A 55646-nucleotide genomic window follows, 5' to 3' on the forward strand; every position below is an offset into this window, starting at 1 on the left:
TGGAGCGCGGCGACGCCCCCGGTCGGCGGCGGGGCCCGCTGCTGACCGCGGCCGCCACCGTCCTCGACGAGCTGCGCTCCGCCGCCGGGAGCCGGCCGTGAGCGCGCCGGCGCTGGTCGACCGGGTCCGCTCGCGGCTGGCCGCCGCGGGCGGTGAGACCACGGCGTCCGCGGTGGCCGCGGCCGTGCGCGCGGAGGCCGGCGGCGTCGCCTCCGACCTGGACGTGCTGGCCGCGCTGCGGGTGCTGCGCCAGGAGTTCGTCGGCGCGGGCCCGCTCGACGAGCTGCTGCGCGACCCGCGCACCACCGACGTGCTCGTCCGCGGCCCGCGCTCGGTCTGGGTCGACCGCGGTTCCGGCCTCCAGCCCACCGGCCTGCGGTTCCCCGACGAGGCCGCGGTGCGCCGGCTCGCCCAGCGGCTGGCGATCGCGGCCGGTCGCCGGCTCGACGACGCCAGCCCGTACGTCGACGGCTGGCTGGCCGACGTCGGGGTGCGGCTGCACGCGGTGCTGCCGCCGATCGCCGCCGACGGCACCTGCCTGTCGCTGCGGGTGCTGCGCCCGGCCGCGCACGACCTGGCCACCCTGCGCGGGCTGGGCACGGTCGGCGCGGCGGGCGAGGCCCTGCTGCGCGCGGTGGTGAACGCCCGGTTGGCCTTCCTGGTCTCCGGGGGCACCGGGACCGGCAAGACCACGATCCTCGCCGCGCTGCTGGGCGCGGTCGAGCCCGCCGAGCGGATCCTGTGCGTCGAGGACGTCGCCGAGCTGAGCCCGCGCCACCCGCACGTGGTGCGGCTGGTGGCCCGCCCGGCCAACATCGAGGGCGCAGGCGGGGTCACCCTGCGCGACCTGGTCCGCCAGGCGCTGCGGATGCGCCCGGACCGCCTCGTCGTGGGGGAGGTGCGCGGCGCCGAGGTGTGCGACCTGCTGGCCGCGCTGAACACCGGCCACGACGGCGGCGCCGGCACCGTGCACGCCAACTCCGCCCGCGAGGTGCCCGCCCGGCTGGAGGCGCTGGCCGCGGCGGGCGGCCTGTCCCGCGCCGCCCTGCACAGCCAGCTCGCCGCCGCGGTACAGCTCGTGCTGCACATGCGCCGGCTGCGCACCGGGGCACGGGTGCTCGACGCGGTGGGCGTGCTCGGGCGCGACCCGGACGGCGTCGTCGTCGAGCCGGCGTGGACCCGGCGGCGCGGCGAGGGGCCCGCGGCGGCCCGGCTGGCCGAGCTGCTCGACGAGCGGGGGGTGGCGGCGCCGTGGTGAGCACCCCGACCACCACCCTGCCCGTCCTGGTCCTCGCCGTGCTGCTGTGGACCGGGCCGGGCTCGCCCGCCGCGTGCCGCGTCGCGGCCCTGTGGCCCGCCCCGCGGTCGTCGCGCCTGCGGCGCCGCCCGATCGCCGCGGCACCCGCCGTGGTGGGAGCGCTCGGCGGGTTCGCGCTGGCCGGCCCGGGCGGCGCGGCCGCCGGCGCGCTGGTCGCCCTCACCGCGGCTGGGCGGCGTCGCCGGGCACGCGGGCTGTCCGAGGCCGCGGCGACGGCGGGCGAGCTGGCCGACGCGGTGTCGCGGATCAGCGAGGAACTGCGCGCGGGCGGCCACCCCGCGGGCGCGCTGGCCGGGTTCGGCGCCGACGGTCCGCGGGCCGGCGCGATCCTGGCCGGGGCGGCCGCCGCGGCCCGGCTCGGCGACGCGGTGCCCGCCGCGCTGCGCCGCGAGGCGGCCAGCCACCCGGCGGTCGCCGCCGACATCGAACGGATCGCCACCGCCTGGTCGATGGCCGAGCGCTTCGGCGTCCCGCTGGCCGAGCTGCTCGCCCGGGCCCACCGCGACATCCGGTGGCGCGTGCGCTTCGCGGGCACCGTGCGGGCCCAGCTCGCCGGTCCGCGGGCGACCGCCGTCGTGCTCACGGCGCTGCCGGCGCTGGGTCTGGGGCTCGGCCAGCTGGTCGGCGCCGACCCGATCGCGGTGCTGCGCGGCGGGCTGCTGGGGCAGGCGATGCTGGTGGTCGGCGCAGGGCTGGCCGCGGCGGGCGCGGCGTGGAGCGATCGCATCCTGCGCTCGGCGGTGCCGCGATGACCGCGGCGCTCGCGGGCGGTGCGCTGTCCTGGGCACCGGGTCCCGCGTTGGCGGCGGCCGCGGTCCTGCTCGGCGCGGCGCTGCTGGTCGGGCCCGGCCGGGCGGGGCCGGGGCGCCTGCGCGCACTGGCCGATCCCGCCGCCCCGCCGCCACCCGGGGAGCCCCCGACGCTGCGCCGACCGTGGATCGTGCTCGGCGCGCTCGCCGCCGGTGCGCTCGGCTGGCTCGTCGGCGGCGCGGTCGCCGGCCTCGTGGCGGGCGGCCTGGCCGGCGCGGCCGGCACGGCCGTCGCCGCCGCGGCGGCCCGGCGCACCGGTGCCGACGAGGTCCCGGCCGCCGACCTGGCCGCCGGGTGGGAGCTGGTCGCGGTCGGGCTCGCGGCCGGGCTGCCGGTCGCGGTGGCCGTCTCGGCGGCGGCCGAGCCGCTGGGCGGGGGCGCCGGGGCCCTGCTGCGCCGGGTGGGCGGGCTGCTCGAGCTGGGCGCCGACCCGGCCCACGCCTGGCGCACCGTCGAGCACGACGCCGCACTGGGCGCGTTCGCCCGGGCGGCGGGCCGGTCCGCGGCCACTGGCGCCGCGTTGGCCGAGGTCGCCCGCGCGGAGGCCGAGCGGCTGCGGTCGGCGCTGGTCGACTCCGCCCAGGAGCGGGCCCAGCGCGCGGCCGTGCTCATCACGGGCCCGCTGGGCCTGTGCTTCCTGCCCGCGTTCCTGGCGCTGGGCATCGCACCTGTCGTCGTCGGCCTGGCCGGCGAGGCACTCGCGCAGTGGTGACCACCGTGGCCGCCACCGCACCTCAACCGGAAGGAGATCCCCATGTCCCCCCAGCCCGCCGTCCCCGGTCCGACCCCGCCACCCGTCCCCCGGCCGACGCACCTGCGCCTGGTGCCGCCACCGCGCCGCCGGCGGCGGTGGCTCGGTGGCGACGACGGCATGTCGACGGTCGAGTACGCGATCGGGACGATCGCCGCCGCGGCCTTCGCCGCGCTGCTCTACGCGGTGATCAGCGGCGACACGGTCCTCGCCGCGCTCACCGACCTCGTGCAGCGCTCGCTGACGGCGGCCTTCTGATGACCGGGAGGGCGTCGGTGGGCGGCCGTGGCCGGCGCCCTCCCGGTCCGCCGGCACCCGGCGGCGACGGGCACGCCCGCGACCGCGGGTCGGTGACCGTGGAGGCCGCGCTGGCCCTCTGCAGCCTGGCCGTGTTCCTGGCGGTGGCCGTCGGGGCGGTCGCGGCGGTGACGGCGTCGGTCCGCTGCACCGACGCCGCCCGCGAGCTGGCCCGGCTGGCCGCGCGCGGCGAGCCCGACCGGGGCCGGGCCGTGGCCGCCGCGGTGGCGCCCGGAGGAGCGGAGCTGAGCCTGACCGCGGGCGACGGCGCGGTCGACGGGGCCACCGTGGTGGCGGAGGTGTCGGCGCGGTTGTTCGCGCCGCTGCCGCTGCGCGTCACCGGCCGCGCGGTGGCCGCGGTGGAACCGGGGGTGGCCGGATGACCAGCGACCCCGCCGGGCGCGACGCCGGAGTGGCGACCGTCTGGGCGGCGATCGGGCTGGCCGCGCTGATGGCGGCCGTGCTGATGGGCCTCTACCTGGGCAGCGCGCTGCTGGCCCGGCACCGGGCGGCGGCCGCGGCCGACCTGGCCGCGCTGGCCGCGGCCGCGGTGTCCGTCCTCGGCGACGGGCCGGCCTGCGCGCGGGCCGGGCGGATCGCCGCGGCCTCGGGCGCCGAGCTCACCGGCTGCGCCCTCGACGGCTGGGACGTGCTGGTCCAGGTGCGGGTCCCGGTCGGGTTGCCGCTGCCGGCCGGTGGCCCCGCGCACGCCGGTGCCCGGGCCGCCGCGGGGCCTGTCGTCGAGGCCCCGGCCCCGCCCGCTCCGGGAGCCGCCGACACCACCGCTCCCCCTTCCCTACCGACCGGTAACCGCGCGGCGGCGCGGGGCCGCGCCGCTCACCCCCCACCCGAGCGCCGCCGAGCGCGCGGCACCCATCCGGTTGCTCCGCCCATCCGCCACCCGTCCGAGCCGGGCGCGTCGCGCCGAGCGGTTGACCAGGTCGGACGGGCGGGCCGCACGGGCACCGCGGTCCCCGGCGCCGACCGGCGCCCCGGCCGCCCGTCGACTGGGCGCACTGCCCATGCGCTCGTCGTGGCGCGCGGACCGGTGGGCGACGCCCCCTGGCGAGCACGGGGCGCCGGGTCCCTACTGGTGGAGGTCCGCTCCCGGCTCCGGCCGGACGGACAGGATCCGCTCCCCGGACTGCGGTGGGGCCGGCGCGTCCCCCGACGCCCACCCCTGTACCGGCGCCACCGCGCATCGGCCGCCGCCGGCCGGCCCGGCCCCCGACGAGGCCGGCCGGCGGCGGTCCACTCGCTCCCGCCGCGCAGGCGGTCAGCAGTCGGCGGCCCGCTGCGCCGCCCTCCGCAGGGCGTCCAGCACGACGTCGAGCACCACCAGCGCCCCGGCCTTGTCCAGCGGGCTGTTGCCGTTGCCGCACTTGGGCGACTGCACGCACGACGGGCAGCCCGCACGGCACTCGCAGTCGTCGATGGCGGCGCGGGTGGCGCTCAGCCAGCGGTCGAGCAGGGCGTGGCCGCGTTCGGCGAACCCCGCGCCGCCGGGGTGGCCGTCGTGCACGAACACCGTCGGGCGGCCGGTGTGGGGGTGCAGGGCGGTGGACATGCCACCGACGTCCCAGCGGTCGCAGATCGCGAACAGCGGCAGCAGCCCGATGGCCGCGTGCTCGGCGGCGTGCAGGGCGCCGGGGATGCGGGCCGGCGGGATGCCCGCGGCGTGCAGGGCGGCGTCGTCGACGTCGTACCAGACGGCCCGGGTGGGCAGGGTCTGCTCGGGCAGGTCGAGCGGCACCGTCTCCAGCACGGCGCCGTCGGGCGCCTTGCGCTGGTAGGACACCACCTGCGAGGTCACCGTGACCTCGCCGAAGGACACCCGCACCGGTCCCAGGTCGCGGTGGGCGAGCACCCGGGCGACCGCGACGTCGGAGGTCGAGCGGGCGTCGGTGCGCCAGTCGGGCTCGGCGCGGTGCACCACGGCCAGGCCGTTGTCGAGGTCGAGCTCGTCGACCAGGTAGCTCTCGCCGCGGTGCAGGTGCACCGCCCCGGTGTGCACGGTGGCCGGGGCCGAGCCCGCGTCGACGGTGCCCAGCATCCGGCCCGTCCCGGCCTCGACCACCGCCACCTGCCCGAGGCCCGAGCCGCGGATGTCGACCTCGCCCTCCGGGCGTTCCCGGGTGGAGGGCCAGTACCAGCCGGTCGGGCGGCGGCGGAGCACCCCGTCGGCGACCAGCTCGTCGAGCACGGCGCGCGCGGGCGGCCCGCCGAACACCTCGTCGACGTCCTGCTCGGTGACCGGCAGCTCGGCCGCGGCGCAGGCCAGCTGGGGGCCGAGCACGTAGGGGTTGGCGGGGTCGAGCACGCAGCCCTCGACCGGCGCGCCCAGCAGCGCCTGCGGGTGGTGCACCAGGTAGGTGTCCATGGGGTCGTCGCGGGCGACCAGCACGACGAGCGCCTCCTCGCGGGCGCGGCCCGCCCGGCCCGACTGCTGCCAGAACGACGCGCGGGTGCCCGGGAAGCCGGCCACCACCACGGCGTCGAGCCCGACGATGTCGACGCCGAGCTCCAGCGCGTTCGTGGTGGCCATGCCCAGCAGCTCGCCGCTGCCCAGTGCGGCCTCCAGGTCGCGGCGGTCCTCGGGGAGGTAGCCGCCGCGGTAGGCGGCGACGCGGGGCACCAGGTCGGGGTCGACGTCGGCCAGCAGCCGCTGCGCGGTCAGCGCGGTGACCTCCGCGCCGCGCCGCGAGCGGACGAAGGCCAGCGTGCGGGCTCCCTCCAACACCAGGTCGGCGAGCATCCGGGCGGCCTCGGTGCCGGCCGGGCGGCGCACCGGGGCGCCGTTCTCCCCGGACAGCTCGGGCAGCAGCGGCGGCTCCCACAGCGCGACCGTGCGCCCGGCCCGCGGGGAGGCGTCCTCGGTGACCGCGACGACCTCGCGGCCGGTCAGCCGGGAGGCGAACGCGGCCGGGGCGGCGACGGTGGCCGAGGCCAGCACGATGGTCGGGCCGGCGCCGTAGCGCCGGCAGACGCGCAGCAGCCTGCGCAGCAGCAGCGCCACGTGCGAGCCGAACACGCCCCGGTAGGTGTGGCACTCGTCGACCACGACGTAGCTGAGCCTGCGCAGGAAGGCCGACCAGTGGCCGTGCCGGGGCAGCAGGCTGCGGTGCAGCATGTCGGGGTTGCTGAACAGCCACCGGCCGTGGCGGCGGGCCCAGTCGCGGGCCTCGGTGGGGGTGTCGCCGTCGAACGGCGCCGGGCGCACGTCGGGCAGGGCGAGGGCCTCCAGGGCGCGCAGCTGGTCGGCGGCCAGCGCCTTGGTCGGCGAGAGGTAGAGCGCGGTGGCCCGGCGGTCCTGCGCGAACCGGGCCAGCACCGGCAGCTGGTAGGCCAGCGACTTGCCCGACGCGGTGCCGGTGGCCACCACGACGTCGCGGCCCCGGTGGGCCAGGTCGGCGGCCTCGGCCTGGTGCGCCCACGGCGCGGCCACGCCGGTGCGGCGCAGCGCGGCCACCACCTCCGCGGGAGCCCACGCGGGCCACTCGGCGGGGCGCCCGGCGCGCGGCGGCAGCCGGACCGCGTGCCGCAGGGGCTCGTCGTCGCCGGTGCCGGCGAGCAGCCGCTCGAGCAGGCGGGCCCCGCGCCCCTGCGGCAGCGGGCGCGCGGCGACCCCACCGGCCGGCAGCCCGTCAGCGCTCATCGCGCGAGGCTCGCACACCCGGGTGACACTCCCGGCGGCCGTTCGGCCCTGACCGTCGGTGGTGTGAGTAATCCGTCACGGTCACTGGTTCGCATAGCACACGACTCACCCGGGAGGAGGACGCGCAAGCACGGGGAGTCACGGGGACATCACGATCGGCCCAGCTCCAGGGCGCTGACCTCTGAACCGGCCCCGAGGGGCCGTGATCCTATCGTTGTGAATGCGGCGTGAGGCCACGCCCCCACTGGGCACCTCGGGGCCACCTCTTACACTGCACGCGCCTGCACCGCTTTCACCTGCGGCGACGGGTCTTTGTCGTGACGCCAGGGGTGCCGTCCGCGCTCCTGGCCTGATCTTTTCACTGAACCAGGAGGACGGATGTCCGCACCCACCCTCGTCCAGGGCATTGAGCTCGGGGCGAACGACTACACCATCCTCGGTGTGGTCGCGGTGGTGGCCGTCGTCGCCCTGATCGTCGGCTTCGTCCTGCGTCGGGAGGTGCTCGCCGCAGATGCGGGCACCCCGAAGATGCAGGAAATCGGCCGAGCGGTCCAGGAAGGCGCCACGGCGTACCTCAACCGCCAGTTCCGCACTCTACTGATCTTCGTCATCGTCGTCTTCGTGCTGCTGTTCGCGCTTCCCGCGGAAGACCTCGGCGAGCGGATCGGGCGGTCCATCTTCTTCCTCATCGGAGCCGTCTTCTCGGCCACCATCGGTGGCCTGGGCATGCGGCTGGCGACGGCGGCGAACATCCGGGTCGCCTCCGCCTCGACGCAGGAGGGCGGCCGCGAGAAGGCCACCCGGATCGCGTTCCGCACCGGTGGCGTCGTCGGCATGTTCACCGTCGGCCTCGGCCTGCTCGGCGCGACCATCGTGGTCATGGCCTACGCCGGCCAGGCCCCGAAGGTGCTGGAGGGCTTCGGCTTCGGTGCCGCCCTGCTGGCGATGTTCATGCGCGTCGGCGGCGGCATCTTCACCAAGGCCGCCGACGTCGGCGCCGACCTCGTCGGCAAGGTCGAGCAGGGCATCCCGGAGGACGACCCGCGCAACGCCGCCACCATCGCCGACAACGTCGGCGACAACGTGGGCGACTGCGCCGGCATGGCCGCCGACCTGTTCGAGTCCTACGCCGTCACGCTGGTCGCCGCGCTGATCCTGGGCACGGCGGCGTTCGGCCTGCAGGGGCTGCTGTTCCCGCTGATCGTGCCGGCCATCGGCGTGATCACCGCGATCATCGGGGTGTACATCACCCGCACCCGCGAGGGTGAGAGCAGCCTCACGACGATCAACCGGAGCTTCTACATCTCGGCCGGGATCTCCGCGGTGCTCAGCGCCGTCGCGGCGTTCCTCTACCTGCCGAACAGCTTCGCCGACCTGACCAACCCCAGCGACGCCGACGTCGTCGACGCCATGGCGGGGTCCAACCCGCAGGTCATCGCGATCGTCGCGGTGCTCATCGGGATCGTGCTGGCCGCCGCCATCCTGTGGCTGACGGGGTACTACACCGGCACCGAGGACAAGCCCGTCCAGGACGTCGGAAAGTCCTCGCTGACCGGCGCGGCGACGGTGATCCTGTCCGGCATCTCGGTCGGCTTCGAGTCCGCGGTGTACACCGCGCTGGTCATCAGCGCCGCGGTGTTCGGCGCCTTCACGCTGGCCACCGGCTCGATCACGGTGGCGCTGTTCGCGGTGGCGCTGGCCGGCACCGGCCTGCTGACCACCGTGGGCGTCATCGTCGCGATGGACACCTTCGGCCCGGTCGCCGACAACGCCCAGGGCATCGCCGAGATGTCGGGCGACGTCGAGGGCGCCGGGGTGGACATCCTGACCGAGCTCGACGCGGTCGGGAACACCACCAAGGCCATCACCAAGGGCATCGCCATCGCCACCGCGGTGCTCGCCGCGACGGCGCTGTTCGGCTCCTACCGCGACGCGATCACGCAGGCGCTCGTGGAGGCGCAGGAGACCGCGGTCAACGCCGGCACCGCGTTCGCCTTCGAGGTGTTCGCGCCCAACACGCTGGTCGGCGTGATCATCGGTGCGGCCGTGGTGTTCATGTTCTCCGGTCTGGCGATCAACGCCGTGACCCGGGCCGCCGGCGCGATCGTGTTCGAGGTGCGCCGCCAGTTCCGGGAGAACCCGGGGATCATGGAGGGCACGGTGCGGCCGGAGTACGGCCGCGTCGTGGACATCTGCACGCGCGACTCGCTGCGCGAGCTGGCCACCCCCGGCCTGCTGGCGATCTTCGCCCCGATCGCGGTCGGCTTCGGCCTCGGCGTCGGCCCGCTGGCCGGCTACCTGGCGGGCGCCATCGCCTCCGGCACCCTGATGGCGGTGTTCCTGGCCAACTCCGGTGGCGCGTGGGACAACGCCAAGAAGCTGGTCGAGGACGGCAACCACGGCGGCAAGGGCTCGCCCGCGCACGAGGCGACCGTCATCGGCGACACCGTCGGCGACCCGTTCAAGGACACCGCCGGTCCGTCGATCAACCCGCTGCTCAAGGTGATGAACCTGGTCTCGGTGCTGATCGCCCCGGCCATCGTGTACTTCTCGGTCGGCGACGGGGCCTCCACCCCGCTGCGGCTCGCGATCGCCCTCGTGGCGACCGCGATCATCGTCGCCGCGGTCGTGGTGTCCAAGCGGCGCTCGACCTCGATCGCCGACACCCCCGCGGACGCTCCCGTCAGCTGACGGACCCCCGCACCGGAGGCCGCTCACCCCACTCGGGGTGGGCGGCCTCCGTCGTTTCCGGGCGGTGGCGGGACGCGGATGCGGACGGTCGCGACCGCGGTCCCCGACTACGCCGATGGGGCCAACGTGTCATCCGGCACAAAGCGGCGGGACGTCGGGGAGCACAATGTTCCCGGTCCACCCGTCGTCGTCCCTCCGGAGTCGGCCCTGATGCCCCGTCCCACCCGCAAGGTCCTGCTCGTCCCGCTCGTGGCCGCCGCGGCGCTGCTCGGAGCCGGGTGCAGCTCGACCGTCCCGGGCACCGCCGCCCCGCTCGGCGGGAGTCCCGCGTCCACCGACACCGGTGGCGGCACCGCGGGCGCCGGCCAGACCGACGACCCGGTCGCCTGGATGGACCAGGTCTGCGGCGCCCTGACCCCGCTGACCGAGGCCCCCACGGATCCGGGTGTGGGCTCGTCGACGTCCCCGGAGCAGGCGTTCGAGCAGCTGCAGGGCTACCTGGCCAAGGGCGGCGACGCCATGGGCACGGCCATCGACGGCCTGGCCGCCGCGGGCCCGTCGCCCATCGAGGGCGGCGACGAGCTCGTGCAGAAGATGACCACCACCCTGAACACGGCGAAGACGGCGCTGGACTCCACGGCCCAGCAGCTCGAGGGGGTCGACCCGAACGACCCGGAGGCCCTGTTCACGGCGCTGGGCAGCCTCACCTCCGCCGAAGGGCTGGAGGGTCTGGACGACCCGACCGCAGGCTTCGAGGCGAACCCGGAGCTGGAGGCGGCCGCCGAGCAGGCGCCCAACTGCCGGCAGTTGCGCGCGGCCAGCTGACCGCTCGACCGTTCGGCGCGTCCCCGCCCAGCTGGTCGAACGTGTGTTCTACTCTGCACACCGTGTCGCAGCTGTCGCTGTTCTCCGCGGAGGCGCGCCCGCCCTCCCCGGCGGACCTGGCCGGCCTGCTCTGCGGACCCGGCCAAGTCGCCCGGTTCGGCGCGGGCGACCAGGCCCGTCTGTCGATCGCGCTGTCCGATCCGGCCCGCGCCGCGGCCGTCGTGGCGGCCTGCGCCGCCACCGGCATCACCATGCGCGCCGTGCGCACCGACAGCGGGGCCACGGTCCTGCGCACCGCCTTCCGCTGCGACCTCGTCGGGCTGGCGGCCGCGTGGACCGACGGCGGCGCGAAGGCGGTGCCGCGCGGCTGGCAGCTCGACGGGGCCGCGCTGCGGCTGTGGGCGCTGGCCGCGGGCCGGCCCGACGAACGCGGCGGCTACCTGCTCGAGCTCGACCCCGACTCCCCCGGCACCCACGACCCGCTGATCGCCGCGGCGACCCGCGCCGGGATCCCGCCCGCCCGCGCGGAGCACGGCCCGGCGCTGCGGATAAGCGGGGCCCGCCGGGTGCGCAGGCTGGTAGAACTGGTGGGACCGGTGCCCGAGCGGATCACCGGGACCGACTGGCCGCGTTACTGGGGTCGGAGCGCATCGTGACCGACCCGGTCGCGCATGGTGAGCACCGGACCGGTTGACGCACTGGTTACGCTCTCGCGGCGCCGTGCTCCAGACCGTGGTCCGCCACGCGACCGGGAGCCACCGGCGTGTGACGGATGCGACACGTCGGACCAGTATGCGAGCGTGAGGTCCGGGGGTTGCCTGGCCGACGCCGACGCATACTCGGTTGGTCGGACGCACCCGCCGCGGCGGCGCGAGGCCGTCGGGGGCAGCCGGCGGGAAGCGACAGCAGTCCGCAGACGATGGAGTAGGACCAGGTGGCAACCGGAACGACGAGTTCGAGGCCCGAGACGACCTCGCCCGGCCGCGCGGCCGGCGGGAGTCGGCGCAGCGGCACGCCCACAGCCACGGCCGCCGGACGGCCGACCCGTCGGCTGGTGATCGTCGAGTCCGGTACCAAGGCCAAGAAGATCCAGGCGTACCTCGGCAAGGACTACGTGGTCGAGGCCTCGGTGGGCCACATCCGCGACCTGCCGCGCGGCGCGGCGGACGTGCCGGCGAAGTACAAGGGCGAGTCGTGGGCGCGCCTGGGCGTCGACGTGGACAACCAGTTCACCCCGCTCTACATCATCACGCCGGAGAAGAAGGGCAAGGTCGCCGAGCTCAGGGACGCGCTGAAGACCGTCGACGAGCTCGTACTGGCCACCGACCCCGACCGCGAGGGCGAGGCGATCGCCTGGCACCTGCTGGACACGCTGAAGCCGAAGATCCCGGTCCGGCGGATGGTCTTCCACGAGATCAGCGAGCCGGCGATCCGCGCGGCGATGGAGAACCTGCGCGACGTCGACCACGACATGGTCGACGCCCAGGAGACCCGCCGCATCCTCGACCGGCTCTACGGCTACGAGGTCTCCCCCGTGCTGTGGAAGAAGGTCATGCCGAAGCTCTCGGCTGGCCGCGTGCAGTCGGTGGCCACCCGCATCATCGTGCAGCGCGAGCGCGAGCGGATGGCGTTCGTCTCCGCGTCGTACTGGGACATCGCCGCGCTGCTGGACGCGGGCGCGGACGCCACCCCGCGCCAGTTCCCGGCCCGGCTCGTCGCGGTCGACGGCACCCGCGTCGCCACCGGCCGCGACTTCGGGTCCGACGGCGCGCTCAAGGCCTCGGCGAAGGGCAAGGAGGCCGCCCGGGCGCTCGACGAGGCGGGCGCCCGCCGGCTGGCCGAGGCGCTGCAGGGCCGCGCCATGGCCGTCGAGTCGGTCGAGTCCAAGCCCTACACGCGCAAGCCGTACCCGCCGTTCATGACCTCCACGCTGCAGCAGGAGGCGGGGCGCAAGCTGCGCTTCTCCACCGACCGCACCATGCGCAGCGCCCAGCGGCTCTACGAGAACGGCTACATCACCTACCTGCGCACCGACTCGACCACGCTGTCCGAGTCGGCCATCCAGGCCGCCCGCCAGCAGGCCCGCGACCTCTACGGCGACGCGTACGTCCCGGCGCAGCCCCGCCAGTACAACCGCAAGGTCAAGAACGCCCAGGAGGCCCACGAGGCGATCCGCCCGGCGGGCGAGGTGTTCCGCACCCCCGGCGAGGTCGCGAACGAGGTCGACGGCGACGACTTCCGGCTCTACGAGCTCATCTGGCAGCGCACGGTGGCCTCGCAGATGGCCGACGCGCGCGGCACCACGGTCAGCGTCCGGATCGCGGGCACGGCCGCGACGGGCGAGGAGGTCACGTTCGCCGCGTCCGGGCGCACGATCACCTTCCCCGGGTTCCTGAAGGCCTACGTCGAGACCCTCGACGAGGGCAGCGACGGCCAGGCCGACGACGCCGAGTCGCGGCTGCCCGAGCTGACCAAGGGCCAGGACCTGGTCGCGGCCGCGCTGACGCCGGAGGGCCACACCACCAACCCGCCGTCGCGCTACACCGAGCCGAGCCTGATCAAGTCGCTGGAGGAGCTGGGCATCGGCCGCCCGTCCACCTACTCCTCGATCATCAAGACCATCCAGGACCGCGGCTACGTGTGGAAGAAGGGGCAGGCGCTGGTCCCGTCGTGGATCGCGTTCGCCGTGATCGGGCTGCTGGAGCTGCACTTCAGCCGGCTGGTCGACTACGACTTCACCGCGGCCATGGAGGACGAGCTCGACTCGATCGCCGCCGGCACCCAGGGCCGCACCGACTGGCTGTCCGGGTTCTACTTCGGCGCCGCGCAGGGCACCGAGGGTTCGGTCGCCCGGGCGGGCGGGCTGAAGAAGCTGGTCGGGATCAACCTGGAGCACATCGACGCCAGGGAGATCAACTCCGTCCCGGTGTTCGACGACGTCGTGGTGCGCGTCGGCCGCTACGGGCCCTACCTGGAGCGCGTGCGCGACGGCGAGTCGCAGCGGGCCAACCTCCCCGAGGACCTCCCGCCCGACGAGCTCACCCCCGAGGTCGCCGAGCAGCTCTTCTCGGTGCCGCAGGAGGGCCGCTCGCTGGGCGTCGACCCGGTCACCGGGCACGAGATCGTGGCCAAGGAGGGCCGGTTCGGCCCGTACGTCACCGAGATCCTGCCCGAGCCCGCGGAGCCGCCCGCGCCCGCCGACGGCGCCAAGACGCGCAAGAAGGCGCCGGCCAAGGCCAAGCCGCGCACGGGGTCGCTGTTCAAGTCGATGTCGATCGATTCGGTCACCCTCGACGACGCGCTCAAGCTGCTGTCACTGCCCCGCCTGGTCGGCACCGACCCGGAGAGCGGCGAGGAGATCACCGCGCAGAACGGGCGCTACGGGCCCTACCTGAAGAAGGGCACCGACTCGCGCTCGCTGACCGGCGAGGAGCAGCTGTTCACGGTCACCCTCGAGGAGGCCCTGGAGATCTACAAACAGCCCAAGCAGCGCGGCAGGCGCGCCGCGGCGGCCACCCCGCCGCTGCGCGAGCTGGGCAAGGACAGCGCCACCGGCCAGCCCATGGTGATCAAGGACGGCCGGTTCGGCCCGTACGTCACCGACGGCGAGACGAACGCCTCCCTGCGCAAGGGCGACAGCGTCGAGCAGCTGACCGACGAGCGCGCCTCCGAGCTGCTGGCCGAGCGCCGGGCGAAGGCCCCGGCGCCGAAGAAGAAGGCCGCGCCCGCGCGCAAGGCCCCCGCCCGCAAGAAGGCCCCCGCCAAGTAGTCGTGAGCGGGTTCCCGGTCGCGGCCGGGAACCCGCTCACGGGCCTCAGGGCCCGAGCAGGGCCTTCACCGCGGCCGCCACCCGGCCGCCCTCGGCGCGCCCCTGCGCGGCCGCCGTGGCCCGCTTCATGACCTGCCCCATCTGCCGCGGCCCCGGCTGCTCGCCGAGCTCGGCCGCGGTCTCCTCGACGGCCGTGCGCGCGATCGCGGCCAGCTCGTCGTCGGTGAGCTGGCTGGGCAGGTAGCGCGCGAGCAGCTCGCCCTCGGCGCGCTCCCGCGCGGCCAGCTCGTCGCGCCCGGCGGCGGCGAACGCCTCCGCCGACTCCGCCCGCTTGCGGGCCTCCTTCGCGATGACCTTCCGCACCTCGGCGTCGTCGAGGTCGCGCGGCTCCTTGCCTGCCACCTCGGCGTTGCTGATCGCGGTCAACGTCATCCGCAGGGTGGAGCGGGCCACGTCGTCGCGCGCCTTCATGGCCGCGGTCAGGTCGTCGCGCAGCCGTTCCTTCAGGGTGCTCACGGGCAGGGACGGTAGTCGACTGGGTTCCGCAGGCCGAGCGGGTTCGACGTACTCTGAGCTCGTGCAGAGCTGGGCTCGGATCGCGCTGGCCGCGACCACCACCGCAGCCGCCGGGGTCGGCTACGCGGCCGGCGTCGAACGCCGCCGGTGGACGCTGCGGGAGGCCACGATCCCGGTGCTGGCCGAGGGGACGCGGCCGCTGCGCGTGCTGCACATCTCCGACCTGCACATGACCCCCGGCCAGCGCGACAAGCAGCGCTGGGTGGCCGAGCTGGCCCGCCTGGAGCCCGACCTGGTCGTCAACACCGGCGACAACCTGGCCCACCACCGCGCCGTGCCCGCCGTGATGGCCGCGCTGGCCCCCCTGCTCGACCGCCCCGGCCTGTTCGTCTTCGGCAGCAACGACTACTTCGGCCCCACCCCGAAGAACCCCGCCCGCTACCTGGTGAAGAGCCGCAGGCGCATCCACGGCCGCGACCTGCCCTGGCGCGACCTGCGCGCCGCCCTGCTGGAGCGCGGCTGGTCCGACGCCACCCACGCCCGCCTCACCGTCGACCTGGACGGCGTGACCGTCGCCGTCGCCGGAGTCGACGACCCCCACCTCGACCGCGACCGCTACGACCTCGTCGCCGGCCGCCCCTTCCCCGGAGCCGCCCTCAACCTCGGCCTCACCCACTCCCCCGAGCCCCGCGTGCTGGACTCCTTCGCCGACGACGGCTACGACCTGGTCATGGCCGGGCACACCCACGGCGGCCAGCTCCGCCTGCCCGGCTACGGCGCCATCGTCACCAACTGCGGGATCGACCGCTCCCGGGCCCGGGGCGCCTCCCGGTGGGGCGTGCGCACGTGGCTGCACGTCTCGGCCGGCCTGGGCACCTCCCCCTACGCCCCGGTCCGCTTCGCCTGCCCGCCCGAGGCCAGCCTGCTGACCCTCGTACCCCGCTCCACCAGCACCGACGCCGCATCGGTAACCCCCGCGTCAGCGGCGGCGGACGTGGGCTAGAGTTGGTAGTGCCCCTCCGGGGGGCATCGGGGTGTGGCGCAGCTTGGTAGCGCGCTTCGTTCGGGACGAAGAGGTCGCAGGTTCAAATCCTGTCACCCCGACAACCAGACGGCCTGGTCAGGGTCTCCGCAGGGAGATCGTTGACCAGGCCGTTCGTCGTTGCTCAGCGGCGAAGGCAGCAAGAAGCGCAGGTCGTGGAAGCTCCGGAGCATTCCCCGAGCACATCGCCGCAGCGGGGCGCCCCGGGGCGGCGCTAGCCTTCGGATCGTGTCCCTGGCCATGACGCCCGCCGAACGCGAGGCCTTCCTCGCCGAAGCGCACGTCGCCGTCGTGACCGTGGCCGACGACGACGGCCGCGGCCCGCTGGCCGTCCCGCTCTGGTACGACTACCGGCCCGGCGGCGAGATCATCCTGGTCACCGACGCCGACAGCCGCAAAACCCAGCTGATCCGCCGGGCCGGCCGGGTCACCGTCTGCGCGCAGACCCAGGAGATGCCCTACCGGTACGCCTCCGTCGAGGGCCCGGTCACCGCGATCGAGGACACCGTCACCGTCGAGCAGCGCTGGGAACTCGCCCGCCGCTACCTGGGCCGCGAGGGCGCCGACGGCTACATCGAGGCCACCCGGGGCGTCACCGACCGCATGTGCGCGATCCACGTCCGCCCCGAGCGCTGGCTGACCCGCGACTACACGAAGGCCGGTGGATAGGTCGTTCGTCGCCTCGCCGCAACCATCGGTACAGAACCCACAGCATCTGCGCGACCGGCACGAGCACCACGGCGAGCACGCCCCCGAAGATCATCCCGTAGCCGTGCGGGTCGAAGGACCATCCGGTGACGCTGAGCACCACCATGCCGATGAGCAGCACGATCATCGCGACGGCGCAGGAGAACGCACCGAGCACCAGGCGCCGCAGCGCCGTCCGCAGCGGGTTCGCGGGGGTGGTGTCGCCTGGCGCGTCCATGTTCGGCTCCGCGGGTCGAGGTGCCGAGGCCATCAAGCCCCCGTACAGCAGCGAAGTACGGCAACGGCGGCTGTCGAGGGCCACTCGGTCGATCTCCGGTACACCGCCTTGCTGTAACGGGTCGGCGGCCCGGGGCGCTGGGGGCGAGTGGGGCACGTCACCGATGCCGAAGGGGGCCCCCGACCCCTTCACGGGGTCGGTGACGTGCTCCACCCGCCGCCCGCATCGGCCGCCGAGCGCCGATCCGGCGTGGTGAGCAGCAGTCCTTCGGCCTCTGAACGCCACCTCAGCTGCGCACGTACCCTTCGGCGAGGCGCCCGCCGGAGGGAGCGAGAGCCCGGAGCACGGCGCCCACGAACCGCTCCGCTCCTCCGCCCTCGTGGAGGTGCCGGTGCGCGGCGACGAGATCGGCGGCCGTCGCCGGAGCGGCCTGGCGCAGACGTCGGGCGAGCCACTTGCCCCTCCCGAGCCACGTCCGGTGTTCCAGTAGGACCAGCTCGCTGATCGCCACCAGTGCGGCTGCGCCGATGAAGGCCACCTCGTCGTCGTCCGTGGCGTCGAGCAGGTCCTCGGCCAGGGCCGTGATCGCGTACCGGCGGTCGTCCCGCTCCCTCGTCGAGAGAGCAGGGGGTCCGGCGGCGATCGATCGGCGCGCGTCGTCCCGCACCCGGGTCCCGGCGCCGTCGTGGTCGACGAGGAGCACGCTCGCGCCGCACATCTGCAGCAGCGGAGACCGGCGGGCGGCGATCTCACGGTCGATGGAGGTGCGGGCGCTCTCGACCGTGTGCACGAACAGCTCCACCAACCGCCCGTCGGACAGCACGGTCTCGCGGTGGGGCGCAGGCGGACCCGGGACCAGGACGACGATGTCCAGGTCCGACGACGCCGTCGCCCCGCCGTTCGCACTGCTGCCCCCGAGCATCGCCGCGACCGCCTCGGGGAACCGCTCGACCACGAGCCGCGTCGCTTCCTCGATGTGGTCCTCCCGCCCAACCTGCCGACCCACCTCAGCCGGGGAGGGGGTCGGTCGAGCCCTCGGCCAACGCCTTGGTGATGCCCTCCATCGCGTTCTTGACCGTCGTCCCGTAGGGGTCGTCGCCCAGGGCGTCGCTCACCGAGCGCGCCCGCTCCAGGAACTCCCGGGCGCGCTCCGCGTCACCGAGGCGGCGGTGGTCGTCGGCGAGGCTGAGGTACAGCGACGGCATGAAGCCCCGCACCTGCAACGACGAGTCGTACTCCCGGGCCCGTTCGTCGGTCACCGAGGCCACCGCGACCAGGGCGCGCTCGTCCCATTCGAGTTCCGCGCGACCGTCGTCCTGCAGGTCCGCCATGAAGTGCGCGAGCACGCACTGGTGGAAGGGGTCGCCGTCCCCGCCCATCTCGTCCCACAGCACCCCCAGGGCACGACGGGCCGCCTCCCGCTCGCCGCCCCGGCCGAGCTCCACCGCCGCGACGATGCGGGCCATCACGTCGTCGCCCATTCGCACTCCCCCGTTCGAGGTCCGGATTCGACGGTCGAGCATGCCGCACCGCTGCCGGGAGCCGCGGCCGGGACGCCGACGTGGTCGAAGCATTCGCCGGCTCCGGGGCCGCGCCCGGACCGCGTCGCGGCCTCGCCGGCCCGCAGGCGGATCGCGGTCTCCACGGCCGAGCCGTTCGCGACGACGCCCACCCCGCCGCCCGCGCTGCGCCTCGCGCTCGACTCAGTGGCGCCGGCCGAACTGCGGGACGCGCTGGAGGTGGTGCGCGACGAGGTCGAGCACGACGCCCATCGCTGAGGCCGCGCCCGATCGGCCGGACGGCGGATTCCCCAGCGCAGCCGGACCGGCGGGACGGCGCGGCGCGCACCGCCCGCCGCTCCCGGTTCGGTGAGCCGGCGGGATCAGCTCGACAGGTCGTCGGAGTGCCCCGCGGCGAGCCGGGGCCACTGCGCCGTGGGCCGCCCGTCGAGCCGGAACTGCTCGCCCGCGGCGGAGTCGTAGCGCTGCGGCCAGCCGGCCGGTGAGTCCTCCCAGGTCTCCTGCCTGCCGTACGGGGTGAGGTCGAGCAGCCGGTAGCTGGTCGCGGTGGCCTCGGTGCCGCGGCCGGTCGTCCAGTACGTCTCGAACACCCGGTCGCCGTCGCGCAGGTAGCAGGCGTAGCCGCCGAAACCGCGCCCGCCGAGCAGGGCCTCGCCCGAGTCGCGCGCCGAGTACCAGGGCATCTCCCAGCCCATGAAGTCGCGGTACCGGGCGCTCTCGGCGTAGGGGCCCTGGCAGAACGTCGCGTAGGTGACGTCACGGCTGTGCAGGTGGGAGGGCTCCGGTGCGTGCCCGGTGAAGAACGTGCAGCCCTCGCACTGCTCGGCGGCCGGCTTGCCGTCGTGCCACATGTGCAGGTAGGCGATCAGCTGCCGGCGGCCCTCGAACACGTCGACCAGCGGCACCGGGCCCCGCTCCCCGACCAGCGGGATGTGCGGGTCCACCTCCACCATCGGCAGCCGCCGCCGGGCGGCCGCGATCGCGTCGCCCTCGCGGGTGTGGGCCTTCTCGCGGGCCAGTAGGCGCTCGCACTCGGCCTCCCAGGTGGCCCGGTCGACGATCTCGGGCCGCGGGTACGTCGTGCTGTTCGCTTCGACCACTGGTTCACCTTCCGCCGACGGGCGGGCAGGGTGCCCGCCCATCGGTAGGACCCACCGGACGCCCGCGAAATCATCGGCCGCCGCCGCGAAGGCGCGAGGTCGACCTCGTCGTCGCGGGCGCCGCACCCCGACGCCGGGTCCGATCGGTCTCTCAGCCGAGCGCGTCGCGCTTGCGCTCCAGCAGCTCCCGCTCCCGGGCGTTCCCGCACAGCCCGATCGCCCGCGCCAGCTCCGCCCGCGCCTCCGCCGTGCGCCCCAGCCGGGTGAGCAGCTCCCCGCGCACGCTCGGCAGCAGGTGGGAGCCGGGGAGGGCGTCGGCGGCGACCAGCTCGTCGACGACGCGCAGCGCCGCCGCCGGACCCTCGGCCATCGACACCGCGACCGCTCGGTTGAGGTCGACGACGGGCGAGGGCGCGAGCCCGCCGAGGGCGTCGTAGAGCAGGACGATGCGCTCCCAGTCCGTCGCCTCGACCGAGGGCGCGATCGCGTGGCACTCGGCGATCGCGGCCTGCAGCCCGTAGGCGCCCAGCCCCCGGCCCACCCGCTCGGTCCCGGCCAGCGCGGCGCGGCCGCGGCGGATGGCCGCGCGGTCCCAGCGGCGGCGGTCCTGGTGCTCCAGCAGCACCGGCTCGCCGTCGGGGCCGGTGCGGGCGGGGAAGCGGGCCGCGGTCAGCTCCAGCAGCGCGAGCAGGCCCATCACCTCCGGCTCCCCGGGCAGCAGGCGGGCCAGGATGCGGGCCATCCGGATGGCCTCGCGGGCGAGGTCGGTGCGGATCAGCTCGCCGCCCGAGGTCGCCGTCGACCCCTCGGTGAAGGTCACGTACACGACGCTGAGCACCGAGCCGAGGCGTTCGCGGCGCTCGTGCGGCGGCGGCACCTCGAACGGCACGCGCGCCGCGGCCAGGGTCTTCTTGGCGCGGGTGATGCGGGCCTGCACCGTCGCGGTCGGCACCAGGAAGGCCCGGGCGATCTCGTCGCTGGACAGACCGCCGATCACGCGCAGCGTGAGGGCCACCCGGGCCTCGCGCGAGAGCACCGGGTGGCAGGCGGTGAACGCCAGGGCGAGCACGTCGTCGTCGATCTGGTCGGGATCCCACAGCACGTCGTCCGCCGCCTCCGGGGCGGGGCCGCCCGAGGTGGCGCCGCCCTCGCCCAGGTCGCGGGCGAGGGCGGCGTACCGGTCGTCGAGGGCGGCGCGGCGGCGGAACCCGTCGATGGCGCGGCGGCGGCCGACGGTGAGCAGCCACGCGGCCGGGTTGCGCGGCGCGCCCTCCCGGGGCCACGTGACCAGCGCCTCGGCCAGCGCCTCCTGGGCGAGGTCCTCGGCGAGGGCGAGGTCGCCGGTGTAGCGGGCGAGGGCGCCGACGATCCGGGCGGACTCGATCCGCCAGACCGCCTCGACCGCCCGCCTGCCCTCGGTCGCCGTGGCACCCGGCCGGCTCACAGCTGGCCGGTGGCCTCGCGCCAGGCCCGCTCCTTGCGGACCCACTCGTTGTCCTGCGGGAACTCGTCGATGCTGGTGACCCGGCGGATCTCGGCCTTGGAACCGGGACCGGCCAGCGGGGCCCGCTTCGCCCACTCCACGGCCTCCTCCTGGGAGGCGACGTCGAGGATCCAGAAGCCGCCGAACAGCTCCTTGGTCTCGCCGTAGGGACCGTCGGTCACCACCGGCGGCTCCGAGGAGTAGTCCACGACCACGCCCTTGGCCGCGTCGTCGAGGCCCTCGGCCGCGACCAGCACGCCGGCCTGGATCATCTCGTCGTTGAACCGGCCCATCGAGTCGATGATCTCGCTGAAGTCGACGCCCTCGAACGACGCCCACGTCTCGTCGGTCGCCCGCATGATCAGCATGTACTTCATGGTCGTCTCCCTGGTGCCTCGGGTCCCGTTCGGGACCCTCTCACCCCCAGGTCGAACGGCGGGAGCCGGGGATCGACACGGCCGCGAAGATTTCTTCCGCGGTCAGGACGGGCGGTCGGCGACCCCGCCGCGCCGACGCCCGACCGTGGCGAGGACCAGCAGGAACCCGGCCGACGCGAGGACGCTCCGCACGCCGTGCGCGAGCATCCACGACCACTGCCGCTCGGACCAGTCCGCCGGTGGGGCCGCCGGGTCCCGGCCGGCGGCGGCGTTGATCGGGAAGTGCACGATGACGGTCACCACGAGGCCGGCGAGCAGGCAGGCGAGGGCGCCGACGAGCAACGCGCGGTCGCGCGGGCCCGACCGGGACGCCGCCGCGATCGCCGCGAGCATCGCGATCGCGCCCAGCGGGGGCAGCGTCGCCGTGTAGGGCGCCGTGACGGCCCGGTGGTAGGAGATCCACAGCCGACCCGAGCCGGCCACCGCCGCCTCGGCGACCCAGACGGCGAGCACCGCCCCCGCGAGCACGCCGGTCAGGCACGAGCGCCACGGGCCGGGCCGCGTCGAGCAGCGCCGACCGCGGGCGCAGGCCGGGCGCCGCCGTGGTCACCGCGCGCCGTCCAGCAGGAGCGCGCCGCTGGCGTGGATGACGTCGAGGTGGTGCACCTCGGGCTCGCCGGAGGGGCGCGCGCCCCCGAACGCGCGGTCGACGGCCGGGTGGATGCGCTCGTCGAACGCCCGGGCGCACGCCTGCTCGGATTCCCAGACGTCGATGTAGCGCAGGCCGCCGTCCGGCAGTCGGACGCACAGGTGCAGCAGCGATCCGGCCAGCGGCTCCGGGCCGAGCTCGTCGAGGATCCGCTGGTAGAGCTCCGGACCGATGGGCACGTCCTGCGTGTAGGCGTAGACCACGGCCGACCTCCTGGAAATTTGATCCGAAGCAGCTTCGGATGGATAGGGGGTAAGGTTGGCCCGTCATGACCGACCCCGTCAAGACCCCGGGCAGGCGGCGCTACCACGCGCCGCAACGCGCCGAGCAGGCCGCGGCCACCCGGCGCACCGTGCTCGAGGCGGCCCGCGCGCTGTTCACCGCCAACGGCTACACCGCGACGACCGTGGGGCAGATCGCCGACCGGGCCGGCGTCGCCGTCGACACCGTCTACGCCACCGTCGGGCGCAAGCCCGTCCTGCTGCGGGAGGTCTTCGAGACGGCGCTGTCCGGGCGGGACGTCGCCGTGCCCGCCGAGGAACGCGACTACGTCAGGGCCGTGCGCGCCGCGCCGACCGCCGCCGGGAAGATCGCCGCGTACGCGCGGGCGCTCACCGCGATCGCGCCGCGCACGGCCCCCGTGCAGGCCGCGATCCGCGACGCCGCCGCCCACGACCGCGCGTGCGCGGCGCTGGACGCCGAGCTCGCCGACCGCCGCGCCGCCAACATGCGGCTGTTCGCCGCCGACCTGCGCGCCACCGGCGAACTGCGCGCCGACCTCTCCGACGACGACGTGGCCGACGTCGTCTGGGGGATGGCGTCGGCGGAGTACTACCTGCTGATGGTGCGCCGGCGCGGGTGGACGCCGCAGCGGTACGGCGAGCACCTGCGCGACGCGTGGACGCGGATGCTGCTGGCCGACCCTCCGGCCACCGGGGAAGCCTGATGCGGATCCTGCCCGTGACCGCGGGTTCGCGAGGCGACGTCGCGCAGTTCACGGGCCTGGGGCTGCGACTGCGGCAGGCGGGCGCCACCGCGCGCACCGTCTGGCACCGCGCGCACCCAGCCTCCACCACGCGCACGTCAGAACATGCGCGCGGTGCCCGAACGGTGCGCGCGGTACCCCGAGACACCCGCGGACGCCCCCGCTGGTCCCCCGAGAAGTGCCCCCTGCTCGAGCACGCAGGGGGTTCGGCCCCACTGGGGACGGGGCCCCGGCACGTCCGTCGCGGATTCGGGGCCACTCGTCCAGGGGCTGCCGGTCGACGACCCCCGCACGGCTACTCCCCGACGGCCCCGTCCACCGCCTCGCGCAGCAGGTCGGCGTGCCCGTTGTGCCGGGCGTACTCCTCGATCATGTGGCAGAGGATCCAGCGCAGGCTGGGTGCGCGGCCGTCGGGCCAGGCACGGCGGGCGGGCCGGTCGAGGCCGCCGTCGGCGAGGGCGTCGGCGACGTGGCCGCGGGCGCGCGAGACGGCGCCCTCCCAGAGGGTGCGCAGCTGCTCGGGGGTGTCGTCGGCGGCGGAGCGCCACTCCCAGTCGGGGTCGGCGCCCCAGTCGACCGCGTCCCACGGGGCGCCCCGGTCGTGGGCGTGCAGCCAGCGGGAGAACCAGTCGTCCTCGACGTAGGCCATGTGCTTGAGCAGGCCGCCGAGGGTCATCGACGAGGCGCCGACGGTGGCCGAGAGGCCGGCCGCGTCGAGGCCCGCGGTCTTCCAGGCGAGGGTGGCCCGCTGGAAGTCGAGGAAGCCCAGGAGGGTGGCGACCTCGTCGCCGGCCAGCGGGGGTTCGGTGCGGCCCTGCTCGTCCACCTCGGTCATGACGGGCGACCCTACGGATCGCACCGTTCGCCAGCTCGGTGGCACACCGGAGTTCAGGAAAGCCACGTTCCTGTCCTGTGGGGACAGGAACGTGGCTTTCCTGACGTCGGGGCGGGGTGGATGGCGGTGCGCGATCGACCAGGATGCGGGGCGTGACCGTGTACCGCAGCAGGCGGTAGGGGCCGAGGTCTCGGCCCGGTCGGCGGTCTCGACGGACACGGCCCCTCCACGGTCGGTGCCCGACCCCCGGCCGAGCCGCTCGACGCGGTAGCCCGCCCCGCGGCACCGGCCGGGCCGGACCTACACCTCGCCGGTGAACACCGCTCCCGGCGCGTAGTCCAGGGCCAGCTCCCCCGTCGCCGAGTCGAGTGAGAACGCCGTCCGGTAGGAGAAGGTCTGCCCCGGTTGCACGACCGAGACCGGCACGGCGGGGACCAGCGAGCCGGCCACGTCGAAGATCCGGGCGGCCGGCCGCCCGCGGTGCACCGCGGTGGGCCCGACGGCGAAGGAGTTCAGCACGAACGGCGAGCCCGATCCGTTGACGACCGTGGTGGTGACCAGCACGGCGCGGTCGCGGTCGTGCCCGGCGGCCTGCGGGGAGGGCTCGTAGGGCACCGGCTCGGCGACCTCGATCGCGATCCCGTCCGGGGTGGTGACGCGCTGGCCCCAGGTGCCGCGGGAGCCGGTGGCGGCCGGCACCACCGGGGCCGCGGGGACGCCGACCACCACGCCGACCGGGCCGAGGCGCACGCCGTCGGGCCCGGAGCCGACGAGCACGGAGCCGACGAGCACGGCGCCGACGACGCCGAGCAGCAGGCCCAGCACCGCGCCCGCGGCCAGCCAGGCCCACGGCCTGCGGGAGCGCTGGGCCTGGGCCGCGTGCCGGGACCGGCGGCGCTCCCGGGTCGGCGGGGCCTCGGGTTCGTCGCGGTCGGGTGGCTCGGGCCGGCGGCCGACCTGGCGGCGCGGGGTGGGGCCGATGACCACCGCCCGTTCGACGCTCGCCCGGTGGTCGCCGCGCCCGAGGCGGCGCCCGCTGCGGCGCCGGTCGGCGCGGCGGGCGAACGGGCGCGTCATGACGACCTTCCGGGTGATCCTCGGCGTGAGCGTTGCGCTTGCACATCACCTGCGGGGGCCGGTCCGTTACCCCGGCCGGGGTTCCACCTTGCCCGGCCGGACCGGGATCGTCCACCGGAGAAACATCGTCTCTGCCGTTGACGACGATCGCTTCCCCCACTAACGTCGTCTCTGCTAGTGACCAAGTGATGAGGTCGCCGCCCCGGACCGGGGACGGCGTGGTACTCCTGGGACCGCGAGCGCAGGTCGGTCCCGGACGGGTCGGAGCCCCATGGCGGAGCGGTACCTGGGCGTCGTCGGCATCGGCGAGGCGCTGGGCGTCACCCGCCACGCGGTGCACAAGTGGCGCTCGCGCCACCCCGCCGGCTCCGACCACCCGTTCCCCGAGCCCGACGTCGAGATCGACGGGGCTCCCGGCTGGCGGCCCGACCGGGTGGAGGAAGTCGTGCAATGGCGCAACGGCCTGCCGGGACGCGGCGCGGGCGGCGGACGCCCGTCGGCGTCCCAGCAGGAGTACATGACCGAGGCCTTCGCCCGCGGCCTCAACGAGCACGAAGCCCTGAGCGCCCTCGACAGCTTCGCCGAGGAGTTCCCCGAGATGACCCGCGCGGAGATCTGCGCGTGGCTGCTCGGCAAGTGGCGCGACTGAACCCCCTCCGCTCCCCCTCCCGCACGAGAGGCGATGACGCATGCCCGAGATCGGCGGCACCACCGCGCCCGGCTTCGAGCCGGTGCGCGAGGCCTTCGCGGCCAACTTCGACCGGCACGGCGAGATCGGCGCCGCGGTCGGCGTGTACCTGCACGGCGAACCGGTCGTCGACCTGTGGGGCGGCGTCGCCGACCCGCGGACCGGACGCCCGTGGGAGCGCGACACCCTGCAGGTCGTCTACTCGACGACGAAGGGCGTGACGGCCGCCTGCGCGAACCTGGCCGCCCAGCGCGGCGAGCTCGACCTGGACGCGCCCGTGGCGCGGTACTGGCCGGAGTTCGCCGCCGCCGGCAAGGACGCGATCCCGGTGCGCTGGCTGCTCACCCACCAGGCCGGGCTGCCGCTGGTGGACGCGACGCTCACGCCCGCCCAGGCCATCGCCTGGGAGCCGGTCGTCGAGGCGCTCGCCGCGCAGCGCCCGGTGTGGGAGCCCGGGACGGAGGTCGGCTACCACGGCATGACCTACGGGTGGCTCGTCGGCGAGGTGGTCCGGAGGGCCACCGGCCGCACCATCGGCCGGTACCTGGCCGAGGAGATCGCCGCACCGCTCGGGCTGGACCTGTTCATCGGCCTGCCCGAGCGCGAACGGCCCCGGGTGAGCCGGCTGGTCGAGCAGCGCCCGGACTTCGCCGCCATGGCCGGGCTCGACCTCGACCAGCTGCCCGAGGCGGTGCGCGTGTGGATGGACCCGACGTCGCTGAGCACGCGGTCGGTCAGCTGGATCAGCCCCGGCCTCGACCACAACGACCCCGCCGAGTGGGCCGCCGAGATGCCCTCGACCAACGCCGTCACCACGGCGCGCTCGCTGGCCCGGCTCTACGCGGCCCTGATCGGGGAGGTCGACGGGCACCGCGTCCTGGACCCCGAGCACCTGGCCGCGGCCGTGGCGGAGCGGGTGTCGGGGGTCGACCGGATCCTGCGGGTGCCGGTCCGGGTCGGCACCGGCTTCGGGCTGCCCACCCCCGACGCGTTCTGGTACGGCCCCACCGCGTTCGGCTTCCCCGGCCGCGGCGGCTCCATCGGCTTCGCCGACCCGGCGTCCGGGCTCGCCTTCGGCTACGTCATGAACCGCGTCGTCGAGGGCGTCCCCGATCCGCGGGCCGCGAACCTGTGGCAGGCCGTGCTCGGGTGCCGGTAGGGAGCGACCCGCCCACCGCGCACACCCGCTGGTCCCCGCGCGCACGTCGGGACGTGTGCGCGGCGGCCATCCGGTGCGCGCGGCCGATCGGGTGATCCCGGGGGCGGATCGGGCGCGCGGGCCAACCGACCGGCCCGGCCGGCCCGTCCCGAGGTCGTGCGCCTCCTGCTGAACGCTCCGCTGGCCGTCCTGCTCGCCGTGGCCGGCTGCGCCGCGGTGCCCCCCGCGCTGACCGTGGTCCCGGCCACCCCGTCGCCCCCGGATCCGGGGGCCCTGCCGGGCTGGTGGCGGGTGGCGGAGACCGGGGAGACCGTCGTCATCGGTCCGGGCGGCGCCGAGGTGCGGGCCGCCGGGGTGCCGGCCGGCGGTCCGGTGCACACGGGCGACTGGAAAGCCGACCCCGGTGGCCGGTTCCTGGCCCAGCTGGACGTGTACTGGTACCCGGGGGACTGGCCCACCCCGCCCGACGCGGTCCCGCCTGCTCCGGAGTGGGCCGCCGCGGCGACCGGCTTCCGGGTGGACGGACCCGACCGGGTGCTGCTGGGCCGCGACGGCTCGCCCGTCGCCCGGCTCGTTCCCGAGCCGCCCGGCACCACGTCGGTGCTCGACCACGCCGGCGGTCCCGTCCTCGACGGCACGCGCGGGGCACTGGCCCCGGCCGTTCCGGTGCCGGCGCCGCTGCGCCCGGCGGGCCCGGACGAGCTGGTCGGCCGCTGGTCCCCGGTGACCGCGACCGGTCCGGCGTCCGTCGAGTTCGACGCGAGCGGCGCGTGGCGCGGCACGGTGGGCTGCGTCGACCTGGGCGCCCGTTGGACCGCCGGACCCGACGGCGGGTTCCTGGCGATCGAGCCCCCCTTCCGCCCGGAACCCGCCTGCGAGCACCCGTACGACGTGGCCGCCGAGCTGAGCCGGGCGCGCCGGGTCGCGCTCGACGGGCCCGAGCTCGTCCTCCTGGACGTCGACGGCACCCAGGTCGGCCGCTACGCCCGACCTCAGCGGTAGACGGCGACGGCGGCGGGCGGGAGGTCGACCCGCACCGCACGCCCGTTGCGGGCCTCGACGACGACCTGCTCGGCCTGGTCGGGGTCGGATCCGTAGCGCAGGTCGAGGGCTTCGCCGGGAGCGTGCAGCCCGGCGTCGACCGTCACCCAGGCCGAGCGGGGCCGCGCCGGATCGGTGTTGATCAGGCACAGCACCTCGCGCCGGTCCAGGATCCGCGACCAGCCCACGACGCCGCGGACCGGCCCGCCGAAGCCGGACGGCAGCCCGAAGTCGAGCCCGTTGCCCGAGACCTCCCGCAGGTACTGGCGGCCCCGGCGGACCGCGGGCTCGGCCCGGCGCAGCGCGGCCAGCTCGCCGATGCGCGCGTAGAGCGGCGCGTCCTCGTCGAAGACGTGCCGGTCGCGGCTGCGGAACGGCCCGAACGCCCCGCCGAACATGGCCTCGCGCAGGTAGCGGTCGGCGTCCGGGCCGCCGCCCTCGCCGTCGAGCAGCTGCTCGCTGCCGTAGTAGAGGCACGGGATGCCGAGGGTCAGCAGGTTGAGCGCGACGACGCCCAGCACGAGCGCCCGCCCGTCCGCGGACGCGGCGAGCCTCGACTTCGCCCCGCCCTGGCGGACCTGGTCGTGGTCGTCGAAGCCGGTGACGACGGTGTCGCGCAGCCAGGTGTGCGAGTCCTTGCCGATCAGCTCGGAGTTGCGGAACAGGTCGAAGTAGCCGCGCGGGTCCTCGCGGCCGGTGCCCGCGCCGATCATGCGGCCCTGCACGTCGGCCAGGCCGAGCGCGGCGTCGAGACCGGTGAGCGCCATCGTGTCGATCGCCTGCGAGCGCGGCCCGGTGATCTCGCCGACCAGCAGGAACCGGTCCTTGCCGATCGACTGGGCGAACTCGTGCACGACCGAGGCGAAGTACCGGGTGGCGCCGAGGTCCATGTGCTTGACGGTGTCGACCCGGAAGCCGTCGAGGTCGGCGTGCCCGATCCACCAGCAGTAGGCGCGGGTGAGCGCGGCCAGCGCCGGGGACGGCCGGTAGTCGTCCAGCTCGCCGCCGCCGTGGGCGACGTCCTTGAGCCCGGCGAAGTCGCCCTCGCGGTACTCGGGGTCGTGGTCCCAGTCGACGATGCGGCCGCGCCGGGTCCAGGTGCCCGGGTCGTGCAGCTCGGCCGGGAAGACGGCGCCGTCGGGCCACTGCGCGGCGGCGTCGGCCGCGGTGAACGGGACCAGCCCGCCGCGGCCGTCGCGCCAGCCGGCGACCGGGTGCGTGCGGCCGTCCCAGCGCGGGTCGGGCTGGTCGTATGCGAAGACGTCGCCGGCGTGGTTGAGCACCACGTCGAGGATCACCCGCAGGCCCTGGGCGTGCGCGGCGGCGGCCAGCTCGCGCAGGTCGTCGGCGGTGCCGAAGTGCGGGTCGACGGCGAGGAAGTCCTGGGTGGCGTAGCCGTGGTACGGGTCGGCGGCGCCGGCCTGCGGGACGGCCTGCTTGAGCACCGGGCTGATCCACAGCGCGGTGGCGCCGAGCCGGCGGAGGTAGCCGAGCTTGGACGCGACGCCGGCCAGGGTGCCGCCCACCCAGGACAGCCCGGCCGCCCGCCACGCCGCGGCGTCCGGCTCGGTGGCGACGGCGCTGCCGCCGTCGCCGGGGCCGAACCGGGGCGTCGGGCCGGGGACCGGCCGGCCCGCGGCGTCGCGGTGGCCGTCCTCGCGGCCGTCGGAGAACCGGTCGACCAGCAGGAAGTAGAGGACCTCGTCGGCCCAGTCGGAGGGGGACGGCGTCATCGCCGCGACGTCGAAGCCCGTGAAGTCCAGATCGGCAACCCTGCGCACGTCGTGAGTGAGTACCACGGTCCGGGCCGTGATACGCGCTCACGCCAGGGCTCGGCGCAGGACCGCCTCGATGGTGGCCGCCGAGGGCGGCTCGTCGGCGATCAGCCCCTGCAGCATCACACCATCGTTGGCGGCGACGGCGGCCCGCACGGCCGCCGGGTCGTCGCACCACCGCGACAGCAGCTCGGTCAGCAGGTCCGTCCACAGCCGCGCGGCGGGGCGCAGTGCCGGGCGTCGTGCGGCCAGCAGGTACACCTCGTACTCGGCGATGGCCCGGCCGCGGTCCTCGCGCAGGTAGGAGGCCGTGAGCGCGGCGAGGTCGGCCAGCGTGGCCCCGTCCGCCATCCGCTCGCCCACCTCGGCGGCGAACCGCTCGGCGCAGGCGGTGATCACGGCGACCAGGAGGTCGTCGACCGTCGGGAAGTGGTAGGTGCCGGCGGTGGCCGCGACCCCGGCCTCCCTGGCGACCGCACGGTGGGTGACGGCGCCGACCCCCTCGCGCTCGACGAGCCGCAGCGCGGCCTCCACCAACTGCTGGCGGCGGCGCCTGCCGCGCTCGACGCGCCCGTCCGGCGCGCTCAGCGCGCCGCGCCGAGTTCGAGGGCGACCACGCCGCCCACCACCGCGATCAATCCGCCGATCTGCACGGCCGTCAGCGTCTCACCCAGGAACACCGCCCCGATCAGCGCGATGAGCGCGATCCCGGCCGCCGCCCACACCGCGTAGGCCACGCCGATCGCCATCCCCATCGCCAGCACCCTGGTCAGCAGCCAGAACGCCGTCACGTAGCCGACGACCACCAGCACCGAGGGCACGAGCTTCGAGAAGCCCTCGGACAACCGCAGGCTGATCGTCGCCGTCACCTCCGCGGCGATGGCCGCGGCCAGCAGTACCCACACCATGTCGTCTCCCTCGTCCAGAACTATCTGAACAAGTGTCGCACTTTCTGGCGCGCGGCTGCCCTGTGCCGCCGGTCACCCCGCCCAGCGGTACCGGCGCTCCGGACGCCCGGTGCCGCCGTAGCGCAGCCGCACGGTCGCCGCGCCGACGGCCACGAAGTGCTCCAGGTAGCGCCGCGCGCTCACCCGCGACAGCTCGGTCAGCTCGGCGCACTCGCTGGCCGACAGGTCGCCGTCCTGCCCGCGCAGCACCCGCTCCACCAGCTGCGCGGTCGGCTCGGTGAGCCCCTTGGGCAGCCGGGTGGTGGCCGCGCCGCGCCGGCCGCCGAAGACGGTGTCGATGTCGTGCTGCCCGGCCCGCTCCAGCCCGGACAGCCGGGCCCGGATCCGCTCCACCCGCTCGACCTGCTCGCGCAGCGCCCGCGCGTCGAACGGCTTGACCAGGTAGTGGCTCGCGCCGCCGTGCAGCGCGGCGGTGACCGTCGCCGGGTCGTCGGCCGCGGTGATGACCAGCACGAACGGGTCGTCCGGGGCGCCGGTGCGCAGCGCCCGCAGCACGTCGAGGCCCGACGTGTCGGGCAGGTAGACGTCGAGCAGCACCAGGTCGGGGCGCAGCCGCCCGGCCAGCGCCACCGCCTCGGCCCCGCTGTGCGCCACCCCGACGACCGCGCAACCCGCGATCCGCTCCACGTAGGCGCTGTGGATCCGGGCCACCATGAAGTCGTCGTCGACGACGAGGACGCGCATCACGCGCGCACCGGCAGCTCGGCGGTGAACACCGCGCCGGCGTCGTCGGCGGGGTCGTTGTGCACGGTGATCCGCCCGCCGCGGCGCAGGCACACCTGCCGGGCCAGCGCGAGCCCCAGCCCGCGCTCCCCCTCGGCGGCGGCCTTGGTGGTGAAGCCGCGTCGGAACACCTCCTGCGCCAGGCCCTCCCCGACCCCGGGCCCGGAGTCGCGCACCCGGACCCGCACCCCGTCGTCCACGCCCACCTCCACCCAGCGCGGCGCCGGGGTCGCGGCCACCGCGTCCAGCGCGTTGTCGACCAGGTTGCCCAGCACCGTGACCAGGTCGGTGGACAGCGTCGCGTCGCCGGGCACCGCGGCCATCCGGGCGCCGGGCACCAGCCGCAGCGCCACCCCGCGCTCGGCGGCCAGGCTGGCCTTGGCCACCAGCAGCGCGGCCGCCGCCGGGTCGCCGACCCGGTTGGCCACCTCGCGCTGCCAGCCCTCGCTGCCCTGCGCGACGTCGGCGACGAACCGGCGGACCTCGTCGTACTCGCCGAGCTCGGCCAGCCCGGCGATGGTGTGCAGCCGGTTGGTGAACTCGTGCGCCTGGGCCCGCAGCGTGTCGGTGACGTGCCGGGACGCGTCGAGGCGGTGCTCCAGTGTGGCCAGCTCGGTGCGGTCGCGCAGGGTCACCACCGCGCCGACCGGCTCGCCGTGCACGGACACGGCCATCCGGTTGAGAACGAGCACGCGGGCGCCGCGCAGCACCACCTGGTCCTCCCCCGCGACCGCGCCGGTGAGCACCTCGCGCAGCCGCTGGTCGAGGTCGGCGATGCGGGCGTCGACCGGGATGTCGAGCAGCTCCCGGGCGGCCGCGTTGATCAGCGTGATGCGGTGCGCGCTGTCCATCCCGACCACGCCCTCCTTGACCCCGAGCAGCATCGCCTCGCGCTGCTGGACCAGCTCGACGATCTCGGCGGGCTCCAGCCCGAGCGTCTGCCTGCGCACCCGGCGGGCCAGCAGGAACGACCCGCCCACGCCGAGCACCAGCGCGATCCCGAGCAGCGCGGCGGTCGGCGCCGGGGCCGCGGTGACGGTGTCGAGCAGCGACGGCGAGTCGACCCGGGTGACGACGGTGCCGACCACGCCGCCCGCGTCGCCGATCACCGGCACGTGCGCCACCACCCCGCCCGCCGCCGACCCGACCCGGGCGCGTCCGGGCAGGCCGTCGCCGACGGGGTGGGGCTCGCCGATGCGGGCCGGGTCCTCGTGGGCGCGGATCACGCCGGTGTCGTCGACGATCGCCACGCCGTCGGCGCCGGAGACGCTCAGCGCGCTCACCGCGAAGGTCGGCAGCGGGTCGTGCAACCCGCTCTGCAGGGCGGCCCGCACGCCCGCGGTCGCCGCCACGGTCTCGGCCAGCGAGAGCATGCGCCTGCCCTGGGTCTCCTGGAAGGCTGCGCTCTGCTGCACCGCGGCCACCCCGGCGACGGCCAGCAGCAGCAGCGCGACGACCGCGAGCTGCCAGGTCAGGAACTGCCGGGCCAGCGTCCGCGCTCCCACGCCGGGAAGGGTGCCACGGATGCGGCCGGGTGCGCGGTCGCCGGCCGCGACCACAACGACCACAACGACGTTTGCGCGCCGAACGGCGACAGCGCCCGGTGACCCCGCGCACCATGTCCGTCACCGCCGCGACCGGCGGGAGACCTCGACGAGGAGGTGCCGGGGACGGTGCGACTTCGGACCGGACACGTACTGACCACGCTCGCGGCGCTGGCCGCGGTGCTGCTGGTGCCGCCCCTGCTGGGCGCGGCGACCGGCGGCGGCGACGGGGACCAGGTGCGCGGGCTGCGCTTCCTGGTGCCGAACTCCCCCGGCGGCGGCTACGACGTCACCGCGCGGACCGCGGCCACCGCGCTGGAGGACGCCGGGCTCACCGGCCCGACCGAGGTGTTCAACCTGCCCGGCGCGGGCGGCACCGTCGGCCTCGGCCGCACCGTCACCGAGAGCGGCAACGACCGGCTGATCATGTCGATGGGCCTGGGCGTGGTCGGGGCGGTGTTCACCAACAGCTCGCCGGCCACCCTGGCCGACGTCACCCCGATCGCCCGGCTCACCCAGGAGACCGAGGTGGTCGTGGTCGGCAAGGACTCGCCGCTGCGCACCATGGACGAGCTGGTCGCGGCCTGGAAGGCCGACCCGGGCGGGGTGCCGGTGGGCGGCGGGTCCTCCCCGGGCGGGCCCGACCACCTGGCCCCGATGCTGATGGCCCAGGCCATCGGGCTGGCCCCGCGCGACGTCAACTACGTGTCCTACGACGGCGGCGGCGAGCTGCTGGCCGCGGTGCTCGGGAGCAAGGTCGCCTTCGGCGTGTCCGGCCTGGGCGAGTACGCCGACCAGATCGCCGCGGGCGAGCTGCGCGTGCTGGCGGTCAGCGCGGGCGAGCGGGTCGCCGGGGTGGACGCACCGACCCTGCAGGAAGCGGGTGTGGACGTCGAGTTCACCAACTGGCGGGGCATGGTCGCCCCGCCGGGCCTGGACGACGAGCAGCGCGCCGAGCTGATCGACCTGCTCACCCGGCTGCGGAACTCGCCGGAGTGGGCCGAGGCGCTGGAGCGCAACGGCTGGGACGACGCGTTCCTGCCCGGCCCGGAGTTCGGCGCGTTCCTGGCCGCGGAGAACGACCGGGTGGCCGAGGTGCTGCGCGGTCTGGGGCTGGCGTCATGACCGCCACCGAACGCGACCCGGCCCCGGAGCGCGCCCGTCGCCTCGACCGCGACTGGTGGCGGGAGCACTCCGAGCTGGGCGTCTGCGCGCTGCTCGGCGCGGCCGGGGTGCTGGTGCTGGTCGACAGCCTGCTCGGCACGAACGCGGGCAGCGACTCCGACCCGCTCGGCCCGCACGCCGTGCCCACGGTGCTCGGGATCGGCCTGCTGCTGCTGGCCGTGCTGCTGGCGGTCGACGTGCTGCGCGGCGGGCACGGCGAGGCCGAGGCCGGTGAGGACGTCGAGCTGGGCACCCCGCCGGACCTGCGCGCCGTCGGGATGCTGGCCGGGCTGGTGGTGGCCACCGCGCTGCTCATCCCCGTGCTGGGCTGGCCGCTGGCCGGCACCGGGCTGTTCTGGGGCGCCGCGTCCGTGCTGGGCGCCCGCTCGTTCCCGCGCGACCTGCTGGTCGCGGCCGGGATCTCGCTGCTGGCCTGGGTCGTGTTCGACGCGCTGCTCGGCGTCGACCTGCCCGGCGGTCCGCTGATGGGGGTGTTCTGATGGACGTGCTCGGCTCCCTGCTCGACGGCTTCGGCAACGCGCTGACCCCGGCCAACCTGCTGTTCGCCGCGCTCGGCGTGCTGCTGGGCACCGCGATCGGCGTGCTGCCCGGGATCGGCCCGGCGATGGCCGTGGCGCTGCTGCTCCCGGTCACCTACGCGTTCGACCCGACCGGGGCGTTCATCCTGTTCGCCGGCATCTACTTCGGCGCGATGTTCGGCGGCTCGACCACCTCGATCCTGCTCAACACGCCCGGCGAGAGCGCGTCGGTGGTGGCCGCGATCGAGGGCAACCCGATGGCCCGCTCGGGGCGCGGCGCGCAGGCGCTGGCCGCGGCCGCGATCGGGCACTTCGTCGGGGGCCTCATCGGGGTCATCGGGCTGGTGGTGCTGGCGCCGCTCATCGCCACCGTGGCCGTCGACATCGGCGCGCCGGACTACCTGGCCGTCATGGTGCTGGCGTTCGTCGCGGTGACCTCGGTGCTGGGCAGCTCGCGCGTGCGCGGCTTCGCGGCGCTGGCCATCGGGCTCACCATCGGCCTGGTCGGGCTCGACCCGCTGACCGGGCAGGCCCGGCTGACGTTCGGGGTGCCGCAGCTGGCCGACGGCATCGACGTGGTGATCGTCGCGGTCGGGCTGTTCGCGATCGGCGAGGCGCTGTGGGTGGCCGCGCACCTGCGCCGCACCGCGGCCGCGCCGATCCCGGTCGGGCGGCCCTGGCTCTCCCGCGACGACCTGCGGCGCACGTGGCGGCCGTGGCTGCGGGGGCCGTTCATCGGCTTCCCGTTCGGCGCGATCCCGGCCGGCGGCGCGGAGGTGCCCACGTTCCTGTCGTACGTGACCGAGCGGCGGCTGTCCGAGCACCCCGAGGAGTTCGGCTCGGGCGCCATCGAGGGCGTCGCCGGGCCGGAGTCGGCGGCCAGCGCGTCCTCGGCGGGGACGCTGGCCACGATGCTGACCCTGGGCCTGCCGACCACGGCGATCGCCGCGGTCATGCTGGCGGCGTTCCAGCAGTACGGCATCCAGCCCGGCCCGCTGCTGTTCACCAACGAGCCGGAGCTGGTGTGGACGCTGATCGCCAGCATGTTCATCGGCCTGGTGCTGCTGCTCGCGCTGAACCTGCCGCTGGCCCCGCTGTGGGCGCGGCTGCTGCGGATCCCCCGGCCCTACCTCTACGCCGGGATCCTGTTCTTCGCCTGCATCGGCGCCTACGCGGTCAGCGGGCAGCCGATCGACCTGGTGGTGCTGCTGGTGATCGGCGGGATCGGGTTCCTGATGCGCCGCTACGGGCTGCCGGTGCTGCCGGCGATCATCGGCGTGATCCTCGGCCCGGACGCCGAGCTGCAGCTGCGCCGGGCCCTGCAGATCGCCGACGGCGACTGGGCGACGCTGGTCTCCACGCCGCTGTCGATCGCGGTCTACCTGCTGATCGTGGCGCTGCTGGTGGTGCCGTTCGTGCGGCGGCGGATCATCCGCGGCCGGGACGAGGAGAAGAAGGACCTCGTCGGGTCGTGACCGGCCGCTAACCGATCTCGAGCATGGCTCCCAGTGCGGCGGCGACGGCGGACATCTGCTCCGCCGTCGCCTCGCCCACGCGCAGGTCGAGCCGGGAGCGCAGCACGGCCTCGATGGTCGGCAGCGACACCCAGCCCTGCTCGCCGAGGCGCACGTTGAGCAGGCCGCCGGGGTCGTGGCCGACGACCTGGGCGCCGATGACGACCGGCCGGTCGGGGTCGGCGTTGAAGCCGTCGGTGCTCAGGATCAGCCGCAGCAGCGCCTGCCCCGGCCGGGGCAGCGCGGGCCGGTAGGTCCAGATCTCGCCGCGGTGCACGGCGAGATCCTGGCACGGGTCAGTACAGTCCCGCGGCGATTCGCTCGGCTTCGGCGTCCTCGAAGAACGTCGGGTGGTGCTCGGCGAACCAGCGGAACGTCCGGTCGGCCGAGTCGGCCAGCGCCAGCCGGCGCAGCTCGTGGACGGCGGCGGCCTCGATCGACCCGCCCCGGCGGCCCGCGCACCCGCGGAGGTACGCGGCGGTGCCCGGGTCGATCTCCAGCTCGACGCGCTCGGTCACCCGACCAGGGTACGTCACGGGCGTGGGGCCGCCCCCCGAAGTCACCGGGAAGGGTCAGGCCGGACCGACCGACGCGATCACGTACCGGGAGACCTCGGCGTCCAGGATGCGCGCGGCCGTGCCGGCGTCGGGGCCGGAGCCGCGGAACGCCTCCAGCTCGGCCTCGGTGTCCCAGCGCTCGTAGACGTCGATCCGGCCAGGGTCGACGGAGTCGGCGGTCAGCGCGAAGTCCCGGCAGCCGGGCGCCTCGCGGGCCAGCTCGACGACGGGGCGGCAGTCCGCGACGTAGGCGTCGCGCTCGGCCGGGTCAACGGCCAGGTGTCCAGCGATGATCAGCATGGGGGTAGGACCGCTCCCGGCGCCCGGATTCATCGCACGGCGCTGAGCGCACCGGTCACGCGGTGCTGCACGACCGGGCCGAACCCCGCGACCAGCTCCTCGACCGACGCCGAGGCGATCGGGTCGATCCGCACGACGTAGCGCGCGACGGTGAGGCCGAGGATCCGCACGACCAGCAGGCCGGCCCGCAGCGCGGCGTCGGGCCCGTCGAGCATCGCCACCAGCCGGGCGGTGATCTCCCGGTCGATGAACTCGCGCAGCAGCGCCTCGGACTCGGTGTGGGTCGGCGCCGACCGGGTGAGCATCGCGAGGGGGTGCGGTCGGAGTCGTCGAGGTTCCGCACGAGCGTGCGGACCACGCGCTCGCCGATGCCGTCGAGGCCCTCGGCGAGGATCTCGTCGATGGCAGGCGGGACCTGCGCGGACATCTCCACGGTCGCCGCGAACACCCTCACCGCTCCGCCCGTCAGTGCGGGTCGGACTGGGCGACGCAGTACTCGTTGCCCTCCGGGTCGTTCATGACCACCCAGGACATGCCGTACTCGGTGACCTCGCGGACCCTGGTCGCGCCGAGCTCGACCATCCGCGCCACCTCGGCGTCGCGGTCGGGGGCGGTCAGGTCGACGTGCAGCCGGTTCTTGGCCGTCTTGGGCTCGGGGACCTTGAGGAACATCCAGGTCGGCTGGCTGGGCTCGGCGGGTGCCAGCGAGGCGAAGTAGGGCGTCGGATCCCCGCCGAGCTTGCGGTCGAGCACGGCGGCCCAGAAGCCGGCGGCGCGCTCGACGTCGTCGCAGTCGACGGTGATGGCGGCCAGGGTGGCGGTCATGGTCGGTTCCTCTCATCGGGGGTGGGGTCCTCGGCGGGGGCCACCGGCCAGCCCACCTCGGTCCGCCAGGCGTCGGGGTCGGTGACCCCGGGCGGCCCGGCGAGGTACAGCTCCTGCAGCGGGCCGGTGACGACCCGGTCGTGCTCGGCCACCCAGGCGCCGACGGCGCCGTAGGTGGCGCTCATGTCCTCGAACGCGCCGACGTGCAGGGCGACGGCGAGCCGGGTCTCGGGGAGCCGGTCGGGGACGACGCCCGCCGCCGGGTCGGCGGGCAGCGCGACGTCCACCGCGAGCCACGCGGAGACCGCGATGTCGTCGTGGTCGATGCCCTGCCCCGAGCCGTAGGACGCCCCGGACGGGCCGACGACCTGCCCGCCGTGCCGGGCGACGTGCGCGAACAACCGCGGGTAGGCGGCGTCGAAGAACTCCGGCAGGTCGGCCCACACGGTGCGGGTGCCGATCCGCACGATCGGCTCGGCGCGCTGCCAGCGCTCGTGCACCAGCACCCGGTGCAGCTCGCCCGGCTCGTCGACCAGCCGCTGCAGGTCGGACACGATCCGCTCGGTCTCCTCCAGCCGCAGCTTCATCCGGGCCCGGTGCTCGCCGAGCACCTGCGCCGTGGTGCCCGCGTCGCCCGAGCGCAGGATCCGGGCGATGTCCTCGAGCGGGACGTCCAGCCGGCGCAGCCTGCGGATGATCCGGGCCTCGGTGATCTGGCTGACCGAGTAGCCGCGGTAGCCGGTGCGGGCGTCCACCGCGGCCGGCACCAGCAGCCCGAGCTCGTGGTAGCGGCGCAGCGCCTTCACCGACAGGTGCGAGGCGTTGGACAGCGTTCCGATCGACAGCAGGTTGCGCACGGCGGAGATCCTGCGGCCTCCCCCGGGGGGAGGGTCAACGCCTACGCCGCACCTCCCAACGGTCGTGGCCCCGGAGATCGCGCATCTTGACTGCTCCGAGATCCGACATTACTTTTCAGTATCGACCGCCCGTCCATTCATCCGGTCTCGATCGACCGGAGATGGTCATTCTTCACGCATTCCGACGCCGCCCATTGCATCGAACAGAGCAACGACGACGCCACTTTTTCTCATCGCCTCACGAGGGAGATCCGGCATGCCCGCACGCAGAATCGTCGCCCGCTTGGCCGCGGTGGTCGCGACGGCCGCCGTGGCCTTCGGCCTGTCCGCCACGTCGGCAGCGGCCGATGAGCTCTCGCAGCCGTTCGGCGGCGACGACCTCGTGCCGATCGACTTCGTGCCGATCGACTTCGTGCCGATCGACTTCGTGCCCATCGGCGCGCAGGGCGCCGTTCCGATCAGCGCCCTGGCCTTGCTGACCGGCGCGGGCAGCGGCTTCGTCCCGATCTGACCCGCCGTTCCGTGATCCCTCCGTGATCGGCCGGGCGCGACCACGGGCCCACAGCCGCTCCAGCGGCATCCGACCGACTCGGTCCGTCCTCGCAGACCCGTCGCCGTCCTCGCAGGGGCCACCGCACCTGCGAGGATGGTGCCGCCTCCGCGAGGACGACGGGCGCCTTGGGTCGCACGGGGAGGCACGGGGAGGCACGGGATACTGCGGCCATGGCTGGCCCGAACTCCGACCCGATCGTCTCCGCCACCACCGCGGCGCAGCTCCCGCCCGGCGCGGTCGTGCTGCACGTGGAGGCGGGCGACCGGCAGTCGGCGGAGGCGGCGTTCGCCGCCGGGCACGTCGAGGGCGCCGTGCTGCTGGTCCGCGACGAGGTGGTGACCCGCCCGATGCGCCCCGGCGACGGCCGCCACCCGCTGCCCTCCGCCGAGGACCTCGCCGACGCACTCGGCCGCCTCGGCGTCGGCTGGGACGCCCCGGTCGTCGCCTACGACCGCCAGCACGGCGACAACGCCGCGCACGTCGTGCACCTGCTGCGGCTGCTCGGCCAGGACGCCCGCCTGCTCGACGGCGGCCTCGCCGCGTTCACCGACCCGGTCGCCACCGGCCCCGGCACCACCCCGACGGCCGTCGCCCGCGAACCCCGGCCGTGGCCCGCCGACATGCTCCCCGACATCGACGCGGTCGCCGCGCACGCCGCCGCGGGCGGGGTGCTGATCGACGCGCGGGCGGCCGAACGGTTCCGCGGCGAGACCGAGCCCCTCGACCCGATCGCCGGCCACATCCCCGGCGCGGTCAACGCCTTCTACGGCGACAACCTCACCCCGGACGGGACCTTCCGCGACCCCGAGGAGCTGCGCGCCCGGTTCGCCGCGCTCGGCGCGGGCCCCGACGCCGTCGTCTACTGCGGCTCGGGCGTCACCGCCTGCCACGACCTGCTGGCCATCGAGCGCGCCGGCCTCGGCCGGGCCCGGCTCTACGTCGGCTCGTGGAGCCAGTGGTGCCGCGACGCCTCCCGCCCCCGCGCCACCGGCCCCGCCTGACCCGCTCCCACTCCGCCCCTCCGCCCCTCCGCGTCAGGAAAGCCACCATCAGGACACCGGACGTCCTGATGGTGGCTTTCCTGACGTCCGGGGCGGGGCGGGGCGGGGCGGGGCGGGGGGGGGCGGGGGGGGGGGGGCGGGGCGGGGGGGGGGGGGGGGGGGGGGGGGGCGGTGGGGCGAGGGCGAGGGCGAGGGCGAGGGGCGGGTCAGCGGCGGTGGGCGTGGCGGCCCGTGCGAGGGCCGGTGATCGTGGCCAGCAGGAGGACCAGCGCGGTCTGCCCCAGGACGCCGGGGGCCAGGGTCGGTGCGGAGCCGACCTGCTTGCTCGCGGCCAGCCAGACCTGCTCGTACAGCGGCAGGCCGGCCCAGGTGTCGGCGAGGCCGGGGTCGGAGGGGCCGGCGGCGAGGTTGGTCAGCACGTGCTGGACCACGCCGTAGAGCGCGGCGCCCAGCACCAAGACGGCCAGGATCCTGGCCGGCAGCGCGGCGCGGCCGCCGGGGACCACGGCCAGCAGGGTGGCCAGCAACAGGGCGCCGAGCGCGCCCCAGGGGATGAGCTGGATCGGGCCGTTCCAGTGCTGCTCGGAGTACAGCTCGAAGGCCGCGGCGCCGATGCCGATGAGGGCGAGCGCGAGCAGGCCGCGCCGCACCAGCGGCGGCACCGCGAACCGGACCTCGGGCGGGGGTCCGCCGAGGGGATCGGGCCGCCGGGGTGCCGGTCGGTAGCCGGTTGTCATCACGCCCTCCCGCCCGGGCCGACCGGACGGCCCTCGCCGCAGGATGCCTGAAGCACCGGTCAGCGCGGTGGTCCGACCGCCATCCGGCTGACGACACGCGCCCGGCGGTGCAGGACACGCCGAACGTTGGCGACTCTGCGTCACAACGATCAGCGGTCGAACCGTTCGGCCGCGGCGAACGGGGGTACCCGGGTACCCGCCGATCGGCTCAGCGGTGCTCGGCGCCGCCCCGCCAGTGCGCGGACGAGGCGACGACAGCGAGGCGCCCGGCGCTGTCGTGCAGCTCGGCGCGGGCCGCGGCCAGCCGCCGCCCGGCGTGCAGGGGCTGCGCGGTGACCGAGAAGTCCGAGCCGTCCGACGGGATCGCGCGCAGGTAGGTGACGTCGAGGTCGAAGGTGGCGCCGGCCAGCTCCGGGCGGACGGCGGCGACGGCCGCATCGAGCGCGTGCGTCGCGACGGCCGCGACGACTCCGCCCTGCAGCGCGCCCGCCGTGTTGGACAGCGGCGGGGCGCCGACCGCCGTCCAGCGCGACGGACCGCCGGCGAGGTCGAGGGCGGTGAGGCCCACGGGTCCGCCGGACGGCGCGCCGCGCCCGCCGCGGCGCCCGTCGGGGGGCAGCGGCAGCAGGGCCGACCGGTTGGTCACCGTGGCCAGGACCTCGCCGTCGGCGTCGGTCAGCGTCCCCGTGCTGAGCGCGCTGTCGGCGGCAAGGTGCACGACCGTGCCGGTGGCCACGAGCGGGCCCACCGGGTCGGGGAAGGGTCCGGTGCCCGCCCAGTGCAGGGTCAGCGTGCTGATGGCGTGGTCGGAGGGCAGGACGGTGGCGACCACGGCGCTGAGCACCATGTCGATCATCACGAACGCCGGTCCGGGACCGCGCAGCACGGCGGGTGCGGGAGCCAGCCGGGCGACCATGCGGCCCTCGTCGACCGAGTCGACCGTGATGCCCAGGCTCGCCGCCACGGGCACCAGCGGTGCCGAGCCGCCCGCCGCCGCCCGCAGCCGTTCCAACGGCGTCGTCGTCACGCCCGCAGCGTACGTCCCGATCGCCCGCGGATCACCGGTCGCGCGGTGGGCGCCCGATCCCGGCGGTGTAGAGGATGCTCAGCACGGCGGCGGGCGGCAGCGCGACGTAGAGCCACCAGGGGTGGACCATCGACCCCACGGTGAGCGAGACGATCGCCCAGATCGTCAGGTTCACCGCGGCGATGCTGGTGAAGACGATGGTCAGGATGCGCATCGTGAGGCCGCCGGGGGTGTCGGCGAACACCGGTCGGCGCTCGCCGGCGCGGCGCGGTTCGGGGAGGTTCGGCAGGTCGGCGGTGACCTCGGCCAGCTGGCCGCGGGTGCGCGACTCCCACACGGCCTTGGCCCGGTCGTCGAACTCGTGCAGGTCGAGCTGGCCGGCGTCGTGGGCCCGCTTGAGCTGGTCCTGCACGCGTTCCCGGTCGGCGTCGGAGATGCGCATGTCGTCGGGGCGCACCGGCTCGTTCACGGCGCGATGATGTCACGCTGCGCGCCCGGCGCCGTCCACCGTTCGACGGATCCCGCTCAGGAGATGACCAGCAGGAACAGCCCGACCATCGTGTAGGCGACCATCACCAGCACGAGCGGGACCTGGTCGGCCAGCCTGCGCTGCGGGGGCAGCAGGGCCACGCTGCGGTCGTGCGCGGCCACCACCGCCACCACGTGCCCGACGAGCACCGCGCCGATCTGGATGCCGGCGACCAGCCCGGGCGCCGGCACGGCGGTGATGGCCCCGAGCGGTTGGCCGGCCAGCTGGACCAGCCCGCGCGGGCCCTCGACCAGCAGCAGCGTGGCGTAGTGGGCGACGGTGTAGCCGGCGGCGATCGGGACCAGCGTGCCGGCCAGCCGCCCGGCCAGCCGCCCGGTCGCCAGCCGGTAGAGCACCCCGACGACGAGCACGGTCGCCACCAGCACGGCGGTGTCGAGCGCGGCCGGCAGGGCCAGCGACCGCCAGCCGGTCCACCCGGTGAGGCCGTCGAACACGGTGGAGCCCCACCAGACCGCCAGGAACGCCACCAGCCCCGGCTCGACCGGCACCGCGGCCAGCCCCCGGAAGGGGTTGCGCAGCCCGGGGCGGCCGTCGTCGAGGCGGCCGAACGGCGACAGCGCGGCGGTGAGGGTCGAGTAGACCTCGAAGGCGTCGCCGCGGGCGAACCAGTCGGGCCCGTACCGGACGCCCGCCGCCACCTGGGCGACGGCGTAACCGAGCAGGGCGCCCGCGACCACCGCCGGGACGTCCCGCCCGGCCGGGACCAGCTCCAGCCAGACGAAGGCCAGCAGCCACGCCGCCCCCGGCCAGTAGCCCAGGCGCTCGGGCAGCGGGGCCGGGGTGGTGCGGCGCAGGGCGGCGGCGACGATCGCGGCCAGCAGCCGCAGCGGGTTGACCACCCGCCACACCGGCCCGAGCAGCAGCGAGGCGGGCACGACGCCCACCCACAGCAGGACGTAGAGGGCGCGCGGGGCCGGGTTGGCGTCGGGGTCCTGCGGGCCGAGCAGCCCGACCGCGACCACGTACCCGGCCAGCACCAGCACCAGCGCCCGCACCCCGACCCGGACGGCCGCCGGCACCGCGGGCAGCGCCCGGCCGCCGACCGGTCCGGTGAACCGGGGTGTCCGCCACAGCAGGGCGACGGCCAGGAACGACATCAGCACGACCACGCCACCGGTCTGCAGCACGAGCTCGCCGTCGAGCGGGAGCCCCTCGACGCCGCCGATGCCGTGGGCGGGGATCACGTCGGGTCGGTGGCCGGGGCCGGGGCCGGGAGCTGCCCGCGGCGCAGCGCGGCCACGCCGGCCACCGCCACGCCCAGCCCGCCGCCGAGGGTCAGCGCGACCAGCGCGCGGTCGAGGTCGGCGCCCCACGAGAACGGCACCACCGCGTCGACCAGGGTGAACGCGTCGATGGGGGCGATGACCACGGCGAACAGCCCGCCTGCCGCGCAGCACAGCAGCGGGCCGACGACGTTGCCGCGCAGCGTCAGCCAGGCCCCGATCGCGCCGAGCGGCCAGCCGAGCAGCGCGTACCCGGCCGCGCTGAGCAGCATGAGGGCGTAGGGCTGGTCCTGCGGGACCCCGGCCGAACCGAGCACGTGCAGCAGGTGCGCCGCGATCACGACGGCGGTCGCGCCGGCCAGCACGAACCGCCCCCAGCGGCGCCCGGCGCCGAGCACCCCGGCGACGGCGGGCACGAGCAGCGCCAGCCCGGCCGCGGCCCACCACAGCGCGGCGGGCGGGGGCGGCGGCCGGCGCTGCTCGCCGAGCACGGTGACCGCGCGGCCGTCGACCCGCAGCGGGACGGCCCAGGCCGAGACCTCACCGGCGGGGCGCTCCGCCGTCGCGGCGGCGGTGATCCGCGGGTCGGCCCAGAAGGCGGTGCCGCCCGGTTCGACGGTGGGCAGCCCGGAGACGACCGACCCGGGCACCGGCTCGACGACGACCGTCGACCCGGTGGCGTTGTCCAGCCGCAGCCGGGCGCCGAACTCGACGGCCCGCACGCTCAGCCCGGGCACCGCGGGTTCCAGCCCGAGCACGACGGCCTCGCTGCTGGACGACGAGAGCCCGCCGGCGTGCGCTCCGGCGGGCGTGGCCACGGCCGGCAGCAGCACGGTCACCAGCCCGGCGACGACCGCGACCACCCCGACGACCCGCCCGACGACCCGCACGCCCCAACCCTACGAGCAGTGGTCGTGCGCGAGATCCACGGTCCGGGGGACGCCCGCACCCCGATCGGTCCGTAGGGGCGCGGCGGTGGGCGTCCTCGCAGAAGCAACTGCGCCTCGCAGCGCCGGGATGATCAACAGTGCTCGACATGAACCTGGTGGGGCTCAGGAGCGCCGCCGAGCCCCACCAGCTACATCTCACGCGCAGTATCGGAGGATCACCTTCCTCGCCGCCGCGCTGGCCGGAGCCGGCGACCACGCCGGGCTGGGAGCAGGGCGTGCCGGTCGAGCACCTGCGCGAGCTGTGCGCGTACTGGGCCGATGGCTACGACTGGCGCCGGACGGAGGCCCGGCTCAACGCCGTCGGCCAGTTCCGCGCCGAGGTCGACGGGCTCGGCGTGCACTTCCTGCACACCCGCTCCCCGCACCCGGGCGCGCTGCCGCTGGTCCTCGGCCACGGCTGGCCCGGTTCGGTCGTGGAGTTCCTGGACGTGATCGGCCCGCTCACCGACCCCATCGCGCACGGCGGCGACGCCCGCGACGCGTTCCACGTGGTGTGCCCGTCGCTGCCGGGCCACGGCTTCAGCGACAAGCCGACCGGGCCGGGCTGGGGCGTCGAGCGCATCGCCGACGCCTGGGCCGCGCTGATGGCCCGGCTCGGCTACGACCGCTACCGCGCCCAGGGCAGCGACTGGGGCGCCAGCATCAGCACGGCCATCGGCCAGCGCGATCCGGAGCACGTGGTCGGCATCCACCTGATGCCGCCGATCGCCGCCGCCGACCCGGCCACCTCCGACGACCTGACCGACGCCGAGCGCACCGCGCTGGCCGACCTGGCCGCGGCGAAGGACGGCGACGGCTACTCCGCGCTGCAGTCCACCCGGCCCCAGACGATCGGGTACGGGCTGGTCGACTCCCCCGCCGCGCTCTGCGCCTGGATCGTGGAGAAGCTCACCGCCTGGAGCGACCCCCGGGACCCGCTCGACCGCGACCGGGTCCTGGACGCCGTGATGCTCTACTGGCTGCCCGGCACCGGCGCGTCGGCGGCGCGGCTGTACTGGGAGAGCTTCGCCGAGGTCGAGCAGCGCTTCCGGGGCGCCACCACCGACACCGTCGACGTCCCGGCCGGTTGCTCGATCTTCCCGGAGGAGCTGCCCCGGCCGTCGCGGCGGTGGGCGGCGCGGCGCTACACCGACATCCGGCACTGGGGCGAGCCGCCGCGCGGCGGCCACTTCGCCGCGTTCGAGCAGCCGGAGCTGTTCGTCGCGGAGCTGCGGGCGTTCTTCGGCCACGTCCGCCGACCGGTCCAAGATCGCGGGTAGCGTCGGGCGCGGAGAGATCGAGGAGGGGCCCGTGCCGGACTGGCTGCAGCGCTTGACCACGTCACTGCTCGAGCGGGCGCTGCCCGGGATGCCGCCGGCCACGCACCGGTACGAGGTGCGCCGCGACCTCGCCGTCCCGATGAGCGACGGCGTCGAGCTCCTGGGCGATCTGTTCCTGCCCGTCGAGCCGGCCGGCAGCACCGCCCCGACGATGCTCATCCGCTCGCCCTACGGGCGCACCGGGCTGTCGACGCTGCTGTTCGCCCGCCCGTTCGCCGAGCGCGGGTTCCCGGTGTTCGTGCAGAGCTGCCGGGGCACGTTCGGCTCCGGGGGCGTGTTCACCCCGATGGTGAACGAGCGCGAGGACGGCATCGACACCGTCCGCTGGGTGCGCGAGCAGCCATGGTGCACCGGGCGGCTGGTCACCGCGGGCCCCAGCTACCTCGGATTCACCCAGTGGGCGGCGGCGGGCTACCTCCAGCGCGACGACCCGGCGGCCGCGCCGGACGCGCTGAGCCTGCTCGTCACGATGCCCGACTTCGGCGAGTTCACCTGGGACAACGGCGCCTTCGGGCTGCGCACGGCGCTGGGCTGGACGCAGATGGTCTCGGCCCAGGAGCGGCGCGGGTCGGTGCTGCGCCAGGTGCTGGGCAGGCGCGCCCTGCGCCGCGGCTACGACCGGCTGCCGGCCAACGAGGCCGACAAGCTGGCCACCGGCCACACCGTGCACTGGTACCAGGACTGGCTCGCGCACGACTCGCTCGCCGACGACTACTGGCGGGGGCAGTCGCACACCGCGGCCGTGCCGGCGGTCACCGCGCCGGTCTCGATGATCACCGGCTGGTACGACATCTTCCTGCCCTGGCAGCTGCGCAGCTACCGGGCGCTGGTCGAGGCGGGCAACCCGCCGCAGCTGACCGTCGGGCCGTGGGGACACGCGTCGCCCGGGCTGCACCGCGCGGCGCCGGCCGAGACCATCGCCTTCCTGCGCCACCACCTGATGGGCGAGCCCAACACCCGCGAGTACCCGGTCCACGTCTACGTGACCGGCGCCGAGCTGTGGCGCGACCTGCCGGTGTGGCCGCCTGCGGACGCCGTCGAGCACGACTGGCTGCTCGGGGCGGGCGGCAGGCTCGTCCCGCCGGGGGGCGAGCTCCCGGACCCGTCCGGCGGGCCCAGCCGCTACACCTACGACCCGGCCGACCCGACCCCGGCCGTCGGCGGCCCGAGCCTGGAGACCGGCTACCTGCCCGGCGACAACGCCGAGCACGAGCGGCGCCCGGACGTGCTCACCTTCACCTCGCCGATCCTGCGCGAGGCGGTCGAGGTGGTCGGCGAGCCGGTCGCCACGGTGTCGCTCGGCTCGAACCTGGAGCACACCGACCTGTTCGTGCGGCTCTGCGACGTGCACCCCGACGGCCGGTCGATGACGGTGTGCGACGGAATCCGCCGCCTGGGCGGGCGCGGCACCCGCGACACCGACCCCGTCCCCGACGCCGAGGGCGTGCGCGAGGTCGAGGTGGCGCTGTGGCCGACGGCGCACCGGTTCCTGCCGGGGCACCGGCTGCGGCTGCAGGTCAGCTCCGGGGCGCACCCGCGCTACCTGCGCAACCCCGGCGGCGGCGAGCCGCCCGCCACGGCCCGCCGGCTGCACCGGGCCCACCAGGAGGTCCACCACGACGCCGGGCACCGCTCGCGGATCGCCCTGCCGACCACCTCGGGCCGGGAGTGAGGCCCGGCGGCCTCACCCGACCTGGAGCTCGGCGAGCGGGACGCCGCGCTGCTCCAGCTCGACCTCGAAGACGCCGGGCAGGTCGGCGTCCAGCCGGATCGCGGTGCTCGCCCCGGCGGTGACGAAGCTGCTGCGGTCGTAGCCGTGCAGGTGGACCTCGTCGGCGACGTCGCTGGCGACCACGAGCTCGACGGTCGACCCGACCGGCACGGCGTAGCGGACGACGCCGCCGGCGACGGCGCCGCCGGCGTAGCCGACCTCGATCCGCAGGGTGCCGTCGGGCGCGGTCGCGGGCGTCGCGGCGGACGGCCCGGTCGACGAGCAGCCGGCCGGGCCGAGGAGCACCGCCACCACCAGGAGGGTGCGGGCCAGGAGGTCGTGAGCGGGTTTCGCGGCTATGACCGTGATTCTCGCTCACGACATACTCGCCCCGTGACCGACCACCCCGAGGCCCCCGTCCCCAACCGGCTGTTCGACGACGAACGCGAGCAGCGCTGGCGGGCCCGGTTCACCGCGGTGCGCACCAGCCGCCCGCGGTGGGCCCGGGACGCGCCGGACCGCTGCGCCTACACCTCGACGGCCAGCGGCACGACCGAGGTCTACGCCTGGGACCGGGCCACCGACGAGCACCGCCGGGTCACCGACCGGCGCAGCGGCACCGGGCACGCCGAGCTGCCGCCGGACGGCGAGTGGATCTGGTGGTTCGCCGACTCCGACGGCGACGAGTTCGGGCACTGGGTGCGCGAGCCGTTCGCGGCCGGCACCGGGGCGGTGGAGCCCGCGCTGCCCGGCGTCGAGGACGGCTACGGCGCCGGGCTGGAGATCGGCAGGCGGGTGGTCGCCGTCGGCACCTCGACCGACGAGGGCACCCGCATCTGGCTGCGCCGCGGCGACGGCCCGGCCGAGGTCGTCTACTCCCACCCCGAGGACGCCGGGGTCGGCGCGCTGTCCGAGGACGAGGACCTGCTGGCGATCGGCCACTCCGAGCACGGCGACTCCCGCCACCCCGACGTGCGGGTGCTGCGGGTCTCCGACGGCGCCACCGTCGCCGAGAAGTCCGACGGCCCCGGCAAGGGACTCTCGCCGCTGTCGTTCGCCCCGGTCGCCGGGGACAACCGGCTGCTGGTCGCGCACGAGCGCCGCGGCCGCGACGAGCTGCTGATCTGGGACCCGACAACGGGCGCGGAGACCGAGCTGGCCATCGACCTGCCCGGCGAGCTGCACGGGGAGTTCACCCCCGACGGCGCGGCCCTGCTGGTCTGGCACACCCACGCCGCCCGCACCCGGCTGCACCGCTACGACCTGGCGACCGGCGGGCTGACCGAGCTGCCGGTCGCCCCGGGGTGCGTGGGCGGCGCCGAGGTCCGCCCGGACGGCACCGTCGAGTACACGTGCTCGTCGGCCGCGCACCCGGCGTCGGTGCGGGCGCTGGCCCCGGACGGCACCGACCGGGTGCTGCTGGTCCCGCCCGGTCCGCGGGCCCCGGGCTCGGTGCCGGTGCGCGACCTGTGGGTCGATGGCCCGGGCGGGCGGGTGCACGCGCTGGTCGCCGAGCCGGTGCGGGAGGCGGGCGACCCGCCGCCCCCGGCGCTGTTCAGCCTGCACGGCGGCCCGCACGCGGCCGACGAGGACCGGTTCAGCGCGGTCCGGGCCACGTGGGTGGACGCCGGGTTCGTGGTCGTGGAGGTCAACTACCGGGGGTCGACCGGCTACGGGTCGGCCTGGCGCGACGCGATCGAGGGCAGGCCGGGCTCGACCGAGCTGGCCGACGTGGCCGCGGTGCTCGACCGGTGCGTCGCCGACGGGCTGGTCGACCCGCGCCGCTGCGTGGTGGAGGGCTGGTCGTGGGGCGGCTACCTGGCGCTGCTGGCGGTGGGCACCCAGCCCGAGCGCTGGGCGGCCGGCATCGCCGGGGTGCCGGTGGCCGACTACCTGACCGCCTACGCCGACGAGATGGAGCAGCTGCGGGCGTTCGACCGGGCGCTGTTCGGCGGGTCGCCGCAGGAGCGGCCCGAGGCCTACCGGGCGGCGTCGCCGCTGACCTACGTCGACCGGGTGCGGGCCCCGGTGCTGGTGCTGGCCGGGGAGAACGACCCGCGCTGCCCGATCCGCCAGGTCGACAACTACCTCGACGCCCTGGCCGCGCGCGGCGACCTGCCCTTCGAGGTCACCCGCTTCGACGCCGGGCACGGCAGCATGGTCGTCGACCAGACGATCGCCCACACCGCCACCGAGGTCGGCTTCGCCCGGCGGGCCATCGACGGCGACGAGATCGGCGGGCGCGTCGCGCAGCCCACACCCGTCGCGGCCAACGTCATCTCGCCGTAGCGCCGCGGAAACACGGCCCGAGAACGCTGGGCGCTACCCCGAGGAGGTGGGAGCACGTGGCGCTCTGGCGTGTGCACGTGGAGCTGGAGGACATCCCCGGCCGGCTCGGCGAGCTGGCCACGGCGGTGGGCGCGGCCGGGTGCAACATCATCTCGTTGCACGTGGTGGGTGAGCCGGCCGACGACGGTTCGGTCACCGACGAGCTGCTGGTCAAGGTCCCGGACCCGGCCGAACCGGCGGCGCTGGTCGACGAGATCACCGCGGCGGGCATCCCGTGCACGCTGCTCGTCCGGGCCGACGCCGCCGAGCTGTCCGACCCGACCACCACCGCGCTGGCGCTGGCCAGGATGGTCGCCGCCGACCCGGGCAGCGCCCCGCGCGCGGTCGCCACCCTGCTGCGCGCCCGGCTGGTCGACCCGGCCGCGACGAGCGTGGAGGGCCACACGCACACGCTGCGGGTCGGCGCCCAGCAGCTGCGGCTGGGCCGCGGCTGGCCGTTCACCGCCACCGAGCTGTCCCGCGCGGCGGCCCTGCTGGAGCTGGCCGCGCAGCTGGCGATGCGGGCGCCCACCCGCGCCGACGACGCCGACCGGATCCTGCTGCTGCGCGACGGCTCCGAGGTCCGCATGCGCGCCGCGACCCCGGACGACCGGCTGCTGGTGGCCGCGCTGCACGCGCGCTGCGCCCCGGAGACCCGCCGCTCGCGGTTCCTGAGCCCGGCGCCCCGGCTGCCCGACGACCAGCTCGACGGGCTGCTCGGCGCGGGCCCGGGCGACCGGTCCGGTCAGGTGGTGCTGGCCGTGACGGCCGACGGCGGCAGCGCCGTCGGCCTGGTCAACCTCGACCCCGAGCCCGACGGCCCGCCCACCACCGGCCGGGTCGCGGTGCTGGTGGAGGACGCCTGGCAGGGCCGGGGGCTGGGCACCGCGCTGCTGCGCCGGGCCGCCGACGCGGCCGTCGAGCTGGGCATGGTCGAGGTCACCGGCGTGGCCCGCCCGGACGACCTGGGTGTCACCCGCCTGCTGCGCCGCGCGGGGCTGCGCCCGTCGGCCGAGATCGTGGACGCCACCGTCCGCCTGCGCGCCCCGCTCCCGACCCCCGTCCGCTGACCCGCCGGAACGCCCGCCCCACCCCGACTCCCCCGCCCAACCCCCCGCCCACCCCGGCGCCGCCGCGGCATGGGGCGGGGCGGGGTGGGTGGGTGGGACGGGGCCGGGTCGGTCAGACCAGGTCGATGCGCTCGCCGGAGTCGCCGGCGAACATGTGCAGGTGGCCCTGGCGCGGGGCCAGGTGCAGCACCTCGCCCTTGGCCGGCGGGGTGCGCCCGTCGACGCGGGCGATGACCTGGCGGCGCTCGCCTGCGACCTCGGTGGTGCCGTAGACGTAGGCGTCGGCGCCGAGTTCCTCGACCACGTCGACCTCGGTGGCCAGGCCCTGGCCCTCGGGCACGGCGTCCATGTCCTCGGGCCGCACGCCGACGGTCACGTTGCGGGTGGCGCCGACGGCGTCGGCGGCCTGGCGGGGCACCCGGATGTCGGCGCCGCCGAAGTGCAGCACGTCGCCGTCGAGGTCGACGGCGAGCAGGTTCATCGCGGGCGAGCCGATGAAGCCGGCGACGAACACGTTGGCCGGCCGGTCGTACATGTGCCGGGGGGTGTCGACCTGCTGCAGGATGCCGTCCTTGAGCACGGCGACCCGGTCGCCCATCGTCATGGCCTCGACCTGGTCGTGGGTGACGTAGACGGTGGTGATGGCCAGCCTGCGCTGCAGCGAGGCGATCTGGGTGCGGGTGGAGACGCGCAGCTTGGCGTCCAGGTTGGACAGCGGCTCGTCCATGCAGAACACCTGGGGCTGGCGCACGATCGCCCGGCCCATCGCGACGCGCTGGCGCTGGCCGCCCGACAGCGCCTTGGGGCGGCGGTCGAGGTACTGCTCCAGGTCGAGGATCTTGGCCGCGTCGGCGACCCGCTTCTGGATCTCCGCCTTGGGCTGGCCGGCGATCTTGAGCGCGAAGCCCATGTTCTCGGCGACGGTCATGTGCGGGTAGAGCGCGTAGTTCTGGAAGACCATCGCGATGTCGCGGTCCTTCGGGGGGACGCGGGTGACGTCCCGGCCGCCGATGTGGATCGAGCCCTTGTCGATGTCCTCGAGCCCGGCGAGCATCCGCAGGGAGGTCGACTTGCCGCAGCCCGAGGGGCCGACCAGGACGAGGAACTCGCCGTCCTCGATCTGCAGGTCGAGCGAGTCGACGGCGGGGCGGGTGGAGCCGGGGTAGATCCGACTCGCGCTGTCGTAGGTCACAGCGGCCATGGCTGTACTCCATTCCACCGGCAGGAACGTGCCGGACGATCCGAGTGGGGTGTAGCACGCGGAGCCTGCCACGTCGGGGCAGCTCAGGGCCAGCAGCACTACCGTGGGTCACCCTTAAGTTACTTTATGGTAGCTGTTACGGGATCGTTGCCGCCCGATGTTGCGCGACGACGTGCGTAAACGCTTACCTATTGCGGATCTCACATCCACGGGCCGACCGGAACCCCGTGGTCCCCCATCGGAGCGGAGAGTCCGAATGTCAGCAGTGACACGGCGAGGGCGGGTTCCTGCCCTGGTCAGTGCCGCCCTCGGGGTGAGCCTCGTGCTCGCCGGGTGCGGTGGCAGCAACGTCGCGGGCGGCGGTCAGACCGGCGGCCAGACCGGCGGCGCCGGCTGCGAGGCCTACACCCAGTACGGCGACCTCAACGGCAAGCAGATCAGCCTCTACACCTCGATCGTCGCCCCCGAGGACCAGCCGCACATCGACTCCTACAAGAAGTTCGAGGAGTGCACCGGCGCCAAGATCGTCTACGAGGGCTCCAAGGAGTTCGAGGCGCAGCTGCCGGTCCGCATCCAGTCCGGCAACCCGCCGGACGTCGCCTACATCCCGCAGCCGGGCCTGCTGCAGACGCTGGTCGACCAGACCGGTGCGGTGAAGCCCGCCCCGCAGGCGGTGTCGGCGAACGTCGACCAGTACTTCTCCGAGACCTTCAAGTCCGCGGGCTCGGTCGACGGCACGCTCTACGCCGCCCCGCTGGGCGCCAACGTCAAGTCCTTCGTCTGGTACTCGCCGCAGGCCTTCCAGGCCAAGGGCTACACCGTGCCGACGACCTGGGACGAGATGGTCGCCCTGTCGGACAAGATCGTCGCCGAGGGCGGCAAGCCCTGGTGCGCCGGCATCAACTCCGGTGAGGCCACCGGCTGGCCGCTCACCGACTGGCTCGAGGACGTCATGCTCCGGGAGAACGGCCCGGACGTGTACGACCAGTGGGTCAACCACGAGATCCCGTTCAACGACCCGAAGGTCGCCGCGGCGCTGGACCGCATCGGCGGCATCCTGAAGAACCCGGCCTACGTCAACGGCGGCCTGGGCGACGTGTCGTCCATCGCCACCACCACGTTCCAGGACGGCGGCCTGCCGATCCTCGACGAGACCTGCTACATGCACCGCCAGGCCAACTTCTACGCGGCCAACTTCCCCGAGGGCACCGACATCTCGGAGAACGGCGAGGTCTTCGCGTTCCCGCTGCCGCCGATCAACACCACGCAGCCGGAGACGATCCTGGTCGGTGCCGAGTTCGTCGCGGCGTTCGCCGACCGGCCCGAGGTCCAGGCCTTCCAGGCCTACCTGTCCTCGCCGGAGTGGGCGAACGAGAAGGCCATCGCCACCCCGGAGGGCGGCTGGATCAGCGCCAACACCGGCCTGGACCCGAACAACGTGGCCAGCGCGGTGGACAAGCTGTCGGTGGAGATCCTCCAGGACGAGTCGAAGACCTTCAAGTTCGACGGGTCCGACCTGATGCCCGCCGCGGTGGGCTCGGCGTCCTTCTGGACCGGCATGACCGACTGGATCACCGGTAAGAGCACCACCGACGTGCTCACCTTCATCGAGCAGTCCTGGCCCGCTCAGTCGTGACCGCGCACCGGGGGCGGGTGGCTCTGCCACCCGCCCCCGGTCTCTCTCCCGTGCCCGGAGGTGAGACCCCATGACAATCACCGACAAAATCATCCAGCTCGTGGTCGCGGTGGCGTTCTTCGCGCTGGTCCTCGCCGCGGTGCTGTTCATCGCCGACCGGGCCAGGGGCAGGCGGGCCGAGCGCTGGCAGGGCTTCGCCTTCGTGGGCCCGGCGGTGCTGCTGCTGCTGATCGGCCTGATCTACCCGGCGCTGCGCACGGCCTACCAGTCGTTCTTCGACGCCGGCAGCACGAACTTCATCGGCATCGACAACTACGCGCGCATCTTCACCCAGCCCGAGCTGCTGATCGTGCTGCGCAACACGTTCCTGTGGGTGATCTTCACCCCGATCGTCGCGACTGCCGTCGGCCTCGTCTACGCGGTACTGGTCGACCGGGCGCGGGCCGAGTCGTTCGCCAAGGCGCTGATCTTCCTGCCGATGGCGATCTCGTTCGTCGGCGCGTCGATCATCTGGAAGTTCGTCTACGAGTACCGCCCCAACCAGCAGAACATCCAGCAGATCGGGTTGGTCAACCAGCTGCTGGTCTGGCTCGGCTTCGAGCCGGTGAACCTGCTGCTCATCCCGTTCTGGAACAACCTGCTGCTGATCGTGGTGATGATCTGGATCCAGGCCGGGTTCGCCATGACGATCCTGTCCGCGGCGATCAAGGCCATCCCCGACGACATCACCGAGGCCGCGCGCCTCGACGGCGTCGGCGGCCTGCGCATGTTCTTCTACATCACCCTGCCGAGCATCCGCCCGGCCGTGGTCGTCGTGCTGACGACGATCAGCATCGGGGTGCTGAAGGTCTTCGACATCGTCCGCACGATGACCGGCGGCCAGTTCGGCACCAGCGTCGTGGCCAACGAGTTCTACGCGCAGAGCTTCCGGCTGTTCAACATCGGCATCGGTTCCTCACTGGCGATGATCCTGTTCGTCCTCGTGGTGCCGATCGTGATCTACAACGTCCGGCAGATGCGGAAGGTGGACGCGCGATGACGGTCCTGGAGAGCACTCCCGCCGGGCAGCCGGCCACCACCCTCACAGCGGTGGCCACCACCAAGTCGTCGGAGGCCAAGAAGCGGCTCGGCTCGCCGTGGGCGTCGCTGCTCGCGATCGTCATCGCGGTGCTGTGGACGCTGCCCACGTTCGGCCTGTTCGTGTCCTCGTTCCGGCCGGAGCGCTCGGTCAAGCGGACCGGCTGGTGGACGCTGTTCACCGACCCGCAGTTCACCCTGGAGAACTACAACGAGGTCCTGTTCGAGGGCCAGCAGCCGTTGATCAACTACTTGATCAACTCGATCATCATCGTGCTGCCCGCGGTGATCATCCCGATCGTGCTGGCCACCATCGCGGCCTACGCGTTCGCCTGGATGAAGTTCCCGATGCGCGACACGCTGTTCGTCGCGATCTTCGCGCTGCAGGTCGTCCCGCTGCAGGTGGCGCTGCTGCCGCTGCTGGAGATCTTCGTCGGCACCGGGCTGAACAACACGTTCTGGACGGTGTGGATCGCGCACTCCACGTTCGCGCTCCCGCTGGCGATCTACCTGCTGCACAACTCCATGCGGGAGATCCCGGCCGAGCTGGTCGAGGCGGCCCGGGTGGACGGCGCCGGGCACGTCCGGATCTTCACCAAGATCATGTTGCCGCTGATGAAGCCGGCCATCGCGGCGTTCGGCGTGTTCCAGTTCCTCTGGGTGTGGAACGACCTGCTGGTGGCGCTGGTGTTCGCCGGCGGTACGGCGGACGTCGCGCCGCTGACCGTGCGGGTCGCCGAGCTGTCGGGCACCCGGGGGTCGGACTGGCACCTGCTCTCCGCCGGTGCCTTCATCTCGATCATCATCCCGTTGATCGTCTTCCTCAGCCTGCAGCGGTTCTTCGTCCGTGGCCTGCTCGCGGGCAGCGTCAAGGGCTGATCGGACGGACGGGAGCAGTCACCAGGTTCGGGGGCCGCGGTGACG

The 55646-nt window shown here is 75.2% G+C and carries 58 protein-coding genes, 1 tRNA gene and 1 pseudogene (2 of these 60 only partly in view); 31 read left to right on the forward strand and 29 right to left on the reverse strand.

Features of this window, described 5'->3' with window-relative positions; all coding sequences use genetic code 11:
- From ssd to KDL28_RS03995, 7 genes and pseudogenes are all read left to right on the forward strand, one after another.
- A protein-coding gene (gene ssd, locus KDL28_RS03965; RefSeq protein ID WP_305882177.1) for a septum site-determining protein Ssd crosses the window boundary here: on the forward strand, positions 1 to 101 show its end. It extends 997 nt beyond the left edge of the window; 101 of the gene's 1098 nt are visible here — the last part of the coding sequence; the start codon falls outside the window, past its left edge; it ends in the stop codon at positions 99 to 101.
- On the forward strand, positions 98 to 1258 hold the full coding sequence (locus tag KDL28_RS03970) for a TadA family conjugal transfer-associated ATPase (protein WP_252435796.1): 1161 nt from the start codon (positions 98 to 100) through the stop codon (positions 1256 to 1258). Before ssd ends, KDL28_RS03970 begins: the two co-directional genes overlap by 4 nt.
- Complete coding sequence (locus tag KDL28_RS03975; protein WP_252435797.1) at positions 1255 to 2070, forward strand: type II secretion system F family protein; 816 nt, start codon at positions 1255 to 1257, stop codon at positions 2068 to 2070. Before KDL28_RS03970 ends, KDL28_RS03975 begins: the two co-directional genes overlap by 4 nt.
- Positions 2067 to 2840: a type II secretion system F family protein gene (locus KDL28_RS03980; RefSeq protein ID WP_252435798.1), complete on the forward strand. Its 774-nt coding sequence runs from the start codon at positions 2067 to 2069 to the stop codon at positions 2838 to 2840. The genes KDL28_RS03975 and KDL28_RS03980 overlap by 4 nt, the downstream gene beginning before the upstream one ends.
- 42 nt (positions 2841 to 2882) lie before the next feature.
- The gene (locus KDL28_RS03985; protein WP_308215918.1) at positions 2883 to 3137 is read left to right on the forward strand and encodes a DUF4244 domain-containing protein; all 255 of its coding nucleotides are present in this window, start codon (positions 2883 to 2885) and stop codon (positions 3135 to 3137) included.
- Positions 3138 to 3229: 92 nt separating this feature from the next.
- Positions 3230 to 3559, forward strand: a complete 330-nt coding sequence (locus KDL28_RS03990) for a TadE family type IV pilus minor pilin (RefSeq protein WP_252435799.1) — start codon at positions 3230 to 3232, stop codon at positions 3557 to 3559.
- A gap of 68 nt (positions 3560 to 3627) precedes the next feature.
- A pseudogene (locus KDL28_RS03995) lies at positions 3628 to 3852 on the forward strand (Rv3654c family TadE-like protein); the annotation flags it as partial.
- A gap of 600 nt (positions 3853 to 4452) precedes the next feature.
- Here the strand turns inward: KDL28_RS03995 and sftH are convergent.
- Positions 4453 to 6831, reverse strand: a complete 2379-nt coding sequence (gene sftH / locus KDL28_RS04000) for a DEAD/DEAH box helicase (RefSeq protein WP_252435800.1) — start codon at positions 6829 to 6831, stop codon at positions 4453 to 4455.
- A gap of 378 nt (positions 6832 to 7209) precedes the next feature.
- Here sftH and KDL28_RS04005 point away from each other — a divergent pair, with 378 nt between their 5' ends.
- The 4 genes from KDL28_RS04005 (at position 7210) to topA (ending at position 14116) form a co-directional block, all read left to right on the forward strand.
- Complete coding sequence (locus KDL28_RS04005; protein WP_252435801.1) at positions 7210 to 9522, forward strand: sodium-translocating pyrophosphatase; 2313 nt, start codon at positions 7210 to 7212, stop codon at positions 9520 to 9522.
- A 210-nt stretch (positions 9523 to 9732) separates the two neighbouring features.
- Positions 9733 to 10347 carry a hypothetical protein gene (locus tag KDL28_RS04010; RefSeq protein WP_252435802.1) on the forward strand — a complete coding sequence of 205 codons (615 nt, stop codon included), beginning with the start codon at positions 9733 to 9735 and terminating at the stop codon, positions 10345 to 10347.
- 62 nt (positions 10348 to 10409) lie between these two features.
- Entirely contained in the window at positions 10410 to 11003 is a 594-nt protein-coding gene (locus tag KDL28_RS04015; RefSeq protein ID WP_252435803.1) for a hypothetical protein, read from the forward strand.
- 398 nt (positions 11004 to 11401) lie between these two features.
- The gene (gene topA / locus KDL28_RS04020) at positions 11402 to 14116 is read left to right on the forward strand and encodes a type I DNA topoisomerase (RefSeq protein ID WP_252435804.1); all 2715 of its coding nucleotides are present in this window, start codon (positions 11402 to 11404) and stop codon (positions 14114 to 14116) included.
- 45 nt (positions 14117 to 14161) lie between these two features.
- Here the strand turns inward: topA and KDL28_RS04025 are convergent, their stop codons facing one another.
- Complete coding sequence (locus tag KDL28_RS04025) at positions 14162 to 14632, reverse strand: GatB/YqeY domain-containing protein (RefSeq protein ID WP_252435805.1); 471 nt, start codon at positions 14630 to 14632, stop codon at positions 14162 to 14164.
- Positions 14633 to 14693: 61 nt separating this feature from the next.
- On the opposite strand from KDL28_RS04025, the gene KDL28_RS04030 reads away from it, so the two are divergent.
- From KDL28_RS04030 to KDL28_RS04040, 3 genes are all read left to right on the forward strand, one after another.
- Positions 14694 to 15635 carry a metallophosphoesterase gene (locus tag KDL28_RS04030; RefSeq protein ID WP_252435806.1) on the forward strand — a complete coding sequence of 314 codons (942 nt, stop codon included), beginning with the start codon at positions 14694 to 14696 and terminating at the stop codon, positions 15633 to 15635.
- A gap of 27 nt (positions 15636 to 15662) precedes the next feature.
- Positions 15663 to 15736, forward strand: a tRNA-Pro gene (locus tag KDL28_RS04035).
- A 166-nt stretch (positions 15737 to 15902) separates the two neighbouring features.
- Complete coding sequence (locus tag KDL28_RS04040) at positions 15903 to 16343, forward strand: pyridoxamine 5'-phosphate oxidase family protein (RefSeq protein WP_252435807.1); 441 nt, start codon at positions 15903 to 15905, stop codon at positions 16341 to 16343.
- 542 nt (positions 16344 to 16885) lie between these two features.
- Here KDL28_RS04040 and KDL28_RS04045 read toward each other — a convergent pair.
- The 7 genes from KDL28_RS04045 to KDL28_RS04075 form a co-directional block, all read right to left on the reverse strand.
- Positions 16886 to 17605, reverse strand: coding sequence for a nucleotidyltransferase domain-containing protein (locus tag KDL28_RS04045; protein WP_252435808.1), 720 nt, complete (start codon positions 17603 to 17605; stop codon positions 16886 to 16888).
- A gap of 1 nt (position 17606) precedes the next feature.
- Positions 17607 to 18080: a hypothetical protein gene (locus tag KDL28_RS04050; protein WP_252435809.1), complete on the reverse strand. Its 474-nt coding sequence runs from the start codon at positions 18078 to 18080 to the stop codon at positions 17607 to 17609.
- A 401-nt stretch (positions 18081 to 18481) separates the two neighbouring features.
- Complete coding sequence (locus tag KDL28_RS04055) at positions 18482 to 19219, reverse strand: DUF899 family protein (protein WP_252435810.1); 738 nt, start codon at positions 19217 to 19219, stop codon at positions 18482 to 18484.
- 151 nt (positions 19220 to 19370) lie between these two features.
- Entirely contained in the window at positions 19371 to 20663 is a 1293-nt protein-coding gene (locus KDL28_RS04060) for an RNA polymerase sigma factor (protein ID WP_252435811.1), read from the reverse strand.
- Complete coding sequence (locus KDL28_RS04065; protein WP_252435812.1) at positions 20660 to 21079, reverse strand: YciI family protein; 420 nt, start codon at positions 21077 to 21079, stop codon at positions 20660 to 20662. Before KDL28_RS04065 ends, KDL28_RS04060 begins: the two co-directional genes overlap by 4 nt.
- 102 nt (positions 21080 to 21181) lie before the next feature.
- The gene (locus KDL28_RS04070; protein WP_252435813.1) at positions 21182 to 21607 is read right to left on the reverse strand and encodes an anthrone oxygenase family protein; all 426 of its coding nucleotides are present in this window, start codon (positions 21605 to 21607) and stop codon (positions 21182 to 21184) included.
- Between the two features lie 78 nt (positions 21608 to 21685).
- Positions 21686 to 21991, reverse strand: coding sequence for a hypothetical protein (locus KDL28_RS04075; RefSeq protein ID WP_252435814.1), 306 nt, complete (start codon positions 21989 to 21991; stop codon positions 21686 to 21688).
- Positions 21992 to 22056: 65 nt separating this feature from the next.
- On the opposite strand from KDL28_RS04075, the gene KDL28_RS04080 reads away from it, so the two are divergent.
- Positions 22057 to 22734, forward strand: coding sequence for a TetR/AcrR family transcriptional regulator (locus KDL28_RS04080; protein WP_252435815.1), 678 nt, complete (start codon positions 22057 to 22059; stop codon positions 22732 to 22734).
- Positions 22735 to 23068: 334 nt separating this feature from the next.
- On the opposite strand, the gene KDL28_RS04085 is transcribed toward KDL28_RS04080, so the two are convergent.
- Together KDL28_RS04085 and KDL28_RS04090 are read right to left on the reverse strand one after the other, a co-directional pair.
- Positions 23069 to 23608: a DinB family protein gene (locus KDL28_RS04085; protein WP_252435816.1), complete on the reverse strand. Its 540-nt coding sequence runs from the start codon at positions 23606 to 23608 to the stop codon at positions 23069 to 23071.
- A 300-nt stretch (positions 23609 to 23908) separates the two neighbouring features.
- Positions 23909 to 24685, reverse strand: coding sequence for a hypothetical protein (locus KDL28_RS04090; RefSeq protein ID WP_252435817.1), 777 nt, complete (start codon positions 24683 to 24685; stop codon positions 23909 to 23911).
- 271 nt (positions 24686 to 24956) lie between these two features.
- Between KDL28_RS04090 and KDL28_RS04095 the strand changes: the two genes are divergently transcribed.
- The 3 genes from KDL28_RS04095 (at position 24957) to KDL28_RS04105 (ending at position 27534) form a co-directional block, all read left to right on the forward strand.
- The gene (locus KDL28_RS04095) at positions 24957 to 25334 is read left to right on the forward strand and encodes a hypothetical protein (protein ID WP_252435818.1); all 378 of its coding nucleotides are present in this window, start codon (positions 24957 to 24959) and stop codon (positions 25332 to 25334) included.
- 40 nt (positions 25335 to 25374) lie between these two features.
- Positions 25375 to 26532, forward strand: a complete 1158-nt coding sequence (locus KDL28_RS04100; protein WP_252435819.1) for a serine hydrolase domain-containing protein — start codon at positions 25375 to 25377, stop codon at positions 26530 to 26532.
- A gap of 156 nt (positions 26533 to 26688) precedes the next feature.
- Positions 26689 to 27534: an META domain-containing protein gene (locus KDL28_RS04105; RefSeq protein ID WP_252435820.1), complete on the forward strand. Its 846-nt coding sequence runs from the start codon at positions 26689 to 26691 to the stop codon at positions 27532 to 27534.
- Here KDL28_RS04105 and KDL28_RS04110 read toward each other — a convergent pair.
- The 5 genes from KDL28_RS04110 to KDL28_RS04130 all read right to left on the reverse strand — a co-directional run bounded on the left by KDL28_RS04110 (position 27525) and on the right by KDL28_RS04130 (position 32544).
- Positions 27525 to 29354, reverse strand: coding sequence for an alpha-amylase family glycosyl hydrolase (locus tag KDL28_RS04110; RefSeq protein ID WP_252435821.1), 1830 nt, complete (start codon positions 29352 to 29354; stop codon positions 27525 to 27527). The two genes, KDL28_RS04105 and KDL28_RS04110, sit on opposite strands and share 10 nt — an antisense overlap.
- Positions 29355 to 29393: 39 nt before the next feature.
- Positions 29394 to 29882 carry a TetR/AcrR family transcriptional regulator gene (locus tag KDL28_RS04115; protein WP_252435822.1) on the reverse strand — a complete coding sequence of 163 codons (489 nt, stop codon included), beginning with the start codon at positions 29880 to 29882 and terminating at the stop codon, positions 29394 to 29396.
- Between the two features lie 50 nt (positions 29883 to 29932).
- Complete coding sequence (locus KDL28_RS04120) at positions 29933 to 30256, reverse strand: DMT family transporter (RefSeq protein ID WP_252435823.1); 324 nt, start codon at positions 30254 to 30256, stop codon at positions 29933 to 29935.
- 72 nt (positions 30257 to 30328) lie between these two features.
- Positions 30329 to 31003 carry a response regulator gene (locus tag KDL28_RS04125; RefSeq protein WP_252435824.1) on the reverse strand — a complete coding sequence of 225 codons (675 nt, stop codon included), beginning with the start codon at positions 31001 to 31003 and terminating at the stop codon, positions 30329 to 30331.
- Entirely contained in the window at positions 31000 to 32544 is a 1545-nt protein-coding gene (locus KDL28_RS04130; RefSeq protein ID WP_252435825.1) for a sensor histidine kinase, read from the reverse strand. The genes KDL28_RS04125 and KDL28_RS04130 overlap by 4 nt, the downstream gene beginning before the upstream one ends.
- Positions 32545 to 32736: 192 nt before the next feature.
- Here KDL28_RS04130 and KDL28_RS04135 point away from each other — a divergent pair, with 192 nt between their 5' ends.
- The 3 genes from KDL28_RS04135 to KDL28_RS04145 are packed head-to-tail and all read left to right on the forward strand — an operon-like array spanning position 32737 to position 35761.
- Positions 32737 to 33708, forward strand: a complete 972-nt coding sequence (locus KDL28_RS04135; RefSeq protein ID WP_256500834.1) for a Bug family tripartite tricarboxylate transporter substrate binding protein — start codon at positions 32737 to 32739, stop codon at positions 33706 to 33708.
- On the forward strand, positions 33705 to 34247 hold the full coding sequence (locus KDL28_RS04140; RefSeq protein ID WP_252435827.1) for a tripartite tricarboxylate transporter TctB family protein: 543 nt from the start codon (positions 33705 to 33707) through the stop codon (positions 34245 to 34247). Before KDL28_RS04135 ends, KDL28_RS04140 begins: the two co-directional genes overlap by 4 nt.
- On the forward strand, positions 34247 to 35761 hold the full coding sequence (locus KDL28_RS04145; protein ID WP_252435828.1) for a tripartite tricarboxylate transporter permease: 1515 nt from the start codon (positions 34247 to 34249) through the stop codon (positions 35759 to 35761). Before KDL28_RS04140 ends, KDL28_RS04145 begins: the two co-directional genes overlap by 1 nt.
- Before the next feature lie 7 nt (positions 35762 to 35768).
- Here the strand turns inward: KDL28_RS04145 and KDL28_RS04150 are convergent, their stop codons facing one another.
- The 6 genes from KDL28_RS04150 to KDL28_RS04175 form a co-directional block, all read right to left on the reverse strand.
- Positions 35769 to 36077 carry a type II toxin-antitoxin system PemK/MazF family toxin gene (locus KDL28_RS04150; protein ID WP_252435829.1) on the reverse strand — a complete coding sequence of 103 codons (309 nt, stop codon included), beginning with the start codon at positions 36075 to 36077 and terminating at the stop codon, positions 35769 to 35771.
- A gap of 19 nt (positions 36078 to 36096) precedes the next feature.
- Positions 36097 to 36318, reverse strand: a complete 222-nt coding sequence (locus KDL28_RS04155; protein WP_252435830.1) for a hypothetical protein — start codon at positions 36316 to 36318, stop codon at positions 36097 to 36099.
- A gap of 54 nt (positions 36319 to 36372) precedes the next feature.
- Positions 36373 to 36657 (reverse strand): putative quinol monooxygenase, encoded by a 285-nt coding sequence (locus KDL28_RS04160; protein WP_252435831.1) that lies wholly within the window; start codon positions 36655 to 36657, stop codon positions 36373 to 36375.
- Between the two features lie 29 nt (positions 36658 to 36686).
- On the reverse strand, positions 36687 to 36962 hold the full coding sequence (locus tag KDL28_RS04165; protein ID WP_252435832.1) for a TetR/AcrR family transcriptional regulator: 276 nt from the start codon (positions 36960 to 36962) through the stop codon (positions 36687 to 36689).
- A gap of 160 nt (positions 36963 to 37122) precedes the next feature.
- Entirely contained in the window at positions 37123 to 37482 is a 360-nt protein-coding gene (locus tag KDL28_RS04170) for a VOC family protein (protein ID WP_252435833.1), read from the reverse strand.
- Positions 37479 to 38339, reverse strand: coding sequence for a MerR family transcriptional regulator (locus KDL28_RS04175; protein ID WP_252435834.1), 861 nt, complete (start codon positions 38337 to 38339; stop codon positions 37479 to 37481). The genes KDL28_RS04170 and KDL28_RS04175 overlap by 4 nt, the downstream gene beginning before the upstream one ends.
- A gap of 283 nt (positions 38340 to 38622) precedes the next feature.
- On the opposite strand from KDL28_RS04175, the gene KDL28_RS04180 reads away from it, so the two are divergent.
- Together KDL28_RS04180 and KDL28_RS04185 are read left to right on the forward strand one after the other, a co-directional pair.
- Complete coding sequence (locus KDL28_RS04180) at positions 38623 to 38850, forward strand: hypothetical protein (RefSeq protein ID WP_252435835.1); 228 nt, start codon at positions 38623 to 38625, stop codon at positions 38848 to 38850.
- Positions 38851 to 39062: 212 nt separating this feature from the next.
- A complete protein-coding gene (locus tag KDL28_RS04185) occupies positions 39063 to 39893 on the forward strand; it encodes a sulfurtransferase (protein WP_252435836.1) in 831 nt (276 codons plus the stop codon).
- A 206-nt stretch (positions 39894 to 40099) separates the two neighbouring features.
- Here KDL28_RS04185 and KDL28_RS04190 read toward each other — a convergent pair whose 3' ends face one another.
- From KDL28_RS04190 to KDL28_RS04210, 5 genes are all read right to left on the reverse strand, one after another.
- Positions 40100 to 40630 carry a hypothetical protein gene (locus KDL28_RS04190; RefSeq protein ID WP_252435837.1) on the reverse strand — a complete coding sequence of 177 codons (531 nt, stop codon included), beginning with the start codon at positions 40628 to 40630 and terminating at the stop codon, positions 40100 to 40102.
- 208 nt (positions 40631 to 40838) lie between these two features.
- Positions 40839 to 41657 carry a PaaI family thioesterase gene (locus KDL28_RS04195; RefSeq protein WP_252435838.1) on the reverse strand — a complete coding sequence of 273 codons (819 nt, stop codon included), beginning with the start codon at positions 41655 to 41657 and terminating at the stop codon, positions 40839 to 40841.
- Between the two features lie 31 nt (positions 41658 to 41688).
- Positions 41689 to 42126 (reverse strand): DUF1707 SHOCT-like domain-containing protein, encoded by a 438-nt coding sequence (locus KDL28_RS04200; protein ID WP_252435839.1) that lies wholly within the window; start codon positions 42124 to 42126, stop codon positions 41689 to 41691.
- A gap of 56 nt (positions 42127 to 42182) precedes the next feature.
- Entirely contained in the window at positions 42183 to 43391 is a 1209-nt protein-coding gene (locus KDL28_RS04205) for an amino acid adenylation domain-containing protein (protein ID WP_252435840.1), read from the reverse strand.
- Positions 43388 to 44320: a hypothetical protein gene (locus KDL28_RS04210; RefSeq protein WP_252435841.1), complete on the reverse strand. Its 933-nt coding sequence runs from the start codon at positions 44318 to 44320 to the stop codon at positions 43388 to 43390. The genes KDL28_RS04205 and KDL28_RS04210 overlap by 4 nt, the downstream gene beginning before the upstream one ends.
- Positions 44321 to 44466: 146 nt before the next feature.
- Here KDL28_RS04210 and KDL28_RS04215 point away from each other — a divergent pair, with 146 nt between their 5' ends.
- Both KDL28_RS04215 and KDL28_RS04220 read left to right on the forward strand, forming a co-directional pair.
- Positions 44467 to 45639, forward strand: coding sequence for an epoxide hydrolase family protein (locus tag KDL28_RS04215; RefSeq protein ID WP_308215919.1), 1173 nt, complete (start codon positions 44467 to 44469; stop codon positions 45637 to 45639).
- Between the two features lie 31 nt (positions 45640 to 45670).
- On the forward strand, positions 45671 to 47371 hold the full coding sequence (locus KDL28_RS04220) for a CocE/NonD family hydrolase (protein WP_252435842.1): 1701 nt from the start codon (positions 45671 to 45673) through the stop codon (positions 47369 to 47371).
- A gap of 12 nt (positions 47372 to 47383) precedes the next feature.
- On the opposite strand, the gene KDL28_RS04225 is transcribed toward KDL28_RS04220, so the two are convergent.
- Positions 47384 to 47722 carry a hypothetical protein gene (locus KDL28_RS04225; protein WP_252435843.1) on the reverse strand — a complete coding sequence of 113 codons (339 nt, stop codon included), beginning with the start codon at positions 47720 to 47722 and terminating at the stop codon, positions 47384 to 47386.
- 81 nt (positions 47723 to 47803) lie between these two features.
- Here KDL28_RS04225 and KDL28_RS04230 point away from each other — a divergent pair, with 81 nt between their 5' ends.
- Together KDL28_RS04230 and KDL28_RS41325 are read left to right on the forward strand one after the other, a co-directional pair.
- Positions 47804 to 49699 carry a S9 family peptidase gene (locus KDL28_RS04230; RefSeq protein ID WP_252435844.1) on the forward strand — a complete coding sequence of 632 codons (1896 nt, stop codon included), beginning with the start codon at positions 47804 to 47806 and terminating at the stop codon, positions 49697 to 49699.
- A 56-nt stretch (positions 49700 to 49755) separates the two neighbouring features.
- On the forward strand, positions 49756 to 50808 hold the full coding sequence (locus tag KDL28_RS41325; RefSeq protein WP_252435845.1) for a GNAT family N-acetyltransferase: 1053 nt from the start codon (positions 49756 to 49758) through the stop codon (positions 50806 to 50808).
- A 112-nt stretch (positions 50809 to 50920) separates the two neighbouring features.
- Here KDL28_RS41325 and KDL28_RS04240 read toward each other — a convergent pair whose 3' ends face one another.
- Entirely contained in the window at positions 50921 to 52009 is a 1089-nt protein-coding gene (locus KDL28_RS04240; RefSeq protein ID WP_252435846.1) for an ABC transporter ATP-binding protein, read from the reverse strand.
- A 313-nt stretch (positions 52010 to 52322) separates the two neighbouring features.
- Here KDL28_RS04240 and KDL28_RS04245 point away from each other — a divergent pair, with 313 nt between their 5' ends.
- The 4 genes from KDL28_RS04245 to KDL28_RS04260 all read left to right on the forward strand — a co-directional run.
- Positions 52323 to 53645: an ABC transporter substrate-binding protein gene (locus tag KDL28_RS04245; protein ID WP_252435847.1), complete on the forward strand. Its 1323-nt coding sequence runs from the start codon at positions 52323 to 52325 to the stop codon at positions 53643 to 53645.
- A gap of 70 nt (positions 53646 to 53715) precedes the next feature.
- Positions 53716 to 54684 (forward strand): carbohydrate ABC transporter permease, encoded by a 969-nt coding sequence (locus tag KDL28_RS04250; protein ID WP_252435848.1) that lies wholly within the window; start codon positions 53716 to 53718, stop codon positions 54682 to 54684.
- A complete protein-coding gene (locus KDL28_RS04255) occupies positions 54681 to 55601 on the forward strand; it encodes a carbohydrate ABC transporter permease (protein ID WP_252435849.1) in 921 nt (306 codons plus the stop codon). Before KDL28_RS04250 ends, KDL28_RS04255 begins: the two co-directional genes overlap by 4 nt.
- 39 nt (positions 55602 to 55640) lie before the next feature.
- Positions 55641 to 55646 carry the 5' portion of a LacI family DNA-binding transcriptional regulator gene (locus KDL28_RS04260; protein WP_252435850.1) on the forward strand. Its footprint extends 1014 nt past the window's final position, so only the first 6 of its 1020 coding nucleotides appear in the window; the start codon lies at positions 55641 to 55643; its stop codon lies off the right edge, out of view.

Source organism: Pseudonocardia humida (assembly GCF_023898865.1).
GTDB classification, from domain to species: domain Bacteria; phylum Actinomycetota; class Actinomycetes; order Mycobacteriales; family Pseudonocardiaceae; genus Pseudonocardia; species Pseudonocardia humida.

Excerpts from the sequence above, each read along its gene's own strand:
- KDL28_RS04095 (WP_252435818.1), top strand. The coding sequence starts at position 24,957 with ATGGCGGAGCGGTACCTGGGCGTCGTCGGCATCGGCGAGGCGCTGGGC.
- KDL28_RS04120 (WP_252435823.1), bottom strand. The coding sequence starts at position 30,256 with ATGGTGTGGGTACTGCTGGCCGCGGCCATCGCCGCGGAGGTGACGGCG.
- KDL28_RS04010 (WP_252435802.1), top strand. The coding sequence starts at position 9,733 with ATGCCCCGTCCCACCCGCAAGGTCCTGCTCGTCCCGCTCGTGGCCGCC.
- KDL28_RS04255 (WP_252435849.1), top strand. The coding sequence starts at position 54,681 with ATGACGGTCCTGGAGAGCACTCCCGCCGGGCAGCCGGCCACCACCCTC.
- KDL28_RS04185 (WP_252435836.1), top strand. The coding sequence starts at position 39,063 with ATGGCTGGCCCGAACTCCGACCCGATCGTCTCCGCCACCACCGCGGCG.
- KDL28_RS04190 (WP_252435837.1), bottom strand. The coding sequence starts at position 40,630 with ATGACAACCGGCTACCGACCGGCACCCCGGCGGCCCGATCCCCTCGGC.
- KDL28_RS04160 (WP_252435831.1), bottom strand. The coding sequence starts at position 36,657 with ATGCTGATCATCGCTGGACACCTGGCCGTTGACCCGGCCGAGCGCGAC.
- KDL28_RS04090 (WP_252435817.1), bottom strand. The coding sequence starts at position 24,685 with ATGACGCGCCCGTTCGCCCGCCGCGCCGACCGGCGCCGCAGCGGGCGC.
- KDL28_RS04165 (WP_252435832.1), bottom strand. The coding sequence starts at position 36,962 with ATGCTCACCCGGTCGGCGCCGACCCACACCGAGTCCGAGGCGCTGCTG.
- KDL28_RS04145 (WP_252435828.1), top strand. The coding sequence starts at position 34,247 with ATGGACGTGCTCGGCTCCCTGCTCGACGGCTTCGGCAACGCGCTGACC.
- KDL28_RS04250 (WP_252435848.1), top strand. The coding sequence starts at position 53,716 with ATGACAATCACCGACAAAATCATCCAGCTCGTGGTCGCGGTGGCGTTC.
- KDL28_RS04050 (WP_252435809.1), bottom strand. The coding sequence starts at position 18,080 with ATGGGCGACGACGTGATGGCCCGCATCGTCGCGGCGGTGGAGCTCGGC.
- KDL28_RS04240 (WP_252435846.1), bottom strand. The coding sequence starts at position 52,009 with ATGGCCGCTGTGACCTACGACAGCGCGAGTCGGATCTACCCCGGCTCC.
- KDL28_RS04215 (WP_308215919.1), top strand. The coding sequence starts at position 44,467 with ATGAACCTGGTGGGGCTCAGGAGCGCCGCCGAGCCCCACCAGCTACAT.
- KDL28_RS04080 (WP_252435815.1), top strand. The coding sequence starts at position 22,057 with ATGACCGACCCCGTCAAGACCCCGGGCAGGCGGCGCTACCACGCGCCG.
- KDL28_RS04085 (WP_252435816.1), bottom strand. The coding sequence starts at position 23,608 with ATGACCGAGGTGGACGAGCAGGGCCGCACCGAACCCCCGCTGGCCGGC.
- KDL28_RS04005 (WP_252435801.1), top strand. The coding sequence starts at position 7,210 with ATGTCCGCACCCACCCTCGTCCAGGGCATTGAGCTCGGGGCGAACGAC.
- KDL28_RS03980 (WP_252435798.1), top strand. The coding sequence starts at position 2,067 with ATGACCGCGGCGCTCGCGGGCGGTGCGCTGTCCTGGGCACCGGGTCCC.
- KDL28_RS04065 (WP_252435812.1), bottom strand. The coding sequence starts at position 21,079 with ATGAAGTACATGCTGATCATGCGGGCGACCGACGAGACGTGGGCGTCG.
- KDL28_RS04170 (WP_252435833.1), bottom strand. The coding sequence starts at position 37,482 with ATGACCGCCACCCTGGCCGCCATCACCGTCGACTGCGACGACGTCGAG.
- KDL28_RS04100 (WP_252435819.1), top strand. The coding sequence starts at position 25,375 with ATGCCCGAGATCGGCGGCACCACCGCGCCCGGCTTCGAGCCGGTGCGC.
- KDL28_RS04140 (WP_252435827.1), top strand. The coding sequence starts at position 33,705 with ATGACCGCCACCGAACGCGACCCGGCCCCGGAGCGCGCCCGTCGCCTC.
- sftH (WP_252435800.1), bottom strand. The coding sequence starts at position 6,831 with ATGAGCGCTGACGGGCTGCCGGCCGGTGGGGTCGCCGCGCGCCCGCTG.
- KDL28_RS03985 (WP_308215918.1), top strand. The coding sequence starts at position 2,883 with ATGTCCCCCCAGCCCGCCGTCCCCGGTCCGACCCCGCCACCCGTCCCC.